This is a genomic window from Cupriavidus sp. U2 (assembly GCF_009663685.2).
In the GTDB taxonomy this organism is placed as follows: domain Bacteria; phylum Pseudomonadota; class Gammaproteobacteria; order Burkholderiales; family Burkholderiaceae; genus Cupriavidus; species Cupriavidus necator_C.
In genome coordinates, this window is sequence record NZ_RCOG02000012.1 from 113,418 (window position 1) to 170,187 (window position 56,770).

A 56,770-nucleotide genomic window follows, 5' to 3' on the forward strand; every position below is an offset into this window, starting at 1 on the left:
AGGCGATGATGCCGCCGAAGGCCGAGGTCGAATCGGTCTTGAAGGCCTTGTCGTAGGCTTCCAGCGCGTTGGCGCCGATCGCCACGCCGCACGGGTTGGCGTGCTTGATGATCACGCAGGCGGCGCCGTTGGCGGCGTCGAACGACTTCACGCATTCCCACGCGGCGTCGGCGTCGGCGATGTTGTTGTACGACAGTTCCTTGCCCTGCAACTGCACGTAGTTGGCCAGCGCGCCGTCCACGGTCTTCAGGTCGCGGTAGAACGCGGCCGACTGGTGCGGATTCTCGCCATAGCGCATTTCCTGCACCTTCTCGAAGGCCAGGTTCAGCGTCTGCGGATAGCTGCTGCGGCCCTGGTGCGACTTGTCGGTGCCGAGGCTGGTCAGGTAGTTCGTGATCGCGCCGTCGTACTGCGCGGTGTGGGCGAACACCTTGGTGGCCAGGCGGAAGTTGGTGTCGTAGCCCACGCTGTTGGCGTTGGCGCGCATTTCGTCGAGCACCACGGCGTAGTCGGCCGGATCCACGATCACGGTCACGTCGCGGTGGTTCTTGGCCGCCGAGCGCAGCATGGTCGGGCCGCCGATGTCGATGTTCTCGATGGCGTCCGGCAGCGTGCAGTCATCCTTGGCCACGGTCTGCTGGAACGGGTACAGGTTCACCACCAGCAGGTCGATCGTCGGGATGTCGTGCTCGGCCAGGGCGGCCATGTGCTCGGGCAGATCGCGGCGCGCCAGGATGCCGCCGTGCACCTTCGGGTGCAGCGTCTTGACGCGGCCGTCGAGCATTTCGGGGAAGCCGGTGTAGTCGGCAACTTCCGTGACGGGCAGGCCGGCGTCGGCCAGCAGCTTGGCGGTACCGCCGGTGGACAGCAGCGTGACGCCGAGCGCGTTCAGGTCGCGGGCGAAATCGACGATGCCGGTCTTGTCGGAAACAGAGAGAAGGGCTTGCTTGATCATGGCTTGGGGGAACGCTTCAAAGTAATCCGTGTTGCTGCAGCTTCTTGCGAAGGGTATTGCGGTTGATGCCGAGATACGCGGCCGCCAGCGACTGGTTGCGCTCCGCGCGCAACATCACGGCTTCCAGCAGCGGCCGTTCCACGGCCTCCAGCACCATGTTGTACATGTTGGACGGCTCTTCGCCGTCCAGGTCACGAAAATAGGTATCCAGGCTGTCCCGGATACATTGGTCGATAGCGTTGCGGCTCATGCGGCAAGCAGTTCCCGTTTCTTTTTGTTGTGGATGTTTTCTTCTTCGTCCGTGGCGGCGGCGGTGTCGTCGACATAGACCAGGCGATCCGAGATGGCCGCCTGCTCGTCGAAGAACGCATTGACCGCTTCCAGCTGCGCGCCCGTGGTTTCCAGCGTGTTCATGCGATGGCGGAACAGGTTCGCGCCCTTCAGCCCGCGCGTGTACCAGGCAATATGCTTGCGCGCGGTGCGCACGCCGGTGAATTCACCGTAGAACGCGTAGTGATCGGCCAGGTGATGGTTCATGATCGCCCGGATCTCGGCCACTTCGGGCGCCGGCAGCAGTTCGCCGGTCTTCAGGAAGTGCTCGATCTCGCGAAACAGCCACGGACGCCCCTGCGCGGCACGGCCGATCATGATGGCGTCGGCGCCGGTCGCTTCCAGCACCAGCTTCGCCTTCTGCGGCGACGTGATGTCGCCGTTGGCCACCACCGGAATGCGCAGCGCCGCCTTGACCGCGGCGATGGTCTCGTACTCGGCCTCGCCGTGGTACAGGTCGGCGCGGGTGCGGCCATGGATCGTCAGCATGCTGATGCCGGCGTCTTCGGCCATGCGCGCCACGCGCAGCGCATTCTTGTGCTCGCGGTCCCAGCCGGTGCGGATCTTCAGCGTGACCGGCACGCGGTCGCCCACGGCGCCCACCACGGCCTCGACGATGCGTACCACGAGCGGTTCGTTCTGCAGCAGCGCCGATCCGGCGGCCACATTGCACACCTTCTTGGCCGGGCAGCCCATGTTGATGTCGATGATCTGCGCGCCCCGGTCAACGTTGTAGCGCGCCGCCTCGGCCATCATCGACGGCTCGGCGCCGGCAATCTGCACCGAGATCGGCTCGACCTCGCCCGCGTGATTGGCGCGGCGCATGGTCTTCTCGCTCTTCCAGAGCTGCGCGTTGGACGCCACCATCTCGGACACCGCGTAACCCGCGCCCAACTGCTTGCACAGTTGCCGGAACGGCCGGTCCGTCACCCCGGCCATGGGGGCGACAAAGAGGTTGTTGCGGAGCTGGTGGGGACCGATCTGCACGGTGGCGAGGCTGGAATCTGGCTGGGAACTGGCAAAAACATGCCCCTGCCGGAACAGCTGTCGGCGTGGTCGGGGTCATGGGCGAGGCCGGGATTTTACCGCCAAACTGATACGGTTGCCCAATAAATGAGCAAATATCGTGGGGCGGCAGGGCGCCGCCCCCCGCGAGTGGTGCTATCGGCGTGCGCCAAACATCATTTGCCGGGCCAGCGCATGCTTGAGCGGTGCTACGCACGCCAGGGCTGCCAGCGATGCGCCGCGCGCATGGGCCGCCAGCGGCCCGCCGATACCGAACACGCGCGGCAGCAGATCGGTAATGCCGATCGTCATGGCACGGTCCAGGCGGTGGCGGGTGGCGAATGTCTGCAATGCCTGCGGCGTGCACCCCGCCCTCAGCGAATCGGCCAGCGCAAAGGCATCGCGCAAACCCAGGTTCAGGCCTTGGCCGGCTACCGGATGTAACGTTTGCGCCGCATTTCCGACGGCGGCCACCCGGCCGCTGACGGTGACCGGCGCGGCATTGAGTCCCAGCGGGAAGGCGTGCCGCTTGCCCACCAGGGTGAAACGCCCCAGGCGCGTGCCGAAGGCCCGGCCCAGTTCCTCGGCGAACTCGGCGTCGGACAGTGCCAGGCGCCGTTGCGCCTGTTCCGGCGCGCAACACCAGACCAGCGCATAGCCCGGCACGCCATGATCCTCGTGCGGCAACAGCGCCAGGGGCCCCTCGTCGGTAAAGCGTTCCCAGGCCCAGCCCGGCTGCAACTGCGAGCAGTTGACATGGCCAATGATCGCGGTCTGGCCGTAGTCGCGGCGCCGGGTAACTTCGGTGCCGCGCGCCAGGCGCTGCACCTGCTGGTGGAACAGTCCGCCTTCGGCCTGGATGGCGATGCGTGGCGCATACGTCACTGGCAGGCTTTCCTGGTCGACATGGGTGGTGCCGCTCAGCCGCACGAGGGCGGCGTTTTCGCGTTCGCCCCGGTCGCCTTGCTGGTCGATATGCGCGATGCGGGTCTCGAAAACGCGTTGCAGGCGGCCCGGCGCGGCGTCGGCGACACGGGCGAGTGCGCGTTCCAGCGTCTGGCACAGGTCGCCGTACTTGACCACGTGGCCCAGTGCCGGCACGCCATAGTCGTCATGATGCAGCTTCACATGGCCGAAGCGGCCGCGCTGCGACACGTGAATGTGCTCGATCGGTTGTGCGGGCACGGGCCAGGCGCCGATCTGCTCCAGCAACTGGCGGCTGCCGTGCGACAGGGCGATGGCACGCGGATCGCGTGCGGCGCGGGCGGGCGTCGCCGCGTCGATCAGCGTCATGCGCCAGTGCGTGGTGCGCAGCAGTTGGCAGGCCAGCGCCAGGCCCACCGGACCGCCGCCAACGATGGCAATATCGCGCGGCTCGGCATCCATCACCGGTGCGGCACCGGCAGTGTCAGGGCTGGCCGCTTGCGTCATGGCTGGCTTCCTCCTGCACGGGCGCCGCCTCGGCCGCGCCGCGCTTCCACAGGTTCGCATCGGTGCGCGACTTGCCGGCGGCGGCATCGCGCATCGCGTTATCGAGCTTCTGCTGGCTGAAGCCGGGCAGTTGCCGCAGCCGTTCGACCAGCGCATCGTGGTTGGCCGCCGTCATCGGCACCACACAGCCCTGCTGGCTGTCGGCGTCGCCGGCCAGGATCAGCCACGGCGTGCCCGCCCAGGGAGCGCGGTCCGAGACGCGCACCACCACGCGTTCCAGCCCGTCCCACGCCAGTTCTTCGCGCTGGCCATCCGGGCGATGCACGACCAGTCGGTCGTCATACAGGTTCACCACGAATGGCTGGTTCGGGTCCACGGCCTGGACGGTGTGCCGGTGCTTCGGTACGCCCACGCCAAACAGCTTGCTCAACAACGCCTTCATCGCGACGATCCTCCATTGCCGCGCATCAGTGCCTCGATCTCGTCGGCCTTTACCGGCACGCCGCGCGTAATCAGTTCACATTCACCCGAGGTCACCACGGCGTCATCCTCGATGCGGATGCCGATATGCCAGTAGCGTTCGGGCACGTCTTCGGCCGGGCGCACGTAGATGCCGGGCTCGATGGTCAGCACCATGCCCGGTTCCAGCGGACGCCACGGGCGTTCGCCTTCCTGGCTGGCCGGCAGCGGACCGGGCACGCGATACTCGCCCACGTCGTGCACGTCCATGCCGAGCCAGTGGCCCGTGCGGTGCATGTAGAAGCGGCGATAGCTGCCGCTGGCCAGCACGTCATCGAGCGTGCCTTCCTTGTTGCGGTCGAGCAGGCCCGTGTCGAGCATGCCCTGCGCCAGCACCTTCACCGCCGCGTCATGCGGCACGTTGTAGGGCACGCCGGCGCGTGTCTCGGCGATGGCGGCATCCTGCGCGGCCAGCACCAGGTCATACAGTTCGCGCTGGGCAGGCGTGAAGCGGCCCGACACCGGGAAGGTGCGCGTGATGTCCGACGCGTAGCCGTCCAGTTCGCAGCCGGCGTCGATCAGGCACAGGTCGCCGTCGCGCAGCTCGGCCGGACCGGCGCGGTAGTGCAGCACGCAGGCGTTGGGGCCGGCCGCAACGATCGAGTTGTAGGCCACGCTCTGCGCGCCGTGCCGGCGAAATTCGTAGAGCAGTTCGGCTTCGAGGTGGAATTCGCGCAGCCCGGCACGCGATGTGCGCATGGCCCGCACATGGGCCTGGGCCGAAATCTCGGCGGCGCGGCGCATCGTGGCGATTTCGCCGGCATCCTTGAACAGGCGCATTTCGTCGAGCAGCGTGCGCACATCCACGGCTACCGACGGCGACGACACGCCGGCGCGGCCCTGCATGCGCACGGCGTCGAGCCAGCGGCGCACGTTCGCGTCGATGTCGGGGGTGGCGGCCAGCGGGTAGGCCAGCTGCGCGCGGTTGGCCAGTAGCGGCGGCAGCAGCTTGTCGATCTCCTCGACCGAATGGGCCTCGTCGAAGCCGAAGGTCGCGCGGGCGCCTTCGGGTCCAAAGCGGAAACCGTCCCAGATCTCGCGCTCTTCATGCTTCGGACGGCAGAACAGGATGCTCCGGTCCTCACCTTCGCCCCCCGCGCCGGCCACCAGCACGAGCACGGCCTCGGGCTCGGTGAAGCCGGTCAGGTAATAGAAATAGCTGTCGTGCCGGTACGGATAGTCGCTGTCGCGGTTGCGCATGGCTTCCGGGGCGGTCGGCACGATGGCCACGCCGCCGCCATGGGCGCGCAGGTGTTGCAGCACACGGGCACGGCGGTCGCGGCACGCGCCAAGGAGAGCGGAATCGGGTGCGGACATGAAGGGAAGCCGGTGAGGGGAATGTGCCGATTCTAAACCCGACGGCGCGCGATGCGGGCGCGACGTGCGACCTGAAAGGCGCTTGAATGTCTGCGCGGGCGGTGCGCGCCGTGCGAATCCGGACCTTCAGCCGCGCAGCGCGCGGTCCAGGGCCGCCAGCTGCTCGGGCGTGCCGACGTTTTCCCATCGGCCATCGAAGCGTTCGCCGGTTGCCGTACCCTGGCGGATCGCCTCGCGGTAATACGGCGACATGGCCACCTTCTGGCCCGGCGCGACATCGCGGAACAGGCGCGTGTCGTAGAGCCCGATATTGCCGAAGGTCATCGCCTGGCCGGCCGCGCCGTCGGCGGGCATGCGCAGATGGCCGTCATCGCCCAGCACGAAATCGCCCTGCGGATGGAACGGGGGGTTGGGCACCATCACCAGATGCATCTGCGGGCGCGCGGCGGCCGCCATGGCACGGGTGCGCGGCAGCAGCTGCCGATAGTCGAAATCGCAGAAGATGTCGCCCGACACGGCCAGGAAGACCCCGTCGCCGCCCCCGGCGGTCAGCAGCGGCAGCGCATGGGCGATACCGCCCGCGGTTTCCAGCGCGGTGCCTTCCGCAGACCAGTGGATGCGCACGCCGAACTGGCGCCCGTCGCCGAGCGCCGCTTCGAGCTTGTCGCCCAGCCACGCATGGTTGATGACGATGTCGCGGAACCCGGCGCGGGCCAGCGCCTCGATCTGCCAGACGATCAGCGGCTTGCCGCCCACGGCCAGCAGGGGCTTGGGCGTGGTATCGGTCAGCGGGCGCATGCGGTCACCGCGCCCGGCGGCGAAGATCATCGCTTTCAAAACAGGGTCTCCAGGCCGATCAGGGTGGCCATGCCGCTGGCAATCGTCCAGCCCACACTGCGGGTGCGGGCCGCCACGACGATGGCCACCAGGCCAGCCACCAGGCGTGCGTTGTAGGGGCTCAGGTACAAGGCGCCGTCCTGCATCAGCAGGTCGGGCGCGATCAGCGCGGACAGCATGGCGGCCGGCACGAACTGCAGCGCGGTGCGGAACCACGGCGGCAGGCGCACGCGGCCTTCGACGGCGATGAACGACAGCCGGATCAGGTAAGTGGCAAGGCCCGCGCCCAGGAACACCCACAGCAGCGTCAGCGACGTCATGCCACGTGCTCCTTGCGGTCGGGCGCGCCGGCCGCGTGGTGCCCGCCGCGGCGGTTGCGTTCGAGCAGCAGCATACCCGCGGCAATGCCGCCCAGCGCCGCCACCATGATGCCGAGCTTGTGCGGCATCGCGTAGCAGGCCACGGCCAGCGCGGTAGCCACCAGCGCGGCCGCCACCTGTGCGCGGTGCTTGAGGTTCGGCACGATGATGGCGATGAAGGTCAGCGGCAGGAAGAAATCGAGCGGCCAGTCGCGTGGCACCTGGGCGCCCACGAGCACGCCGGCCAGTGTCGACAGCTGCCAGCTCGACCACAGCGCGATGCCGGCGCCAAAGTAGAACCAGTGGCGGTAGCGGGCACGCGGGCCGGTATCGCCCAGGCGCCGCGTCATCGCGGCAAATGCCTCGTCGGTCAGCAGGTAGGCCACCAGCGCCTTCCAGCGGCGCGGCAGGGGCGCCAGCGACGGCGCGATGGTGGCGGAATACAGCGCGTGACGCAGGTTGACCATGGCCACCGTGAACGCGATGACCAGGGCCGGGGTGCCGGCCGACCACAACTGGGTCAGGATCATCTGCGACGCGCCGCCGAAGACAATGGCGCTCATCGCGCAGGCCAGCCAGGCCGGCATGCCGGCGTTGACGGCCAGCACGCCGTAGATCAGCCCGAACGGCACCACGCCCAGCAGCATCGGCGCCAGCGCGCAGACCCCGGCCCACCACTCGCCGCGGCGCGTGATGGAAGGGTCCGGGGGCGTTTCAACAGGCGCGGACACGGTCAGAACGTCAGGCCGGTGGGCCGCTCGGTGCCTTCGAGGGCGTCAAGCAGACGCACGAGCTTGCGCATTTCCGAATAGCGGCCCGCCACGCTGCGCGTGTACTTGAGCACCAGCGGCATGTCGGCCAGATAGCCGTCCTTGCCGTCGCGGTGGTACAGCCGCGCGAAGATGCCCAGCACCTTCAGGTGGCGCTGCAGGCCCATCCATTCGAAATCGCGGTAGAAATCGCCAAAATCGGCAGCCACCGGCAGGCCCGCCTTGCGCGCCTGTTCCCAGTAGCGGATCAGCCAGTCGAGCTGTTGCTCTTCTTCCCATTCGATATAGGCGTCGCGCCAGAGCGACACCGCGTCGTAGGTGATCGGGCCGATCACGGCGTCCTGGAAGTCCAGGATGCCCGGATTGGCGCCCACCGTGGCGCCTTCGGGCAGCACCATCAGGTTGCGCGAGTGGTAGTCGCGGTGGACGTAGACCTGTGGCTGGGCCAGGTTGTTGGCCAGGATCGTGTCGAAGACCTCGCGCAGGTCGGCCTGCTGGCGGTCGTCGAGCGTGGCGCCAAGGTGCCGGCCCACATACCACTGCGGGAACAGGTCCAGCTCGCGCTGCAGCAGCGGGCGGTCGTACGCCGGCAGTTCGCCGGGCCGCGTGGCCAGCTGGATCCGCACCAGCGCGGCGGCGGCGTCACCATACAGCGGACGGGCCGAAGCGGCGTCCAGCCGCGACAGGTAGGTCTGGCTGCCCAGGTCGGCCAGCAGCAGGAAACCCTGCGCCAGGTCCTGTTCCAGCACGGTGGGCACCGTCACGCCGGCATCGCCGAACAGCCTTGCCACGTGGATGAACGGCCGGCAGTCCTCATGGCTCGGGGGCGCGTCCATCACGATGGCGGTCGGATGCCCGGCATGGCCGGTCCGCACCCGGAAGTAGCGGCGGAAGCTGGCATCGGCCGATGCCGGCACGCACGAAGCGGGGTCGATCGACCAGGTTGTGCCGAGTCCGGCCACCCACGATTTCAGTTGTTCGATACGCGGGTCGTGACCCGGGTCGTCAATAAGTGCAGCCATGCCGGAAAGGGAGAATACGATGCCCCGTATAATACCCGACCAGACCCGGGCGCCGGGTGGCCCTCGGGAGGGGCCTTTGTCGCCCCGCAGCCCGCTCCGGCATTGGGCTGAGGGGCGCGGGAGCCGCATTGCGGCGCCCCGCGCAGCGCCCGCCGCCGAGCCGACCGACAACCGTTTGCATGACCGAACAACGACAACCGCATCATCCGGCCACCCGACCGCCTGCGCTCCAGGGCATGCCCCGGCGCGCCCGCGTGCCCGCCAGCGCCCTGCGACCGCTCGTGCTGGCCATGGCCGGCCTTTCGGTCAACGCGCATGCGCAGTACGGCGCTGCGTCCACCATTCCCAATATCGAGATGATCGAGCCGGTGGTCACCCAGGCTGCCGAGCCCGAGCCGCCGCCGCCCGAGGCGGGCGAGCTGGTGCCGCGCCTGACCGAACCGCCGCGCCAGCCCGCCAATGCGGGCAGCAGCGCGCTGGGGGTGACGCCCTCGTCTACGCCCTCGAATCCGAATGCGCCGGCTTATGTCTCGGGCGACCGGATGACCGGGTACAACGAGAAGGGCGTCGATCTCGAAGGCAACGCCGAACTGCGCCGCGATGGCGGCGTGGTCAAGGGCGACAAGCTGACCTACGACCAGGACACCGACGAGGCCCACGCGACGGGCAACGTGCGCTTGTCCAAGAGCGGCACGCTGGCTGTGGGCCCGGAGGCAAAGCTGCGCGTGCAGGCCAACGAAGGCTACATGCTGTCGCCGGACTACTATTTCGACCAGACCGGGGGATCGGGCAGCGCCGAGCGGATCGACTTCCTTGATCCGGACCGCAGCACGCTCAAGAAGGCCACCTATACGACCTGCTCGCCCGACAATGCCGACTGGTATTTCAGCGCGCGCAAGCTCGATCTCGATAGCGATCGCGAAGTGGGCGTGGCGTACGGCGGCGTGCTGAACTTCTTCGGCGTGCCCGTGGCGGCGGCGCCGGCGTTCTCGTTCCCGCTGAACAACGATCGCCGCAGCGGTGTGCTGCCGCCGCTGTTCGGCTACAGCTCGAAGTCGGGCGCGGACCTCACGGTCCCGTACTACTTCAACCTGGCGCCGAACCGCGACCTGACCGTGTATCCGCGTATCCTGTCGTCGCGCGGAGTGCAGCTGGGCGGTGATTTCCGGTATATCGGCGCAGGCTACAGCGGCCGCATCCGCGCGGAAATCCTGCCCGACGACAAGAAGGCCGGCCGCGACCGCTGGGCGTACTCGGTCCAACACAACCAGGCGATCATCCCGGGCATGACGGCGTACGCGAACGTCAGCAAGGTCTCGGATGACCAGTATCCGGATGACCTGACGCGGAGTGTATCGCAGTCAACCCTGCGTCAGTACACGCAGGAAGGGGGCGTGGTTTACGGCTGGCAGAACTGGACGTTCCTGGCCCGTGTGCAGAAATTCCAGACACTGCTGCCCAGCGAGCCGTCGTACGAGCGTGAGCCGCAGATCAGTGCCAGGTACACACGCTATGACCTTGGCGGATTCGATATCGCCTTGGACACCGACTACACGCGCTTCAAGATTCCGCTGACATCTACAGGATTCCAGCAACCCGAAGGCAGCCGCGCCTACTTCAACCCTTCGATCAGCTACCCGATCATCCGGCCCGGCTGGTATGTGACGCCGAAGTTGATCTTCAACGCGGCGCAGTACAACATGGACGCGGGCACGAACACGACCGGCGCGTCCAACACGCTGAGCCGTGCGATTCCGACCGTCAGCGTCGATTCGGGCATGACGTTCGAGCGCGATGCGCCGGGCCTTAGCCGGCTGTTTGGCGTGAACTACACGCAGACGCTGGAACCGCGCCTGTTCTACGTCTACACGCCGTTCCGCGACCAGAGCCAGTTTCCGCTGTTCGACACCGTACAGTCGGACTTCAGCTATGGCCAGATCTTTACCGAGAACCCGTTCAGCGGTAATGACCGGATAGCCGACAACAACAAGCTGACCGCAGGCCTGACCACCCGCCTGATCGAGTCCGAGACCGGCGTCGAGCGGTTCCGCGGCACGATCGCGCAACGGATCGACTTCACCGGCCAGCGCGTGCAGATTGGCGGCACGCTGAACGATACCAAGCCGACGTATTCGGACCTGCTGGCCGCGACGACCATCCAGCTGTTCCGCGGCTACTACCTTGACGCGGGCATCCAGTGGAATCCGGACCAGAACCGTGTCAACTACTCGAACGTGGCGTTCCAGTGGCGTCCGGAGTCGCGCAAGCTGCTCAACATGGGCTATCGCTACCGCCGGCCCACGTCGGTCACGGACAATACCGCCATTGACCAGTTCGAGGTTTCGGGCCAGTGGCCGATCACCCAGCGCGTCTACGGCATTGGCCGCGTGGCGTACGACCAGTCGGCCAACCAGCTGGTGGATGCGCTGGCCGGCTTTGAATACACGGCCGACTGCTGGGTCGGCCGCTTCGTGTACCAGCGTTTCCGCAACACCACGAACGGATACACCGGCCGGGTCTTCCTGCAGGTGGAATTCCGCGGATTGTCGAAAGTCGGCTCCAATCCGCTGGACATGCTGCGCCTGAACGTGCCGGGCTACGAGCCCGTGACCGCGCGACCGGTGCCCACGTCCCCGTACGATCACTATGAATGACGGACCAAGATGAAACGTCAAGCCTTTTCGGTTATGTCCCGCCTGAATCCCTGGCAGCAGGTGCTGCTCTCCGCGGTGCTCGTCACGCTGGCCGCTCCGGCCGCCGCGCAGTTGCGCGCCCCGGGCGCGCGCACCCAGGGCATCTTCGTGCCGCAGCAGAGTGGCCAGACGAGCACGGTGGCGCCCAGCCAGCCGCAGATGGGCATTCCGCAGCCGGCGCAGAAGCGATCGCAGCTGGTGGACGAGGTGGTTGCCATCGTCAACAACAGCGTGATCACGCGTCGCGAGCTGCTTGACCGGGCCGACGAGATCGAGAACCAGCTCCGGGCCGCGAATCGCCCGATTCCCGAGCGGCCGGACCTGCTTGGCGAAGTGCTGGAACGGCTGGTGATGGAGCGCGTGCAGACCCAGGCCGCGCAGGACGCCGGGATCAAGGTCACCGACCAGGAAGTGGACCGTGCGATCGAATCGGTCGCGCAGCAGAACAAGATGTCGGCGACTGACCTGCGCAGCCGCGTGGAGGCCAGCGGCATGAGCTGGACGAAGTACCGCGACGAACTGCGCAAGCAGGTGCAGGTGATCCGCCTGCGCGAACGCGAAGTGGACTCGAAGGTGCAGGTCTACGACGGCGAGATCGACAACTTCCTGGCGGCGCGCAGCGGTCAGCCCGCCGCCGTGGGCCCGGCCGAATACAACGTGCAGCAGATCCTGGTGCGCGTGCCCGATGACGCATCCGAGGCCCAGAAGGCACAGCTCAAGGCCAAGGCCGAAGGCCTGCTCAAGCAGGCGCAGGGCGGCGCGGACTTTGCCGAACTGGCCAAGGCCAATTCGGACGCGCCGGAAGCGTCGCAGGGCGGCGCGCTCGGTTTCCGCGAGATCGGCCGCCTGCCGGCGCTGTTCGCCAATGCCGTGGTCGATCTGCAGCCGGGCAAGGTGGTGCCGGACGTGGTGGAATCGGCCAACGGCTTCCATGTGCTCAAGCTGGCGGCCAAGCGCACGGCGGCTCCGGCGCAGCAGGCCACTGCCGATCACATCACGCAGACCCAGGTGCGCCACATCCTGATCCGTACCGGCCCGAACATGCCGGAGGCGGAAGCCAGGCGCCAGATGACGACGCTGCGCGACCGTCTCATGCACGGCGCCGATTTTGCCGATGCGGCACGCCGCTACTCGCAGGACGGTTCCGCCCAGCAGGGCGGCGAACTGGGCTGGGTGTCGCCGGGCGAACTGGTGCCGGCGTTCGAACAGGCCATGAACCGCCTGCGTCCGGGTGAAATATCCGAGCCCGTGGTCACGCAGTTCGGCGTGCATCTGATACAGGTGGAAAACCGTCGCGAGACCGAGGTCTCCGCCGAGAAGCAGCGCGACTTCGCCCGGCAGGAAGTGCGGGAACAGAAGCTGCGCGCCGCCTATGATGACTGGGTGCGCCAGCTGCGCAGCGCGGCGTACGTGGAATACCGGATCAACCGACAACGCTGACGCGCGCCGCTCCTGCCATGCCCGACCCTGCACCTGCGCCCCTGGCGCTTGCCATCACCACCGGCGAACCCGCCGGCATCGGCCCCGACATCACGATCGGGGCCCTGCTGCAGCTTGGCGGCGCGGCCAATGGCATGGGCCATGGCGCGTACCGGTTCCATGTGATCGGCGACGCGCGCCTGCTGGCGCGGCGCGCCCAGGCGCTGGGCGTGGCGCATGCGTGGCAGCGCCGGCTGGCCGATGGCGACGTGGTGGTCGAGGATGTGGCACTGGGCGTGGCCTGCGAGGCCGGCCAGCTCGATGCCCGCAATGGCCGCTACGTGCTGGCGCTGCTCGATGCCGCCATCGACGGCCTGCAGGCCGGTCGCTTTGCGGCCATGATCACCGCGCCGGTGCAGAAAAGCACGATCAACGACGCCGGCGTGCCGTTCACCGGCCATACCGAATACCTGGCCGAACGCGCCGCGGTGCCGCGCGTGGTGATGATGCTGGCCGGCCCGCAGCCCGCGCATGACAACGCCATGCTGCGCGTGGCGCTGGCCACGACCCATCTGCCGCTGCGCGCCGTGCCCGACGCGCTGACCATTCCGATGCTGCAGGAGACGCTGAAGATCGTCGACCACGATCTGCGGCGCCACTTCGGCATTGCCCGCCCCCGTATCCTGGTGACGGGGCTCAACCCGCATGCCGGCGAATCGGGGCATATGGGCCGCGAGGAAATCGACGTCATCGGCCCGGCGCTGGCGCTGGCCTGCGACGCCGATATCGACGCACGCGGGCCGTATCCCGCCGACACGCTGTTCCAGCCGCGGCACCTGCGCGATGCCGACTGCGTGCTGGCGATGTACCATGACCAGGGTCTGGCGCCACTCAAGTACGGCACCTTCGGCCACGGCGTCAACATCACACTGGGCCTGCCCTTTATCCGCACATCGGTGGATCATGGCACCGCGCTCGACCTGGCCGGCACCGGCCGGGCGGAGCACGGCAGCATGATCGAGGCCATCCGGTGTGCCATTACCATGGCCGGCCATGCCAGCGGACGCCACGGCAACGGCGCGTCCGCCAACGGCCGGCACTGACTTATGCGTCCAAACGTGCATCAGGGCCATGTGGCCCGCAAACGATTCGGCCAGAACTTCCTGGTCGATGACGGCATCATCTACGGCATCGTCAACGCGATCGATCCGCAGCCCGACGACGTCGTCGTCGAAATCGGGCCCGGTCTGGGCGCGCTGACGAACCCGCTGCTCGAACGCCTGCCCAGCATGCAGGTGGTGGAGCTCGACCGCGATCTCGTGGAGCGCCTGCGCAACCGCTACAACGACCGCCTGACCGTGCATGCCGGCGACGCGCTGGCGTTCGACTTCGGCAAGCTCAAGGAGCCGGCCCGCGCGCTGCGCATCGTGGGCAACCTGCCGTACAACATCTCCAGTCCGCTGCTGTTCCATCTGATGGATTTCGCCGATCACGTGCGCGACCAGCATTTCATGCTGCAGAAGGAAGTGGTCGAGCGCATGGTGGCCGAGCCGGGCAGCAAGGCGTTTGGCCGGCTGTCGATCATGCTGCAGGTGCGCTACCACATGGAACACGTGCTCGACGTGCCGCCTGCGTCGTTCAACCCGCCGCCCAAGGTCGATTCGGCCGTGGTGCGCATGATTCCCTGGCCGCGCGCCAAAGACGGTACGCTACGTTCGCCGTATCCGGCGTGCGATCCCGGTGTGCTGGGCGACGTGGTGACCGCCGCGTTTTCGCAGCGCCGCAAGGTGCTGCGCAACACGCTGTCGTTCCTGCGCGACCAGGTGGACTTCGACGCGCTCGGCTTCGACCTGGGCCGCCGCGCCGAGGAAGTGCCGGTGGCCGAGTATGTCGAACTGGCCCGCATCGTCGGCAACAGCGCCGTGCCGCCTGCGCGCGGCGCCGCCTGACACCGCAGCCCCAAGGGCAGCCGATACCGAATTCGAATTTCCCGCTGAATCTCCGAACATCCTGAAGCAATCGCGACGCTCATGACCGAACAGACCAAGACCGATCCGCGTCCCGTCATCCTGACTGGCGATCGTCCCACCGGCCCGCTGCACCTGGGCCACTACGTTGGCTCGCTCAAGAGCCGCGTGGCCCTGCAGGAAACGCACAAGCAGTACGTGCTGCTGGCCGACACGCAGGCGATGACTGACAACGCGCACGATCCGGACAAGGTTCGCCGCAACGTGCTGGAAGTGGCGCTGGACTACCTGGCCGTGGGGATCGACCCCGCCAAGACGACCATCACGGTGCAATCGCACCTGCCCGCGCTGGCCGAACTGACGCTGATGTACCTGAACTTCGTCACGGTGTCGCGCCTGGAGCGCAACCCGACGATCAAGGAAGAGATCCACGCCCGTGGCTTTGGCCGCGACATTCCGGCCGGCTTCCTGTGCTATCCGGCTTCGCAGGCCGCCGACATCACCGGCTTCAAGGCCGTGCTGGTGCCGGTGGGCGAGGACCAGGCGCCGCTGATCGAGCAGACCAACGAAATCGTGCGCCGCATCAATCATCAGGTGGGCCGCGACATCCTGCCCGAGGCTGCCGCGCTGATTCCCAAGCATGGCCGGCTGCCGGGCGTCGATGGCAAGGCCAAGATGAGCAAGTCGCAGGGCAACGCGATTCCGCTGGGCGCATCGCCGGACCAGATTCGCGAAGCGGTGCACAAGATGTACACCGATCCGAACCATCTGAAGGTGTCGGACCCGGGCCAGGTCGAAGGCAACGTCGTGTTCACGTACCTGGACGCGTTCGATCCGAACGTGGAGGAAGTGCAGGCGCTCAAGGAACACTACCAGCGCGGCGGCCTGGGCGACATGGTGCTCAAGCGCCGTGTGGAAGGCATCCTCCAGGAAATGCTGCGCCCGATCCGCGAGCGCCGCGAGCAACTGGCGCAGGACCCAGGCTACGTGTTCGACATTCTCAGGAAGGGCACGGAAGCCGGCCGCGAACTGACCCAGCAGACGCTGGACGAAGTGCGCGGCGCGGTGGGCATGTTCTCGTTCCCGAAGTAATCGGGCCTTTCACGCGCCATGCGTCCCTCCCGCCAGCCGGGAGGGGCGAACCCCGAAGGCCGCTCAGGCCTTCCGGTTCACCAGTACGATGCCTCCGAGCACCATCACCGCCGCCAGCGCGAATCGCATGCCGACGTGGTCGTGCATCAGCAGCACGCCGAAGGCCACCCCGAACAGCGGGGTCAGGAACGAGAATACCGATAGTCGCGATGCCAGATACTGGCGCAGCAGCCAGAACCAGATCAGGTAGCTGGCAAAGGCGATCAGCACCGACTGGTAGAACAGGCTGGCCACCACGAAACCCGTGACTTCCACGCGATGGACCTGGCCCGCGGCCACCGCCATCACCAGCAGCAGCACCGCCGACACCGCCAACTGATAGAGCAGCGTCTTGCTGGCCGGCGCGTGAGACAGCTTGCTGCCCCGTACCACGATCGTCGTGGCGGCCCACAGTGCGCCGGCCACTACGCCCAGCGCGTCGCCGAGCAGCGTGCTCGACTGCGCGGATGCGGTGACAATGCCATCGGCGAATGCCAGCACCATGCCCAGGAACGCCAGCGCAACGCCGGCCCACTGGCCGCGCCGCAGGTGTTCGCCCGGCACGAACAGGTGCAGGCCCAGCGCGGTGAAGATCGGCGCCGTGTAGAGGAACACGGCCATTCGCGATGCCGTGGTGTGGCCCAGCCCGACGAAAATGCAGAAGAACTCGGCGCCGAACAGCAGGCCGGCAACCAGCCCGGCGCGCAGCGTGCCATCGCGTTCCCAGAGCGGGGTGCCACGCCACGCGGCAAACGCGAACACCAGCAGCGCGGCGATGGCCGAGCGGACGCCGGCTTGCAGCACGGCGCCCATCAACGGAGCGGTGACCTTGATGACCACCTGCTGGAGTCCCCATGCGGCGCACAGCAATACCATCAGTCCGATGGCCATGCTGTCCAGCGGGCGCCTTGTTATCAGTTGTGTGGACATCGCCGCGTCGCTTACGGACGGGCGGCGTCGCGGGTCGAATTGCGCTCGATCAGTTCGATCTTGTAGCCATCCGGGTCTTCCACGAAGGCGATCACCGTGGTGCCGCCCTTGACCGGGCCGGCCTCGCGCGTGACCTTGCCGCCGGCGGCGCGGATGCGGTCGCAGGCTTCGGCGGCGTTGGGGGTTTCCAGCGCGATATGGCCGTAGGCGGTGCCCAGGTCATACTGGTCGACGCCGTAGTTGTAGGTCAGTTCCAGCACGGCCGTTTCGCTTTCCGGGCCGTAGCCGACGAAGGCCAGGCGGTACTTGTACTCGGGGTTGTCGCTTTCGCGCAGCAGTTGCATGCCCAGCACGCGCGTGTAGAAGTCGATCGAGCGTTGGTAGTCGCCAACGCGCAGCATGGTGTGGAGGAGTCGCATAGGGGGACCTTCTTTGGGTTGTTGAGACAACAGAGTCCGTCATTTTAGTCCTGCGCGCGCCATCGTGCCGGATGGCGCGCCGTGGCACTGCTGAACACGCGGCAAAGAAAATTTCACATCGGCAGCGCGGGCGCGGAGGCCCGGAAGTTGCTACATTGCCGATTGCTTTCGACAGCTGCACGAATGCCTACGCCGGTCCATCACGGCGCGGCAGCGCCGAAGGTCGCGCGACAGGCTTTCTCTGACAGAGGGGAAACTGTATGACGCGATGCTTCCCAGGCAGTACCTGCGGCACACTGGCATGCGTGCTGGCCATGGCGCTGGCGGCGCCGCGCACCCACGCCGCGGACTGCGTGCCACCCTCACCGACCGCGAGGTCCTACGTTGCCAACAACTGCGACGGGACGGTTGCCGGCGGCACGTTCGACACGGGCGCCAGCGGCTACGCTTCGGTCTTTCATGCGGCCAACCACGGATCGATCACCGTCACGGGACCGGTCACCCTGCACTCGGGCGGCAACGAATCCACAGGCGCTTACGCCGAATCGGGCGGCGCCATCCATTTCAACGCGCCCGGCAGCACCCTGACGATGCTGGGTGCGCATTCGAACGGGGTCCATGCATTCGGCAGCGCGACAGTCACCGGACAGGTCGATATCTCCACGTCGGGCGAGCGCGGACATGCGCTGTTTGCCGATTATGGCGGCGTCCTGCAGATGCATGATTCGAGGATTCTGACGCAGGGCGCGGAGGCAGCGGGCATTACCGTGGCCACGGGCTCCGTTTCGCTGCTCGGCGCCAGTTCGATCACCACGACCGGCGATATCGCACCCGGCGTGGCGCTGACTTCATCGAATTCGAGTGTCACGGTCGATGGACAGGGCGCGCGCATTCCCATCCGGACCAGCGGCAAGGAATCGCCGGGTGCCGGATCGGCGAACGGATCGGGCACGATCACGCTGCGCGGCGTGGATATCGCCACCAGTGGGCTCGTTGCCTTCGGCGTGCTGGCGCAGGGCGCCACGTCCGTACAGGCCGAAGACACGACAATCGTCACGACCGGGCTTGGGTCTGTCGGTGTCGAGGCCATCAACGGCGGCACCGCGACGATGACCGGCGGCAGCGTTACCACGCTGATGCGCGCCGCGCACGGACTGTCCGCGCGCGGGACGGGCAGCCAGATCGCGGCCGATGGCACGGCCGTGACGGTGTCAGGCGTGTCCACGTCGGCGATGCAGGTCATCGACCAGGCCCATATCGCGTTGCGCAACGGCAGCGCCGTCAGCACCGGCACCGGTGGCAGTGCGCTGTCGATGTACAGCACCGACGATTCGATGCTGCAGACCGCCGAGATCACGCGCAGCACGCTCCTGGCAAGCCAGGGCAGCGCGCTGTCGTTCCTGGGCGGTCCGGCAGCGGTGGCGATCACTGGCAGCAGCGTGGCAGGCCACTACATGCTGATCGTCGATTCCCGGACCGCCCCGATCGTCGTCGATGTCACGGCCAGCGGCTCGGCGTTGCGGGGTGCCTCGCTGGTATTGCCGGCCGAAGGGGGCGGGCAGCACGCGGTTCGGCTGGCCCTGCGCGACAACTCGGCCTGGCTGGTGACGGGCGACTCCAACCTGACGCGGCTGGAGAACATCGGCAGCTCGGTGGCCTTCGTGCCGCCTGCGGACGGCGTGTTTCATTCGCTCACGGTCAGCCAGTACCACAGCCAGGGCGGCACTATGGGGCTGACGGCGGCGCTGGCGGGCGACGGATCGCCGGCGGACAAGCTCGTGATCGACGCCGGCACGGTAACCGGCGCGACGGCCTTGCGCATCGTCAATGCCGGCGGCAAGGGGGCGCTGACGAGCGAGGGGATCCGCGTGATCGAGGCCATCAACGGCGGCAGCGCCCCGGCCGGCACGTTCGTGCTGGCGGGCCGCGCCGTGGCCGGGCCTTACGAATACCGGCTGTATCGCGGCAGCACGCAGAGCCCCGCCGATGGCAACTGGTATCTGAGGTCGCAGCAACTGCCGACACCGCCCGACCCGCCCACGCCTCCCGCGCCTCCGGACCCGCCGGCCCCTCCGACCCCGCCCAAGCCGATGTACCGGCCCGAAGTGCCCGCCTACATCGCCAACGAGCACGCGGCGGCCAGCCTGTTCCTGCACAGCCTGCATGACCGGTTGGGCGAGTTGCCGTTTTCGTCGGCACCGGCTGGATGGCTGCGCGTGGTGGGCAAGACCGCCGAAAGCGGCAGCCGTGGCAACGACTACAGCGCGCGGGCCAATACGGTGATCCTGCAGGGGGGCGGCGACTTTGCGCGCGGCTCGCTGTTCGGCGCGGCCGACCGGCTGCACGTGGGCGCGATGTTCGGCTACGGCAACGTGCGCACCGACGGCCTGGCCGCAGGCAACACCGCCCGGGCGCAAGGCGAAGTGAACGGCTATGGCGCCGGCGTGTACGCGACGTGGTTCGGCCAGGCCGCGTCGGACCTGGGCCCCTATGTCGACACCTGGTTCCAGTACGCCTGGTTCGACAGCAACGTGCGCGGCGACCAGTTGCCCAAGGTCGGCTATCACAGCCAGGCGTGGAACGTGTCGCTTGAAGGGGGATGGGCGCTGCCGCTGGCGGCGTCGTCATGGCGGGTCGAGCCGCAGGCGCAGGTGGTATGGCTGCGGCACCGTGGCGTCAGCGTGACCGAGCCCGGCGGCACGCAAGTCAGCGGTGGCGATACCAATGGGCTGGTGACACGGCTCGGCATGCGGATGTTCCGCACGCTGGACCGGGACGATGGCGGACGGCTGCAGCCCTATGCCACGCTGAACTGGTGGCACGACCAGACCAGTACGTCGGTCGGATTCAGCGAGACGGTGCTGGGGCAATTGTTTCCGCGCGACCGCTATGAGCTCAAGCTCGGCATCGACGCGAGGTTGTCACGCGGCTGGAGCAGCTGGGGGAATATCGGCGGGCAGTGGGGCAACCAGGGCTACCGGCAGTACGCGCTGCGGCTGGGCGCGCGCTATGCCTGGTGAGCCGCGCAGGTTCAGCCAGCCAGCCCGTCGGCCGGTCAGAACGTGGGCAGCAGTTCGGGCGGATGCGCGCGCAGGCGGGCGCGTGCGTCGCGGAACTCGGGAAAGATCGATTCGACGGTTTCCCAGAAGCGCGGGCTGTGATTCATTTCCTTCAGGTGCGCGAGCTCGTGCGCGGCCACGTAGTCGATCATCGACAGCGGGAAATGCATCAGGCGCCAGTTGAGCCGGATCTTGCCGTCGGCGGTGCAGCTGCCCCAGCGCGTGGCCGCCGACGTCAGCGCAAAGCCGGTATGGCGAACCCCAAGCTTGGCGGCGTAGAGGTCCAGCCGTTCAGCCAGCAGCCGGCGGGCCTGGTTCTGCAGCCAGCCCTGCACGCGGTCCTTGATCTGCTGCTCTTCGGCGTGTGCCGGCAGCGCCAGATGCAGCACGCGCGTATCGGCATCGAAACACAGCACGCCGGCCGGCGATTCCAGCCGCAGCGTGACCGGCTGTCCCAGGAACGGCAGTTCGGCGCCGTCGCGCCACTGCACGGTGGGCAGCACGCGGCGCGACTCCCGATGGCGCCATTCGCCAAGCTTGGCAAAGATCCAGCGTTGTTTTTCAAGGATGGCCGACTCGATGTCGACCAGCGTGACCCAGCGCGGGGCCGTGATCGACAGCCCGCGGTCATCCACCGTGAACCCGATGGTCCTGCGCGACGATCGCTTGAGCGAATAGTGCAGCGTGCGCTCGCCGACCTGCAGCATGCGGCCATTGGGCAGTATCGGCGGCCACATATCGCCACCCCGCTCGCCAGTCCGCTCGCCCGCCGGGCCGGTACCCGGCTGCGCGTCGGGCGCCGGCGCAAGCAGGTGCTGCTGCGCGGGCGGAACGGGCGGCGTGGCGTCGGCCAGCGGCAGCTCCAGCTGCGCGTTCGGGTCGGCGGTGGGGCGCAACAGCTTCATGCGGTGGCCTGGCTCCCTGCGCGGCGGTAGCTTTCCGGATCGATGCGGCGCATCTCGGCCTCGATCCAGGCTTCCACCTCCTGGTTCAGCACGTCGGCGGTCTTGTTGGCCGACGGAATCGCGTCGCCAATCGAGATCGTGATCGTGCCCGGGTACTTCAGGAACGAATTGCGCGGCCAGAGGCGGCCCGAGTTGACCGCCATCGGAAACACCCAGGCACCCGTTTCCACGGCCAGGCGGGCGCCCCCGCTCTTGTAGCGCGGGTTTTCCTTGCCGGCAGGGGTGCGCGTGCCCTCGGGGAACATGATGATCCAGGCGCCCTCGTTGAGTCGCTCGCGGCCCTGCCGGGCGGCCGAGGCAAACGCCCGGGTGCCGTCCTTGCGGTTGATGTGGACCATCTTGAGCATGCCCAGCGCCCAGCCGAAGAACGGCACGAACAGCAGTTCACGCTTGAACACGAAGCACAGAGGCTTGGGCATCAGTGCCACATAGGCCACGGTTTCCCAGGCCGACTGGTGCTTGGACAGCAGCACCACGGGCTTGTCCAGCATCGCCAGCATCTTCTCCATGCCTTCGATGCGGTACTGGATGCCGCAGATCAGGCGCGCGGCCCAGATCACCAGGCGCGGCCAGCCGCGCACGAAGCGGAAACGGTTTTCCGCGTTCATGAACGGGAAGACGATGAAACACATGCACGCGTAGGGCGGTGTCAGCACCACCAGGTACAGCGCGAACAGCAGGGAGCGGATAAAGGTCATCGATGGGGGCGAAGAATCAGGAGGCGGGCAGGCCTCAGGGAGCGGGCTGCGCCGCGTGGGCGGTCGGGGCGGGCGCCTTGTGGGCCCCTTCGGCAATCAGCCAGCGCGCGAACGCGGCCAGGTCGTCATGCACGCGCGTGCCGGCCGGCAGGCCGCCCTTGTCCAGCGTGCGCAGGCCCTTGCCGGTGCGCACCAGGTGCGGCACGCAGCCCACGGCCACGCCGGCTTCGAGGTCGCGCAGCGAATCGCCCACCGTGGGCACGTTGCGCAGTTCGATGCCAAACCGCTCGCCGATCTGCTCGTACAGGCCCGACTTCGGCTTGCGGCAGTCGCAGTTGTCGGCGGCCGTATGCGGGCAGAAGAACACGGCTTCCACGCGCCCGCCCAGCGCGGCCAGCGCCTTGTACATCTTCTCGTGCATCGCGTTGAGCGCACTCATCTCGAACAGCCCCCGGCCAATGCCCGACTGGTTGCTGGCGATAACGATGCGATAGCCGGCCTGGTTCAGCATGGCGATGGCCTCGAGGCTGCCGGCAATCGGCACCCACTCGTCGGGGGTCTTGATGAAGTGGTCGCTGTCCAGGTTGACCACGCCATCGCGGTCGAGGATCACGAACTTCGGCTGGGACTGTGGCATGGCGGCTCCGGGGCGGCTGGAAGACGGCTTGGACAGCTTAGGCGGCAAGCTTCGAAATGTCTGCCACGCGATTGGCCAGGCCGTGCAGCGTGGCCAGCAGCGCCAGGCGGTTGGCGCGCAGCTTCGCGTCCTCGGCCATCACCATCACGTCGTTGAAGAAGCGGTCCACGGCGTCGCGCAGCTGGGCCAGGTCGCGCAGCGCGGCGGTGAAATCGCCACCCGCGAAGGCGGCTTCCACGCCCGGACGCACCCGTTCGATGGCGTCGAACAGCGCGCTTTCGGCGGCCTCCTGGAACAGGCCGCGGTCAACGGTGCCGATGGCCTCGTCTGTCTTCTTCAGGATGTTCGTGATGCGTTTGTTGGCGGCGGCCAGGGCCTCGGCCTCGGGCAGCGCGGCAAACGTGCGCACGGCTTCCATGCGGGCCAGGATGTCGTGCAGGCTCTGCGGACGCAGGCTCACCACGGCTTCCACCTCGTTCGTGGTGTAGCCCTTGTCCTTCAGGTACCCGCGCACGCGGTCGTACAGGAAGTCGGAGATCGCGTCGCGCGCCGGCTTCACGGTGGCGATGCCCGCGAACGCCTGCTCGGTCAGGCCCAGCAGCGTGTCGATCGACACCGCCAGCGGCTTTTCGATCAGCATGCGCAGGATGCCCAGCGCGTGGCGGCGCAGCGCGAACGGGTCCTTCTCGCCCGTGGGCTGCAGGCCGATGCCCCAGATGCCCACCAGCGTTTCGAGCTTGTCGGCCAGCGCCACGGCGGTGCTGACGTTGCCTTCGGGCAGCGCGTCGCCGGCAAAACGCGGGCGGTAGTGCTCGGAGCACGCCAGCGCCACGTCCTCGGCCTCGTCGTCATGGCGCGCGTAGTACGTGCCCATGGTGCCCTGCAGCTCGGGGAATTCGCCCACCATGTCGGTCAGCAGGTCGGCCTTGGCCAGTTCGGCGCCGCGCATCGCGGCGGCCTTGTCCACCTGGGCGCCGGCGGCGTTCATCGCGTCGGCGATATGGCCGGCGATCTGCTGCAGGCGCTGCACGCGGTCCAGCTGGCTGCCGATCTTGTTGTGATAGACCACGTTGCCGAGCTGCGGCACGCGCGACGCCAGCGTCTTCTTGCGGTCCTGGTCGAAGAAGAACTTGGCATCGGCCAGGCGCGGGCGCACCACGCGCTCGTTGCCCGAGATGATCGACTGCGGCGTGTCGGTGGCCAGGTTCGAGACGATCAGGAAGCGGTTGCGCAGGTGGCCGGCGGCATCGGTCAGCGCAAAGTACTTCTGGTTGGTCTGCATCGTCAGGATCAGGCACTCCTGCGGCACGGCGAGGAAGGCTTCCTCGAAGTGGCACGGGTAGACCACCGGCCATTCGACCAGCGAATTGACTTCGTCCAGCAGCGACTCGGGCATGATCACCTGGTCGGCGCCGGCTTCCTTGAGCAGGGCGGTGCGGATGCGTTCGCGGCGGTCGGCATAGCTGGCGATCACGCGGCCGCGCGATTCCAGCAGGCTCGCGTATTCGCCGGCGTGCGGGATCTCGATGGCGCCCTGCGACAGGAAGCGGTGACCCTGCGTGATGTTGCTGGCCGGCAGGCCGAGCGCCGACACCGGCACGATTTCGGCGCCGTGCAGCGCGATCAGGCTGTGCGCGGGGCGCACGAAATGCACCGTGGTGCCGTCCGGGCGCTGGTAGCTCATCAGCTTCGGAATCGGCAGCTTGCCCAGTGTGTCGTCCAGCGCGGCCTGCAGGCCGTCGGCCAGCGCGGCGCCCCTGGCGGTGTAACGGTAGAAGAACGCATCGGCCTTGCCGTCCGAGGCGCGCTCCAGCGTCTGCCAGTCGATCTCGGCCACGCCCACCGACTTGGCCAGGGCGGCCAGCTTCTTGGCCAGCGGGGCGGTCGGGGCGCCGTTGGCGTCCAGCGCCACGGTCAGCGGCAGCACCTTTTCGCGCTGTTCGCGGTCCGGCGCGGTGCGGCGTACGCCGGTCACCAGGGCGGCCAGGCGGCGCGGCGTGGCAAACGGCGTCACGGCGGCGCCGGCTTCGAGCAGATCGCGCGCGCCGAGGCCATCGAACAGCCCCTGTGCGAAGGCGTCGCCCAGGCGGGCCAGTGCCTTCGGCGGCAGTTCTTCGGTGAACAGTTCGATCAGCAGCGAATCGGTCATGGGTTGCGACATGAATCTATCCAACAGGTATGGGCGCGCGCGTCAGCAGCGCGGCGCGAGATTGGGTTCCACGCCAGACAGCAGCCACAGGCCGTTCTGCTGGCGGAATTGCAGCGTGGTGTAGGCGCATTGCGCGGCCACGCCGGAAGCGCCGCGGGTGCCCGCGGCCGGGAAGCGTGCGTCGATGCGATGGGACCGGCGGTCGTAGCGGATCTCGTCGATGCGCCCACCCACCCAGAAATCGATCTTCGCGGGCAGCTGCGCGGCGGAATAGTAGGTCCGCACCGTGCGGCGCGAGCGCCCGGCGTTGTCTTCCCATTCGACCCACTGCAGCGGGTAGCGGATGGCGCTCTCGTAGGCGCGCAGCGGCACGCGGTGCCAGCCGAGGTCTCGCGACCCGGACAGGTCGCACGAGAACGAGCGCACCAGCTGCGCCCACTGGTCGATCGACGACAGCGACGGCCGCCAGTGCCGCGTGATGGCCTGCTGCAGCGCCTGGCTGTCCGCCTCGCAGATATTGGCCAGGTCAGCCGGCAGGTACAGGGCCTGCGGCGCCGGCGCGGGCGACGTCCGCGCGGCGGCAAGCGCGCTGCCGGCGGGCGACAGCGCAACCGGCACGGCAAAAGCCAGCAGTGCCAGCGCGCCGCGCACGCGGGCCGTCATGCGCGGGCCCCGTTGTTGCACATCGGGAAGCCCAGCGCCTCGCGCGAATCGTAATAGGCCTGCGCCACCATCCGCGACAGGTTCCGGATGCGGCCGATATAGGCGGCGCGCTCGGTCACCGAGATGGCGCCGCGCGCATCGAGCAGGTTGAACGTGTGGGCGGCCTTCAGCACCTGTTCGTACGCCGGCAGCGCCAGGCGGGTGTCGGTCAGCTTCGGCGTGCCGTCTTCGTTCTTCTCGCCGGCATCGCCCATCAGGCGGCGCGCTTCGCCCTCGTGCTCGGCAAAGTGGCGGAACAGGATCTCGGTGTTGCTGTGCTCGAAGTTGTAGGTGGACTGCTCCACCTCGTTCTGATGGTAGACGTCGCCATAGGTCAGGCGGCGCGTCACGCCGTTCTCCTCCCACTCGGTCCACACCAGGTCGTAGACGTTTTCCACCTTCTGGAGGTACATCGCCAGGCGTTCGATGCCGTACGTGATTTCGCCGGTGATCGGCTTGCAGTCGATGCCGCCCACCTGCTGGAAGTACGTGAACTGGGTCACTTCCATGCCGTTGAGCCAGACTTCCCAGCCCAGGCCCCAGGCGCCCAGCGTCGGATTTTCCCAGTCGTCCTCGACGAAGCGGATGTCGTTCTGCTTCAGGTCCAGGCCCAGTGCCTCCAGCGAGCCCAGGTAAAGCTCCAGGATGTTTTCCGGCGCGGGCTTCAGCACCACCTGGTACTGGTAGTAATGCTGCAGGCGGTTCGGGTTTTCGCCGTAGCGGCCGTCCTTGGGCCGGCGCGACGGCTGCACGTAGGCGGCGCGCCACGGCTCGGGGCCGATCGCGCGCAGGAACGTATGCACGTGCGATGTACCGGCGCCGACCTCCAGATCGATCGGTTGCAGCAATGCGCAACCCTGCCGGTCCCAGTAGGCCTGCAGGGTCAGAATCATTTGTTGGAAGGTCAGCATAGGAAGACGAAATGAAAAGCTGGCGGCAAGTGCGCGAAGCGTCTCGCGCCGGGTTTGCCAAACCTTGGATTCTATCGGGTTTTTGGCCTGTCTCAGCCGGGTTGCCGCAGGAAAACGGTGTCGCAGGGCACGAATCGTGCATGCGGGGGGTGTCGGCTTGGCGCAACGGGTCGGGTAAATCCTGACACGGGTTTCAGAACTGTCCGATAGGTGCCGATACCGTTTTTGTATACAGTTAAAGCACGCGGTCACCGAATCAAAAACCAGATGGCCGCCAGGCCGGATTGCCGGGCCCGGGCCAAAAGCATCAGCTTTGGGCCGGGGCAGCCGATAACGCGATGCGGGCTCGAAACAACAACTTTAGGGGATTGGTCATGTCGCTGCTGTCTCGCAAACCTTATATCGTCGCCATCGCCGTGATGGTGGCCGCCGCCGCCGTGTCGATGGCCAGCGCGCTGGTCGGTTAATCCGGCAACCGGCGCCGCCCCCGCAGCGCCAGCAACAACACGAGCACGCTGCCGGCCAGTGCCGGCACGTTGCCCCAGCGGATATACGGCGTCAGGCCCTGTGTGCCTTGCACGTCCGCCGTCAGCGTACCCGCTTCAAACGTCGGCAGCTTCGCCTGCACCGTCCCGTCCGGCCGGACCACGGCCGTCATGCCGGTATTGGTGGCGCGCAGCATCGGCCGGCGCATTTCCAGGGCACGCATGCGCGAGATCTGCAGATGCTGGTCCAGCGCGATGGTGTCGCCAAACCAGGCCAGGTTGGTCACATTGGCCAGCAGGTTGGCGGGCGTGGCCTGCTGCCGCAGGGTGGCCGCGATTTCCTCGCCGAACAGATCCTCGTAGCAGATATTGGGCGCCACATGGATGCCGCGCACCGGCACTGCCGGCTGATCCAGCGTGCCGCGCCGGAAGTCGCCCAGCGGCATCTTCATCATGTTGACGAACCAGTGGAAGCCGAACGGGATGAATTCGCCGAACGGCACCAGGTGGTGCTTGTTGTACCGGTAAAGCGCCTCCAGCTCCGGCCCGATGGCGAACACGCTGTTGGTGAAGTCGACGGGCGAATCGGCGCCCGCCGCACCGAAGACCACGGTGGTGCCGGTCTTCTCCATATAGGTGCGCACATCCCTGGCGATATCCACCGGCAGGTCCTGCAGGATCACCGGGAACGCCGTTTCTGGCGTAACGACGAGGTCCGCCGGCGCCGCCGTGATCATGTCGCGGTACAGCTCCAGCGAACGCTGGATGCCCACCGGCTCGAACTTGATGTCCTGCGCCACGTTGCCTTGCAACAGCCGCACGCTGACAGGCTTGCCGATCGGGGCGGTGTACGCCACCGGCACCAGTGCCAGGCCGCCGCCCAGCGTGGCGGCCACCAGCCCCGCCGACCATCCGGCGATGCGGGTGGCGCCCGGTTCGGCACGGTGCAGTGCGGCGCGTACGGCGGTGACCAGCAACGCCGATGTCGCCGCCGCCAGGAATGCGATGCCGTAGACGCCAAGCAGCGGCGCAAAGCCCGACAACGGGCCGTCGGTATGGGGATAGCCGCTACCGAGCCAGGGGAAGCCCGTGAAAAGCACGCCGCGCAGCCATTCCGACAGCGCCCAGGCCGCGCCGAATGCCAGCGCGGCCAGGACGCCACCACGGCCGCGACCCGTCAGCCAGTGCCAGACGCCGGCGGCCAGCGCCGGCCATAGCGACAGGTACGCGCCGAACAGCACCACGGCCAGCGCGGCCATCCACGCCGGCATCTCGCCGTAGACGTGCATGCTGATATAGAGCCACCAGATCCCGGACAGGAACCAGCCCATGCCGAATGCGTAGGCCGTGGCGGCTGCCGCACGCGGGCGGCCTGCATCGGCAACCAGTGCCACCAGCCCGGCCAGCGACAGGATCTGGAGCCACCACCAGTCATGGGGCGCAAATGCCTGCGTATGGGCCACGCCCAGCGCGGCGGCGATCAGCAGCCGGAACAGCATGCCCTGGCGCGATGCGCCGAGGGCGCCAGCGGAAGCGGACGAAGCGGAGGAAGGGGAAGATGGACCGGCACCGATCAGCGGATCGGCGCGACGGGTGCCCACGGCGTCGGGCGTGCCGGCGCGCTTCATGCGTCGGCCACGCCGTTGGTGTCGGCCGGAGCCTCGCGGTGTACCTGCAGCAGATGCACCTGGCGCGCGTCGGCGCGCAGCACTTCAAAGCGGATCGGCGGCAAGGTGATGACCTCGCCGCGATGCGGGACATGGCCCACGTGGTTGGTCAGCAGGCCGCCCACCGTGTCGACGTCTTCGTTCGGGAAGGCCGTGCCGAATGCCTCGTTGAACTGCTCGATCTCGGTCAGGCCACGTACGCGCCAGGCGCCGTCCGCGGTTGGCAGGATCATGTCCTGGTCTTCGTCCAGATCGAATTCGTCCTCGATGTCGCCGACGATCTGCTCCAGTACGTCTTCGATCGTGACCAGCCCGGCCACGCCGCCGTACTCGTCGACAACGATTGCAATATGGTTGCGATTGATCCGGAATTCGCGCAGCAGGATGTTCAGGCGCTTGGACTCCGGAATGAACACGGCCGGGCGCAGCGTTTCGCGCAGGTCGAAATTCTCGTCGGTGTAGTAGCGCAGCAGATCCTTGGCCAGCAGGATGCCGATGATGTTGTCACGATTGCCCTCGTACACCGGAAAGCGCGAATGCGCCGTCTGCTGCATGTAGGGGATGAACGCTTCTGGCGTATCCGCGATGTTGACCGCATCCATCTGGGCACGGGGCACCATGATGTCGCGCGCCGTCAGCTCCGACACCTGGAACACACCCTCGATCATCGAGAGGGAGTCGGCGTCGATCAGGTTGCGCTCATGCGCGTCCTGCAGCACTTCCAGCAGTTCGGCGCGGGTGTCCGGCTCGGGGGAGATGAAATCCGAAAGGCGTTCGAGGAGGGATCGGGGCCGATCCGGCTGCCTGTAGCTGGCAGGCTTCGAACTGGGATAGGGGTCGTTCATGTCGCGGCTAGCGCGTGGTGGAGATCGTCTGAAGCATACACTAAAAGGCTTGCAGCCCCGTGACGGCCGGATTGCAATGGCGCCGGCATCACGGGAGGCACCCCTTTGTGCTTATTAGCGCACAGGCTGGTACGGGTCGCTGAAGCCCAGCGCCTGCAGCGTTTCGGTTTCGATGGCCTCCATTTCCTCGGCCTCGGCGTCGTCCTCGTGCTCGTAGCCCTGCGCGTGCAGCACGCCGTGGACGATCAAATGTGCATAATGCGCCTCCAGCGGCTTCTTCTGCTGCTTTGCCTCGGCTTCCACCACCGGGCAGCACAGCACGATGTCGCCGGTCACGGGGTCGTCGGCGCCCTCGGCATAGGCAAATGTCAGGACATTGGTCGCGTAGTCCTTGCCCCGGTACGTGCGGTTCAGCGCGCGGCCTTCTTCCTCGTCCACGAAGCGGATGGTCAGCGCGGCATCGTCATACAGTGCCGACTTCACGCATTTTTCGATCTGCTTGCGGGACGGTACGCCGGGGCGCCTGCGCGTGCCGTCGCCGAACTGGATGTCGAGCTCCACCTCGGCCGGTGTGGCCGGCGTGCCCGTGGTGGTCACGATCGGCGTGGCCGTCACGGCGACCGACAGCGCGTCGCCGTTGTCGGGGCGCACCAGCAGGCCGGCCTGCTGGCGGGTGTCGGTGTGCTCGGCCAGCAGCGCCACCACGCCGTCATTGGCCTGCGACAGGTCGAGCGTCAGGCTGCGGCCGTCGGCCAGCTGGATGCGCAGCGCGTGTGCCGATGCCTTGCGGGCGCGGCCGTCGGCATCGAACAGGACAACGCGCGTGGCGTCGGGCGTCTTGGTTGCGGGAGACTTCTTGGTCAAGTTCAGGCGTCCTTGTGCTGGGCGTGATATTCGTCGTAGGCATCGACGATGCGCGCCACCAGCGGATGGCGCACCACGTCGATGCTCGAAAAGCGGGTAAAAGCGACGCCGCGCACCTCGCGCAGCACGTGCTGCGCCTCCACCAGGCCGCTCTTCTGGCCGCGCGGCAGGTCGATCTGCGTGGTGTCGCCGGTGATCACGGCCTTGGAGCCGAAGCCGATCCGCGTCAGGAACATCTTCATCTGTTCCGGCGTGGTGTTCTGGGCCTCGTCCAGGATGATGAAGGCGTGGTTCAGCGTGCGGCCGCGCATGTAGGCCAGCGGCGCGATCTCGATCATCTGGCGCTCGAACATCTTCTGCGTGCGATCGAAGCCGAGCAGATCGTACAGCGCGTCGTACAGCGGGCGCAGGTACGGATCGACCTTCTGCGCCAGGTCGCCGGGCAGGAAGCCGAGCCGTTCGCCGGCCTCCACGGCCGGACGCGTCAGCACGATCCGCTTGACCGCGTCGCGTTCCAGCGCATCGACGGCGCAGGCCACGGCCAGGTAGGTCTTGCCGGTACCGGCCGGCCCGATGCCCAGCGTCAGGTCGTGCGACAGGACGTTGCGCAGGTACTCGCGCTGCATGGCCGTGCGGCCCTGCAGCCCGGCACGCCGCGTGTGCAGTACCGGCGAATCGTCTTCGAGATCGGGCGATCCGGCGTCGTCGCCGTTGCCGGGCAGGTAGGCGCCATGCGCGGCGATCTGGCGCGCCTCGACCAGCCCAAGCTGCACGTCGTCGATCGACAACGTCACCTTGGCGTTGTTGTAGAAGCGCTCCAGCGCCAGCGCCGCGTCCTGCGCGCGCTCGCCCCGCACGGTCATGCGGTGGCCGCGACGCTGGATCGTCACGTCGAGCGCCTGTTCGATCTGGCGCAGGTTTTCATCCAGCGGCCCGCACAGGTTCTGCAGGCGCGTGTTGTCGTCCTTGGGGGCGACGAATTCTGCTGTCGGAATCTTCATAAAGGCTTATTGGCGCACAACGATTTCGCCGCGCAGCGAGTGCGGGAACGCCTGCGTGATGCTGACGTCCACCATCTGGCCGACCATGCGGTCGCGCTGCGCCTGGGGGATGCCCGGCAGGGCGAAGTTGACCACCCGGTTGTTCTCGGTGCGGCCGTGCAGTTCGGTCGGGTCCTTGCGGGCCGGGCCCTCCACCAGGATGCGCTGCACCGTGCCGACCATGCCCTCGCTGATGCGCACCACATTTTCTTCAATTGCGGCTTGCAGGATCTGCAGGCGGCGCAGTTTCACGTCATGCGGCGTGTCGTCGTGCAGGTTCGCGGCCGGCGTGCCGGGGCGCGGGCTGAAGATGAACGAGAACGACGTGTCGTAGCCGATGTCGTGCACCATGGCCATCAGCTTGTCGAAGTCGGCATCGGTTTCGCCAGGGAAGCCGATGATGAAGTCCGACGACATCGACATGTCCGGGCGGATCGTACGCAGGCGGCGGATGATGCTCTTGTATTCAAGCACGCTGTAGCCGCGCTTCATCGCCATCAGCACGCGGTCCGATGCATGCTGCACGGGCAGGTGCAGATGGTTCACGAGCTTGTCGCAGCGTTCGTACAGCTCCACCAGGCGCGAGGTGAATTCCTTCGGATGGCTGGTGGTGTAGCGGATGCGCTCGATGCCGGGAATCTCGGCCACGTATTCGATCAGCAGGGCGAAGTCGGCGATCTCGCTGGTGCCGCCCATCGTGCCGCGGTAGGCATTCACGTTCTGGCCCAGCAGCGTGACCTCGCGCACGCCCTGGTCGGCCAGGCCGGCCACTTCGGCCAGCACGTCCTCGAACGGACGCGACACTTCCTCGCCGCGCGTGTACGGCACCACGCAGTAGCTGCAGTACTTCGAGCAGCCTTCCATGATCGACACGAAGGCGCTCGGGCCATCCACGCGCGCCGGGGGCAGGTGGTCGAACTTCTCGATTTCCGGGAACGAAATATCGACCTGCGACAGGCCGGTGGACTGGCGGCGGTTGATCAGGTCGGGCAGGCGGTGCAGCGTCTGCGGGCCGAACACGACGTCCACGTACGGGGCGCGCGAAACGATCGCCGCGCCTTCCTGGCTGGCCACGCAGCCACCCACGCCGATCACCAGATCGGGCTTGGCGGCCTTCAGCGCCTTCATGCGGCCCAGTTCGGAGAACACCTTCTCCTGGGCCTTCTCGCGGATCGAGCAGGTGTTGAACAGGATCACGTCGGCGTCTTCGACGTTGTCCGTGGGCTCCATGCCCTGCGTGGCGTTCAGCACGTCCACCATCTTGTCCGAGTCGTACTCGTTCATCTGGCAGCCGTACGTTTTGACAAATACCTTCTTCATGGTGCCGGTCTCAGTGGTTTACCTGGGGGCATCAGGGCACAACAGGTTGATTCTTAAAGGGTCAGTGCGCGGCCTTCCAGGCCTTCACTTCCGCGTCGGTCAGTACCCATGCGGTCAGCAGCTGGCCATAGAGGTCGAGCTTGTATCGCACGTTGAGCGTCTTGCCCGCCGCCGCATTCGGATTGACCAGCACGGTGTCGGCGCTGAAGATCCGCAATCCGGGGGCCACGCCATGGGCCTTGCCATCGAGCTTTGCCTGCAGCGGGTCGGTGGCCGTCGGCCGCGCCAGTTCCAGGCGCGCCATCGGGGCGTCGGCCGGTATCACGCGCACGGGGGCGCCGGCCACCGTCAGATTCGTCACCTGGGTCGTGACCTGGCCGGTGGACTGGGCCGTGGTCTGGGCGGTCTGCGCCATGGCAGGGACGGCGGACAACAGCAGCAATGCGGCGCACGCGATGTGCGACGAACGCGACAACGGCTTCAGCATGAAGGCTCCCGACAAGAAATACACCGATCGTTCTTGGAATACCGCCGGCGCCGGACGCCATCACGCTTGCAGCCATCGCGCAGGCAGGGTAACCCCCGATTTTACCCGTTTGCGCCGTGGCCGGGGGAACCGCACGCCCGGCACTTGTGGCGTAGCCGCCTCAGAACAGGCAGGTGCCTCCTGCAGCACACGCTGCTTGGACACGGTGCCCATCAGTTCGCGGCTGGCGGCATCGCGCACCAGCGGAATGCGGTTGATACCGTGCTCGGAGAAGATGGCCAGCGCGTCGCGCAGCCGGGAATCGGGCGTCAGGGACGGGAACGCCAGGTCGCCCAGGGACAGCAGCGTGGCATCGGGCGCCTCGCGCTGGGCGCGCTGGACGGCATGGATCGAGATCGCCCCCAGCAGCGTGCCGGCTCCGTTCACCAGATACAGGTAGCGTGTGCCGGTCTCGGCGAACTTGTCGGCCGCCTGGGCCACCGTGGCGGCGGGGTCGATCACGGTGCTGGTCGGATCACATAGCCCGGCCAGCCGCAGGCCGCGCGCGCGTTCGGCGGCCGCCGAGGCCTGCGCGCGCTCCACCACCACGCTGTAGAGCGACAGCGTCTGGCAGCGCGACGCCGTGTAGTACGCCGCCACCGCGCCAATCATCAGCGGCAGCAGCAGCGTGGGCGCCAGCGTCATCTCGAAGACCATCAGGATCGACATCAGCGGTGCCTGGCTGGTGGCCGACAGGAAGGCCGTCATGCCGACCAGCGGCAGCACCGGCGTGGACGTGCCGCCCGGAATGCCCAGCGCCACGAGCTGGCCCAGGGCCGCGCCCACGAACATCGATGGCGTAAACACGCCGCCCACGGCGCCCGAGCCCATGCTGACCACGGTTGCCAGCAGCTTGGCCAGCAGCACGCCCCAGACCGCCACCGACAGCGGTTCGTTGCGCAGGATGGTCTGGATCGTGTAGTAGCCGTTGCCCACCACTTCGGGCACCACGATGGCCAGCAGCCCGACCAGCAGGCCGCCCAGCGCCAGGCGCGCCACCGGGCCGCCGGGCACGTGCCGGAATCCGTTGCGGGCCAGCGTGTTGGCGCGCATGAAGACCGCGCCCGACACCCCGGCGATCAGGCCGATGCCGGCGGCGGCCAGCAGCAGGTGCGGTTGCTGGAGCAGGTCGGGGCCGATATGCAGGCCCGTGTAGAGCGGTTCGAGGCCGCCGTGCCACTGGCTGACCATGGTGCCGGCCACCGACGCCAGCAGCAGCGGCATCAGGCGTTGCACGGCCAGGGCGCCAAACACGACTTCGGCCACGAATACCGCGGCCGACAAGGGCGTGTGATAGGCGGTGGCCAGGCCGGCCGCCGCGCCGCACGCGGTCAGCATGCGGCGCATGTTGCTGTCCCCGGTGGCCTGGTCGGCGCGCCCGGACGGGAAGATGGATCCGGCCAGCGCGGCCAGCTGGATCATCGCGCCTTCCTTGCCCACCGAACTGCCCGAGACGATCGAGCAGAACGACGACAGCGCACGCAGCAGCGTGATGCGTACCGGCAGCCGGCCGGTGCCGCGCGCCACGGCTTCCATGTATTCGCTGGGCAGGGTCTCGTTGCGGGCATAGTGCCGTGCCGCCACCAGCAGCGCGCCGGCAAGGGCGCCGCCCACCACCGGGATCACGACACGCCAGGCCAGGGCCAGGCCCGCGAAGATCAGCACGATATCGGCGTCCTTGCCAAACATGACCAGCCCGCTGGCCTCCAGCGCGTCCTTGAACAGCGTGGTCACAATGCCGGCCAGCAGCCCGACGGGGATGGCCGCAAAGAGCGTGACTTCCTGGTCTTCGAGGAAACGGAACCGCATGGCGATGGGGAAGGGCGAGGGAAGGGGGCGCGCCGGCACCGGGTGGCCGTCATGATAGCGCAGCGCCACCTGGCGCCGACAAGCGGCGCGCCGCTTTCCACAGACTGGTACACTACGGGCCTTTCCAGCCCGGGAACGGGGGCAATCGACCCATCCCGCCGGCCCTGACCCTCAGGTACGGTTCTCTACCCGAGCTGCCCCACGATTGGCGCACATCTGCTGCGCAACGGGCAGCCGAAGCGTCATTTCATGTCTTTTTCCGATCTTGGCTTGTCCGACAAGCTGGTGCGTGCCGTGGCCGAACAGGGCTACACCACGCCGACCCCGATTCAGGCGCAAGCCATTCCCGCAATTCTGAAAGGTGGCGATCTGCTCGCCGGCGCCCAGACCGGCACCGGCAAGACCGCTGGCTTCACCCTGCCGATGCTGCAGCTGCTGGCCGAAGGGGCGGCGCACAACTCCGCGCCGCGCGGCGGCCGCCCGCAGGTCCGCGCCCTGGTGCTGACCCCCACGCGTGAACTGGCCGCCCAGGTCGAGGAAAGCGTGCGCAACTACGGCAAGTACCTGAAGCTGCGCTCGATGGTGATGTTCGGCGGCGTCGGCATCAATCCGCAGATCGAGGCACTCAAGCGTGGCGTGGACATCGTGGTGGCCACGCCCGGCCGCCTGCTCGATCACGTGTCTCAGCGCACCATCGACCTGTCCCACGTGGAACTGCTGGTGCTCGATGAAGCCGACCGCATGCTCGACATGGGCTTCATCCACGACATCCGCAAGATCCTGAACGTGCTGCCGGCCAAGCGGCAGAACCTGCTGTTCTCGGCCACGTTCTCGGACGATATCCGTGCGCTGGCCGACCGCCTGCTGAACAATCCCGCGTCGATCGAGGTGGCGCGCCGCAACACCACGGCCGAAACCGTGGCGCAGCGCGTGTTTCCCGTGGACCGTGACCGCAAGCGCGAACTGCTGGCCCATCTGGTGCGCCAGCACGACTGGCACCAGGTGCTGGTCTTCACGCGTACCAAGCACGGCGCCAACCGCCTGGCAGAACAACTGACCAAGGACGGCCTGTCCGCGCTGGCCATCCACGGCAACAAGAGCCAGTCGGCCCGCACCCGCGCGCTGACCGAATTCAAGGCCGGCACGCTGCGCCTGCTGGTGGCCACCGACATCGCCGCGCGCGGCATCGATATCGACCAGCTGCCGCACGTGGTGAACTTCGACCTGCCCAACGTGCCCGAGGACTACGTGCACCGCATCGGCCGCACGGGCCGCGCGGGCGCCGAGGGCGAGGCGATCTCGCTGGTCTGCGTCGACGAGCATGGCCTGCTGCGCGATATCGAGCGCCTGATCAAGCGCCAGATCGAACAGGTGACGCTGCCCGGGTTTGAAGTGGACCCCAGCATTGCCGCCGAGCCGATCCAGAAGGGCCGCCAGCAACGTGGCGGCGCGCAGCAGGGCCGTGGCGGCCAGCCGCGCGGCAACGGCGGCGGCAATGCCGGTGGCGGCGAGCGCCGCGCCCCGCGTGCCTCGCAAGGGCCGCGCCAGGAATCGGCGGCCCAGCCAGGCCAGTCGCGCCAGCCGCGCGCCGCACAGGGCGCGCAGCCGGCACGTGGCGAAGGCCGCAACGGCAACGGCAATGGCAACGGTGCAGGCAATGGCGCCGCCAAGCCGGCCGGCCCGCGTCCGCAGCAGGCCCGTTCGCCACAACAACCGCGCCCGCAGCAGGCGCGCCCCCAGCAGCCGCGTCCTGCACAGGATGCCGTGGCTGCGGCTCCGGCCCGCAATCGCCGTCCGGCGCCGCAGGCCGCGCTGCTTGGCGGCAGCCGCAAGCCCGCTCCCTGATCGGACCCAGCCATGGCCAACCCGGATAACCCGCTGTCAGACGACGATGTCCCCTACGCGGGGCTGACGCCCGAGTGCATCCTGGATGCGCTGGAGGCGGCGGGCTTCTATCCGGATGGCCGTCTGCTGGCCCTGAACAGCTACGAGAATCGCGTCTGGCAGGCCGGCATCGAGGATGCCTCGCCCGTGGTGGTCAAGTTCTACCGGCCTGGCCGATGGAGCGACGCGGCCATCCTCGAAGAACATGCCTTTGTGCAGCAGCTGGCCGATGCGGAGATTCCCGCCGTGCCGGCTTTGCCGCTGCCGATGGGCGACGCGTCGGCCAGCACGCTGCTGGCGCACGCGGGCTTCCGCTTTGCCGTGTTTGCGCGCTGCGGCGGCCGCGAGCCGCCGCTGGACCAGGCCGCCACGCGCACCTGGCTCGGCCGCTTCATCGGTCGCATTCATGCCTGTGGGGCGGCCACGGCCTACCAGGCACGGCCGGCGCTCGATATCGACACGTTCGGCGTGGCCCCGCGCGACTATCTGCTCGATCACGACTGCATTCCCGCCGATCTGCTGGCACCCTGGCGCACGGCCGTGGACCTGGCGCTCGATGCGGTGCGCCGCTGCTACGAGCGGGCGGGCGACGTTCGCCTGCTGCGCCTGCACGGCGATTGCCATCGCGGCAATGTGCTGTGGATCGACGAAGCCGATGCGCGCGGCCGGGGCACGCCGGGGCCGCACTTCGTCGACTTCGACGACAGCCGCATGGGCCCGGCGGTGCAGGACATCTGGATGCTGCTGGAAGGCGATCGTGCCGCGATGCAGGACCAGCTGGCCGACATCGTGGCCGGCTACGAGGACTTTGCCGATTTCGATACGCGCGAGCTGTGGCTGGTAGAGGCGCTGCGCACGCTGCGCCTGCTGCACTACAGCGCCTGGCTGGCCAGCCGCTGGCGCGATCCCGCGTTCCCGGCCGCGTTTCCGTGGTTCGGCACGGCGCGCTACTGGCAGGATCGCATCCTCGAACTGCGCGAACAGATCGCGCTGATGGACGAACCGCCGCTCTGGGCGGTCTGATCCATCTGCATCGGCCCTTCCTGGTCCGGCAGGGCCGGTCATCGCGTCAAGCCTGCGGCTTGACCTTCTCCTCCGCCTTCACCATCACCACCGGGCAAGTGGCCTGCGCCAGAACGCGGCCGGCGACCGACCCAAGTACGGCGTCGAAGAACGACCCGCGCCCGTGGGTGCCCATGACGATGGCGCTGGCATTCACCGCCTTCGCATGGCTCAGGATCTTCTCGGGCGGATAGCCATGCAGCGCGTGGCGCTCGAACGGGATCTTCGCGGCTTCCAGGATGGCGCAGACCGGGGTCATGGCCTTGTCGCTGGCCTCGTTGTGCCACGCGTCGATGGTTTCCTTGCTGACGAAGGCACGCACCTGGCCCGTGACGTCGGGCGACACGTGAATCACATGCACCGTGAAGCCGGCCTGCAGCAGCTTGTCATCGGCCAGAAAGCGTGCGGCGGCATCGCTGAAGGCGGAACCGTCGGTGGCAAGCACGATAGTGGACATCGGGGGCATGGCATCTCCTTGGTTGAAACGCTACGGGCGCACGGCTGGCGCGACGTGATCATCATGGCACGTGGACCGTGCTCACACCGTAACGTAGATCAAATCAACGCGTAATTTTTAAGGATTTCACGATTGTCATCTGCGTGGCGATGTGATCCCTCGTGTCGTCGACGCGCGCGCTTCGGCCTGTTCGTGGACGCAACTGCTCAACACCTGAAATTTCCGTAAGAAAACCAGGAAGTTTCAGCATGCATTTTCAGCCCGTTCTGCCGCAGGCGAGGCGCAGGAACGCCTAAGCTGCCCGCTGTTCGCATTCACGGAGACCTGGCATGCCCAACGCAATCGTTATTGATCCGCATATCGCCGTTCGCAAGACTGTCTGCAACATCCTCGAGACCGTCTCCGGCTTCGAGGAAGTCCGCGTTGCCGCCGGCGGCGCCCCCGGCCTGCTGGCGCTGCGCGACCGCCCGGCCGATCTGGTTGTCATGGATCTGCAGCTCGACGACCTGCCCGGCGACGCCGTGCTCGAGGAAGTGGTGTCGACCTGGCCGGTCACATGCGTGCTGGTGCTGTCGGCGCAGCGGCGCGCCGCGGAGCGTGCATTGCTGGGCGGCGCCCATGGATTTATCGACAAGGGTGCCGGGCTGGAAGGGCTGGCCGATGCCGTGCGCGCGCTGATGAGCGGCTACGCGGCGTTTCCGCTGAAGTCGTTGCCGACCTTCCGCCGCGCGGCGGCCAACCCGGCGGACCCGAAGGCGTTGCTGAGCCGCCGCGAGCTGACCGTGCTGCGTCTGCTGGCGGTGGGCCATTCCAACAAGGCGATTTCGGATGTGCTGGAGATCAGCAACAAGACCGTCAGTTCGCACAAGGCCAGCATCATGGACAAGCTGGGGCTGGGCTCGCTGATCGACCTGGCGGAATTCGCGCGCGTGCATCGGCTCCTGCCCATGGAGGGCGAGCCGGGGCCCCGGGTGCCAAAGCCGCGCGTCAGGCGGGGCGACGCCGCGGCGTTCTAGGCGTCGCCCGCGTACGCTAGTCCTTCACGCCGATGACATCCGCGCGCCGGGCCATCAGTCGATCCGCAATGGCGCTTTGCCGAGTTCGGTCAGTATCTCGACGCGCTCGACGCCACGCCGGCCGCCGTCAACGTGGCTTCGCTGGTGGGCCATACGGCGTTGCGCGCCGTGCATCAGGCCGATCTCGACCGGCCTGCCACGGGTGCCGAGGTCGAAGCCATGCGCCAGGCTGCCAATGCCGCGCTGGAGCAGGGGGCGATCGGCCTTTCCACGGGCACCTTCTACCCACCGGCGGCGTCCGCGCCGGCCGAGGAGATCATCGGCGTGGGGCGCGACCTGAAGCGGTTCGGCGGCGTGTATGCCACGCACATGCGGACCGAGGGCGACGGCGTGATCGAGGCCATCGAGGAGTCGGCCCGGATTGCGCGGGCCATCGACGTCAAGCTTGTGCCTGGACTGCTACCCGTACACGGCCTCGTCGTCGCTGCTGCGCCGCGAACGGCTGGCCATCAGCGACGAGATCCTGATTACCTATTCGCAGTCCGAGCCCAAGAGCGCCGGCCGCAAGTTGTCCGACCTGGCGCAGGAATGGCAGTGCTCGCGCGCCGAGGCGCTGGACCGCGTGATGCCCGGCATGGGCATGTATTTCTTCATGGATGAAGGCGATGTCCGGCGCGTGCTGGCGTATCCCGACACGATGATCGGGTCCGACGGGATTCCGTCCGACGACTACCCGCATCCACGTCTGTGGGGCACGTTCACGCGCCTGCTGGGCCACTACAGCCGCGATCTCGGCCTGCTGACGCTGGAGGAGACGGTCCACAAGATGACCGGCATGACCGCGCACGCATTCGGGCTGGCAGGGCGCGGCGAGATCCGGGACGGCAATGCGGCCGACGTCACCGTGTTCGATCCGAAGACCGTCAAGGATGTGGCCAGCTACCTCGACCCACAGCAGCCGTCGGCCGGCATCGCGCACGTGTTCGTGAACGGGCAGGCCGTGTGGGAGCACGGGGCGGCGACCGGCGCGCGGCCGGGCCGGAGCCTGCGGCGCGCGGCGCGCTGACGCCCGCCGGGGGCGGGGTTGGCCGGTTCCCCGTACGGTCTGGCCCGGCCCTGGCGGGCCCTTATCCGGCATAATCCCAGCCACACCGCGCCGCATCCGGGGCAGCACGGTATTGACTGGGCTTTTGCAAATGAACGCGCCGAAGACGGAGACGTCAGACAACTCGCACGAACGCCAATTGGACGACGACTGTCCGCTGCACTGGTTCGACGCGGACCGGGGCGCGTTCGAAGACCTTGAGCGACGCATCGCCGAGCATCCCGCCGACTTCTTCGCCAGCCAGGATTTTGATCCGGTTGGCGCGTGCGCCACGCGCGAGGCGCAGTTTTCCTCGGTAGACCTGCCCGAAGATCCGACCGCGCCGCAGGTGCACGCCGATCATCTGTTGCACGATGTGTTCCGCCACGTGATGCCGGTGGCGTCGCCGAGCTTCATCGGCCATATGACGTCGTCGCTGCCGTCGTTCATGCCGTCGCTGGCCAAGATCGTGGCGGCGCTGAACCAGAACGTCGTGAAGCTGGAAACCTCCGGCGCGCTCACCGGTCTGGAACGCCAGGTCATCGGCATGCTGCACAAGCTGGTCTTCGCGCGCGACGGCGGCTTCTACGCGCAGTGGCTGCACAACCCCGAGCATTCGCTTGGCGCGTTCTGCGCAGGCGGCACCACGGCCAACCTGGCGGCGCTCTGGGCCAGCCGCAACAACGTGCTGCGCGCACGCGACGGCTTCCCGGGCATCCACAGTGCGGGCCTGGTGGCGGCGCTGCGCCACTACGGCTACGACGGGCTGGCGATCGTGGTGTCCGAACGCGGCCACTATTCGCTGCGCAAGGCCGCCGACGTGCTGGGGATCGGCCGCGACAACCTGGTGCCGGTGGCGGTCGATGGCGATGGCCGCATGCGGATCGACAAGCTCCGCGAAACGCTCGCGGACCTGAAGGCGCGCAATGTCCGCACGATGGCCATTGTCGGCATCGCCGGATCGACCGAGACCGGCGCAGTGGATCCGCTGGATGCGATGGCCGACGTGGCGCACGAAGCTGGCTGCCACTTCCACGTCGATGCCGCCTGGGGCGGCGCCACCTTGCTGTCCGAGCGCGAGCGGGGGCGCTTTGCCGGCATCGAACGGGCCGATTCCGTGGTGATCGACGCGCACAAGCAGTTCTACGTGCCGATGGGCGCCGGCATGGTGCTGTTCCGCGATCCGGCCTGGACGCAGGAGATCATCCAGCACGCGAACTACATCGTGCGCAAGGGTTCGGTTGACCTGGGTCGCCACACGCTGGAAGGCTCGCGCGGCGCGGCCGCCGTGATGCTCTATGCCAACCTGCACCTGCTGGGACGCAAGGGCCTGGCCAGGCTGATCGACACCGGCATCGACAACGCGAAGTTCTTTGCCGGACTGATCGCGCAGCAGCCCGATTTCGAACTCGACAGCCGGCCACAGCTTTGCATCCTGACGTACCGCTACGTGCCCGAAGCCGTGCGCGCGGCGCTGCTGTCGGCGTCCACCCCGGCGCAGAAGCGCGAGCAGATCCAGCAGGCGCTGGACGCGCTGACCATCAGCATCCAGGAGATGCAGCGCGACGCCGGGCGGTCATTCGTGTCGCGCACGCAGCTGACATCGTCGCAATGGGGCGGCAGGGCCATCGCGGTGTTCCGCGTGGTGCTGGCCAACCCCGATACGACGCACGACATCCTGCGCGGCGTACTGGCCGAACAGCGCACGCTGGCCGCGCAGAGCCCGATGCTGGCGCCGTTGATGGCGCTGGTCTGAGCCTTCGGGCAACCGCCGCTACGGCTGGCCCAGATACGTTGCGAGGGCCCGGGCCCGGCGGCGGGGCCCTTGCGCCGCCCCAAAGCAAAAAGCCGCAATCCCGTGAAGGACTGCGGCTTTTTAAATAGATGGTGGCGAATCAGGGATTCGAACCCCGGACCTGCGGATTATGATTCCGTCGCTCTAACCGACTGAGCTAATTCGCCAACGAAGATCGAAATTATACCTTCGGTTTTCGGCCTGTCAACACCTTTGTGACAATTTTCTGCAAGCTTCGGCGGTCGCCCAAAAAAATGGCAGACCCGAGGGTCTGCCTGGAAGGAGCGGCTGGCCGGTAGGCCAGCCATCCTGAGCGAGGGTTACCGGTTGTATCCCTCCGGTGAATGCCTGGATTGCCCGGTCGTTGTCGTATGTGTCGTGCGGCCGTTCAGTCGTTGGCGTAGATGTCCACGTCCTTGGTCTCGCGGACGAACAGCGCACCCAGCACGAAGGTCATGGCGGCGATGATGATCGGGTACCAGAGGCCGTAGTAGATATTGCCGTTCTGGGCCACCAGCGCGAACGAGATGGTCGGCAGCAGGCCGCCGAACCAGCCGTTGCCGATGTGATACGGCAGCGACATCGACGAATAGCGGATGCGGGTCGGGAACATTTCCACCAGCATGGCCGCGATCGGGCCGTACACCATCGTGACGTAGATGACCAGGATGACCAGGATCACCAGGACCATGATCGTGTTCATCTGGGCCGGGTCGGCCTTGGTCGGGTAGCCGTGCGCCGTCATCTCGCCGCTGACCGACTTCTTGAAATCGGCGATCTGCTTCTTGCTGGCGTCGTCGAACGTGCCGTTGGCCACCGTGGCGTCGAAGGCCTTGATCTCCTTGTCGCCGATCTTGACCGAAGCCACGGTACCGGCCGGGGCGTTCACCACCTCATAGCTGGCCGATGCCTGGGCCAGCGTACGCTTGACGATGTCGCACGAGCTGCGGAAGTCGATCTCGCGGGCGATCGGGCTGCCCTGGAACGAGCAGGTGGCCGGGTCGGCCGTCACCACGATCTGGGCCGACTGCTGGGCACGCTCCAGCGCCGGGTTGGCGTAGTGGGTCATCGCCTTGAACAGCGGGAAGTAGGTCAGCACGGCCAGGGCGCAGCCCAGCATGATGATCCACTTGCGGCCGATCTTGTCCGACAGCGAGCCGAAGAAGATGAAGAACGGCGTGCCGATCACCAGCGCGCCGGCGATCAGCAGGTTGGCCGTCTTGGCATCGACCTTCAGCACCTGGGTCAGGAAGAACAGCGAGTAGAACTGGCCCGTGTACCAGACCACGGCCTGGCCGGCGGTCAGGCCCACCAGTGCCAGGATCACGATCTTCAGGTTGCGCCATTGGCCGAAGGCTTCGGTCAGCGGCGCCTTCGACGTCTTGCCCTCGGCCTTCATCTTCTGGAAGGCCGGCGACTCGCTCATCGACAGGCGGATGTACACCGACATGGCCAGCAGCAGGATCGAGACCAGGAACGGGATACGCCAGCCCCATGCGTCGAAGTTCGGGCCGGTGGCTTCGCGAACCAGCAGGATCACGATCAGGGACAGGAACAGGCCCAGCGTGGCCGTGGTCTGGATCCATGCCGTGTAGGCGCCGCGCTTGCCGTGCGGCGCGTGTTCGGCCACATAGGTGGCCGCGCCGCCGTACTCGCCGCCCAGTGCCAGGCCCTGCAGCATGCGCAATGCGATCAGGATGATCGGGGCGGCCCAGCCGATGGTGGCGTAACCGGGCAGCAGGCCGACGATGAACGTCGACAGGCCCATGATCAGGATGGTCACCAGGAAGGTGTACTTGCGGCCGATCATGTCGCCGAGGCGGCCGAACACCAGTGCCCCGAACGGCCGCACGATGAAGCCCGCGGCAAAGGCCAGCAGCGCGAAGATGAATGCCGACGTCGGGTCCAGGCCGGCGAAGAACTGCTTGGCGATGACCGCCGCCAGCGAACCGTACAGGTAAAAGTCGTACCACTCGAATACCGTGCCGAGGGAAGAGGCCAGAATGACCTTTTTCTCTTCCTTCGTCATCGGCGCATTGTGGGCCGCAGGTACGGTCCCCACGTTTTGCGCGTTTGCCATGTGTTGTCTCCTCCGTTTCCGTTCTTCCGTCGAAAATCTTCAGGTCCCCGGCGTCAGGCCCGTGTACGTGTGCACGTACCGGCCCATTGCGCCAAGGTTGGAACGATTGTGGGAGGCGAAACTTACTGAGTTCTGACAGATCCGGGGCAAACCGGGTGGAATCGGTCGGGGTATACGCTAGGCAAACCGGGCCGATGTGCGGCCCGGCGCGTGCTGCATTGCGAGGCATTCCGGGCGCCGGTCGCCAGCCGCCGGGCCGGGACGCCGTCTTGCGCCGCAGCAAAGGGCGCGGCCCGAGAGGAAACCCTTAGAAGGGGGCGTGGCGCGGTTTGCCGCCGGCGTCGTCAGGGTCGGCGGGGGGGCGCCGGATGGGTTTCGATGCCGGCGTCGATGCCGGCGTCCGTGCGGGCCAGTTCGTGCTCGCGGGCGTGCATCTCGTCGTCGGCGCGATTCATGCGCCAGGCGTACAGCGCGGCCATCAGCACGTAAAGAATCAGCGATCCCTGCGCGGCCATCCAGAACGAAAAGGGCCAGCCCATGAAGTCGAAGCGCAGTTCGCGCGCGAACCAGCTTACGCCGAACGTGATCAGGAACCAGGCCGCCAGCAGCCCCACGATCCATCGCACGTTGTGGTGCCAGGCGCGCCGTTCGAGCGGCGTCATCCGGTCGCGGGGCGTTTTCCTGCTCATGCCGGATTCTCGTCGGGGGCGAGCCGGCGCAGCGTGATGCGCAGGCGCGCGCCGGCCAGCCGCGGGGACGCCTGGTACACGTTGTCGTCGATGGCGACTTCGCCGCCATGCTGCTGCACGATTTCGCGCACGATGGCCAGCCCCAGCCCGCTGCCCTCGGTGTTGGTGCCCAGCACCCGGTAGAAGCGTTCCATCACCCGTTCGCGCTCGGCCGGCGCGATGCCCGGCCCGGTGTCTTCCACGTCCAGGTACGCGAACGGCTCGAAGGCGTCGCTGGCCACGCGGACGGTGGCATGGCCGCCGGCCGGCGTGTAGCGGATGGCGTTGTCCACGAGGTTGTTGAGCATTTCGGTCAGCATCAGGCGGTTGCCGGTGATCATGACCGGGTGATCGTCGGCTTCCAGCCCCAGGTCGATGTTGCGGGCCCATGCCTGCGGCAGCCAGTCCTTGACCACGTCGCGAGCCAGTGCGGCAAGGTCCAGCGGCGCCATGCCGCCGGCGCCCGCCAGGTTTTCCATGCGCGCCAGCGACAGCAGCTGCGTCACCAGGTGCGCCGTGCGCTCCGAACTGCCGGCGATCTGCGCCAGCGACCGCCGCAGTTCCTCGGGCGACTGCTCGCGCTGCGCCAGTTCGGCCTGCATGCGCAGGCCCGCCAGCGGGGTCTTCATCTGGTGCGCGGCATCGGCAATGAAACGCTTCTGTGTCTGCACGGACTGGTCGAGCTGGGCCAGCAGGTCGTTGAACGACGCCACCAGCGGCGTGATCTCCTGCGGCGCCGCGCGTTCGTCGATCGGGCTCGTATCGCCAGGGTTGCGCGAGCGGATGCGCTGCTGGATGGCCGTCAGCGGCGCCAGCCCGCGCGTGAGCCCGAACCACACCAGCACCACGGCCAGCGGCAGGATCACGAACTGCGGCAGGATCACCCCCTTGATGATCTCGTTGGCCAGGCGGGCACGCTTGTCCAGTGTCTCGGCCACCTGCACCAGCACCGGCTGGTTGCCGCCGACGTTTTTCAGATCGACATAGGTATAAGCCACGCGCACATCGTTACCGGCCACGCGGTCGTCGCGCATCGACACCAGCCCGGCATGGCCCTGTTCTTCTTCGGACGGCAGCGGCAGGTCGTGGTCGCCGGCCACGTACTCGCCGCGCTTGCCCACCACCTGGTAATAGATGTTGTCGGTCTCGTCGGCGCGCAGGATCTCGCGCGCCGACAGCGGCAGCTGCAGCGTCACGCGTCCGTTCACTTCGCGCACCTGCTGCGACAGCACGATGGCGCTGGCCTCCAGCGCGCGGTCGAACGGCCCGTTGGCGATCGACTTGGCCACCAGGTACGTGACCGCGATGCTCATCGGCCAGAGCAGCAGCAGCGGCGCCAGCATCCAGTCCAGGATCTCGCCGAACAGCGATCGCGGGGCGGGATGGGCCGAGGTTTCCTCGAGATGGGGCAGGGCGTCCGCCAGCGCCGAATCGTCGGCGGCGGCATCGGCCAGCGTGGGGCGCGCGGCCTCGGGCAGCGGGGCGGCGCCTGCGGCGGGATGGCGTCGCCAGGGCAGGCGCAGCAGGCTCATGGGCGGTTTGCGTCAGCCGTGGGTGGCCATGGCCGGCTGGAATTTCTCCAGGCAGTAGCCCAGGCCGCGCACGGTGGCAATGCGGATGCCGCCCACCTCGATCTTCTTGCGCAGGCGGTGCACGTAGACTTCGATGGCGTTGTTGCTGACTTCGTCGCCCCATTCGCACAGGTGGTCGACGAGCTGTTCCTTCGACACCAGCCGGCCGCTGCGCGTGAGCAGGATTTCGAGCAGGCCGATCTCGCGCGCCGACAGGTCCAGCATCTGGTCGTTCAGGAAGGCGATGCGGCCGACCTGGTCGAAGGCCAGCGGGCCGTGGCGCATCAGCGTGGCGCCACCGCCGGCGCCGCGCCGCACCAGCGCACGCACGCGTGCCTCCAGCTCGGACAGCGCAAAAGGCTTGGCCATGTAGTCGTCGGCGCCCAGGTCCAGCCCCTTGACGCGCTCGTCCACGCCGTCGGCCGCGGTCAGGATCATCACAGGCAGCATCGCGCCGCGCGCCCGCAGCCGCTTGAGCACCTCCAGCCCGGGCATGCGGGGCAGGCCAAGGTCCAGGATCAGCAGGTCGAAACTCTGCGTGGAAAGGGCCGAGTCGGCTTCCACGCCGTTGGCGACGTGATCGACGGCATAGCCGGAATGGCGCAACGACCGTGTCAGGCCGTCTGCCAGCACGTCGTCATCTTCGGCGATCAGAATCCGCATGGTTTGTCTCCACCCTTGTCACCTTTTTTGTGCCGCATCGCCCGCCGCCGGTTTGCGGTGCCGGTGGGGCTTGCCAAGCATACTGTTTTTTTATACAGTACCCGACATTCCGCGCGAGTCGTCCCGGAAGGGACTGCGCAGGGCCGGGACTGGCGAGTCCAGGCGCCAAAAGCCTTCGAAAGCCCCCCGAAATCCATCGGAAAAGGCTTGAAAAGCAGGCGCCACGCCGCATGCGGCCTATTTATACACCAATTGACCACCCATTGACTGAAGGACGACCATGGACGACAAGAAGGCCGGCGCCGGCGTAAGTGCTGAGAAGCAGAAGGCGCTTGCCGCCGCGCTCTCCCAGATCGAAAAGCAGTTCGGCAAGGGTTCGATCATGCGCCTGGGCGATGGCGACGTCGAACAGGATATCCAGGTGGTGTCCACCGGATCGCTGGGCCTGGACATCGCGCTGGGCGTCGGCGGCCTGCCGCGCGGCCGCGTGGTCGAGATCTATGGTCCGGAATCGTCGGGCAAGACCACGCTGACGCTGCAGGTCGTTGCCGAAATGCAGAAGCTGGGCGGCACCTGCGCGTTCATCGACGCGGAACACGCGCTCGACGTGCAGTACGCCGGCAAGCTGGGCGTGGACGTGGGCAACCTGCTGATCTCCCAGCCCGACACCGGCGAGCAGGCCCTGGAAATCACCGACGCACTGGTGCGCTCGGGCTCGATCGACCTGATCGTGATCGACTCGGTGGCCGCGCTGGTGCCGAAGGCCGAAATCGAAGGCGAGATGGGCGATTCGCTGCCGGGTCTGCAGGCCCGCCTGATGAGCCAGGCACTGCGCAAGCTGACCGGCACCATCAAGCGTACCAACTGCCTGGTGATCTTCATCAACCAGATCCGCATGAAGATCGGTGTGATGTTTGGATCGCCTGAAACCACGACCGGCGGTAACGCGCTGAAGTTCTACGCCTCGGTGCGTCTGGACATCCGCCGTATCGGCTCGATCAAGAAGGGCGACGAAGTGGTCGGCAACGAGACCAAGGTCAAGGTCGTCAAGAACAAGGTTTCGCCGCCGTTCCGCGAGGCGTTCTTCGACATCCTCTACGGCCAGGGAATCTCGCGCCAGGGCGAGATCATCGACCTGGGCGTGGACGCCAAGATCGTCGAGAAGTCGGGCGCGTGGTACAGCTACAACGGCGACAAGATCGGGCAGGGCAAGGACAACGCGCGTGAATACCTGCGCGAGAATCCGGACATCGCCGCCGAGATCGAAAACAAGGTGCGTGCGGCGCTGGGCGTGGCCCCGACGAACACCGCGCTGGGCGCGCCGGCCGAGATCGAAGACTGAGGTTGACGCCTGCCGGCAACAACAAGCCGTCGCATGACAGTGCGGCGGCTTTTTTGTTTTTCGTCCCCCCTCCTTGCCCCCCAAACGCTCTCCTGATTCCTGATGGCCGGAACCCGTCCCCCGCTTTCCCTCAAGGCCCGCGCCGTCGGCTATCTCTCGCGCCGCGAGCACAGTCGCGTCGAACTGGCGCGCAAGCTGGCGCCCCATGCCGAATCGGCCGAAGAAGTGGAGGCCTTGCTCGATGCGCTGGAGCGCGAAAACTGGCTGTCGAATGATCGCTTCGTCGATAGCCTGGTCCACCGACGCGCCAGCCGGTATGGCGCAGCCCGGGTGATGCAGGAGGCGAAGACCCACCAGCTTGGTAACGACCAACTGCGGGAACTTCAGGACCGGCTGCGCGATACCGAAGTGGAACGGGCCGCCGAGGTGTGGCGCAAGCGGTTTGGTGTGCCGCCTGATTCACCCGAAGCGCGGGCCAAGCAGATCCGGTTCATGATGGCCCGGGGCTTCTCGCGCAGCGTGATCGGCAAGATCATCCGGGGCGCCGAGGACGGGTACGAGAGCGAGTAGCGGCAGCAGTACCGACGGCGAGCCACGGCGGGCACCTACGCCGGGTGGCCATCTGCATACCTGCGTACGCATAAGGGGTATTCGGACTGGCGTCAAGCAAGTTGTCGTACCACTGATGCAACGCAGCGCCGTGCCGTGTCCGCAGCCGGAAACCCAGGTGTGAGGCCGGTTTGCCGCCATTGTCGTTGCAACAATCAGGGCCGGACAGACTGTCGCGCAGGATGTTCCCGGTCAAAGCAGCGCGGCATGTTAAACTCCATGGGTTACCCGGCCCAGACGGCCGTCCGGCATGCGCCGGGCCGTCCGGACGGAAGAGAAGCCGCGAAGTTTGCCGTAGCGAACCCCGCGCAAGTACTGCCTCCGAATTCCGCCACGTTCAGCCTGCCGCTTCAGCCCCGCAGTCATGCCGCTTTCCCCGCCCGTCAACCGTGCCTTGCGTCATCGCCGTGCCATCACGGCCGAAGCGTATTTGCGGGATGACGGCCTGTGGGACATCGAGGCGCGCCTGACCGACACGAAGCCGCGCGATATCGAACTGGCCGGCAACCGCATCCGCCCGGAAGGCCAGCCGTTGCACGACCTCTGGCTGCGCGTGACGATCGATCTGCGCCTGAATATCGTGGACGCCGAGGCGTGTTCGGACTGGGTGCCTTATCCGACGCATTGCGACACGATCGGCCCGGCCTACCGCCAGTTGATCGGCCTGAACCTGACAAAGGGGTTCCGCAAGGCCGTGCGCGACCGGCTGGGCCATGTAGCCGGCTGCACCCATCTCACCGAACTGGCCGGCGTGCTGCCGACCGCCGCCATCCAGGCCTTCGCGGGCGATGTGTTCAAGATTCGCGACGGCGCCGACGACCCCAATCCCGAACCGCCGATGCAGCTTCATGGATGCCACGCGCTCCATTTCGAGGGCGAGGTGGTTCGCCAGTTTTACCCGCGCTGGTATGGTCACCAGCCGAAACCGAAAGCCGGCGCTGCGGCGTCGTCCCCCCAGACCGCGTCACGCGCCGATGCCCCCGCATCAGGTGGCGAAGACACCCTGGCCCACCGGCCCAACGGTACGTCGGGCTGACCGTCACGGTCGGCCCAAGGAAACAGGCGCAAGCCCTTCGTCTCCAACTATTTTTCCAATCCCTTTACGCCTACCCGAAAGGAAACACGCATGAATATCCATGAGTATCAAGGCAAGGAAATCCTGCGCAAATACAATGTGCCGGTTCCGCGCGGCATCCCGGCTTTCTCGGTCGAAGAGGCCCTGAAGGCGGCTGAACAGCTCGGCGGCCCGGTGTGGGTTGTCAAGGCACAGATCCACGCAGGCGGCCGCGGCAAGGGCGGCGGCGTGAAGGTGGCCAAGAGCATCGACGAGGTGAAGACCTACGCCAGCAACATCCTCGGCATGACGCTGGTGACGCACCAGACCGGCCCGGAAGGCAAGAAGGTCAACCGCCTGCTGATCGAAGAAGGCGCCGACATCAAGAAGGAACTGTACGTGTCGCTGGTGGTGGACCGCGTGTCGCAGAAGGTGGCCCTGATGGCATCGAGCGAAGGCGGCATGGACATCGAGGAAGTCGCTGCCCACACCCCGGAAAAGATCCACACGCTGATCGTTGATCCGGCCGAAGGCCTGAAGGACGCTGACGCCGACGACATCGCCCGCAAGATCGGCGTGCCCGACGCCAGCATCGCCCAGGCTCGCCAGGCACTGCAAGGCCTGTACAAGGCGTTCTGGGAAACCGACGCTTCGCTGGCCGAAATCAACCCGCTGATCCTGACCGGCGACGGCAAGGTCATCGCCCTGGACGCCAAGTTCAACTTCGACTCGAACGCACTGTTCCGTCACCCGGAAATCGTCGCGTACCGTGATCTGGACGAAGAAGACGCCAACGAAATCGAAGCCTCGCAGTTCGACCTGGCCTACATCTCGCTGGACGGCAACATCGGCTGCCTGGTGAACGGCGCCGGTCTGGCCATGGCCACGATGGACACCATCAAGCTGTTCGGCGGCGAGCCGGCCAACTTCCTGGACGTTGGCGGCGGCGCCACGACCGAGAAGGTGACCGAAGCCTTCAAGCTGATGCTGAAGAACCCGAATGTGCAGGCCATCCTGGTCAACATCTTCGGCGGCATCATGCGCTGCGACGTGATCGCCGAAGGCGTGATCACCGCGTCGAAGGCCGTGCAACTGGGCGTGCCGCTGGTCGTCCGCATGAAGGGCACGAACGAAGAGCTGGGCCGCAAGATGCTGGCTGAGTCGGGTCTGCCGATCATTTCGGCCGACACGATGGAAGAAGCCGCCCAGAAGGTCGTGGCCGCTGTCGCTGGCAAGTAAGGACAACTTTCGTTGCCGCCTGGCCGCAGCCGGGCGGGGCGACTAAAAGGACTAGCAAATGAGCATTCTGATCAACAAGGACACCAAGGTCATCACCCAGGGCATCACCGGCAAGACCGGCCAGTTCCACACCCGTGGCTGCCGCGACTATGCCAACGGCAAGAACGCGTTCGTTGCCGGCGTGAACCCGAAGAAGGCCGGCGAAGACTTCGAAGGCATTCCTATCTACGCCAGCGTGAAGGACGCCAAGGCACAGACCGGCGCCACCGTGTCGGTGATCTACGTGCCGCCCGCAGGCGCAGCTGCCGCCATCTGGGAAGCCGTTGACGCCGACCTGGACCTGGTGGTCTGCATCACCGAAGGCATCCCCGTCCGCGACATGATGGAAGTCAAGGACAAGATGCGCAAGCAGAACAAGAAGACGCTGCTGCTGGGACCGAACTGCCCGGGCCTGATCACGCCGGACGAGATCAAGATCGGCATCATGCCGGGTCACATCCACAAGAAGGGCCGCATCGGCGTGGTGTCGCGCTCGGGCACGCTGACGTACGAAGCCGTGGGCCAGCTGACCGCGCTGGGCCTGGGCCAGTCGTCGGCCGTGGGCATTGGTGGCGACCCCATCAACGGCCTGAAGCACATCGACGTGATGAAGATGTTCAACGACGATCCGGATACGGACGCCGTGGTCATGATCGGTGAGATCGGTGGTCCGGACGAAGCCAACGCGGCTTACTGGATCAAGGAAAACATGAAGAAGCCCGTGGTTGGCTTCATCGCTGGCGTGACCGCGCCTCCGGGCAAGCGCATGGGCCACGCCGGCGCGCTGATCTCGGGCGGTGCCGATACTGCCCAGGCCAAGCTGGAAATCATGGAAGCCTGCGGTATCAAGGTCACCAAGAACCCGTCGGAAATGGGCCGTCTGCTGAAGGCAATGCTGTAAGCAGCCAGCAGCCAATGCCGTGCCTGTGCCAGTCCGGCACATTGCACGGCATGCCGTACCTGCGGGGCGTGGGAGTCGACATGACGCCTCGCGCACCGCGATTCATTGCCCCCGTCCTTGTGGCGGGGGCAATGTCGTTCTGGCGTGGCAATGTCCTAGGGTATATCCCGAGACATGAACCACCCCGGTTGAAACCGAATCGAAAGGTTCGTACGATAAATCTTCATGTCTGGTAGTTCAGACATCCGAAAGTCCGCAGTCGGCCGCCTCCGGCAGCTTCGGCGGGCACGGAACATAACTTTGGAATTTCGAGGAGTCTAGCCGTGGAATTGTTGTCCAGCAGCACGTTCTGGATTGCGCTGGGGTCGATCATCCTGACCAATATCGTCCTGTCGGGCGATAACGCCGTGGTGATCGCGCTCGCATCCCGCAACCTGCCCCCCGCCCAGCAGAAGAAGGCCATTTTCTGGGGTAGCGCCGCCGCCATCATCATGCGCGTGGTGCTGACCGTGGCAGCCGTCAAGCTGCTGAGCCTGCCGTACCTGAAGATCGTGGGCGCCGTCCTGCTGGTCTACATCGGCGTGCAACTGCTGACTGGCGACGACGACGAAGAAGGTCATGACGCCAAGGACAACATCTGGGCCGCGATCCGCACGATCCTGATCGCCGACCTGGTCATGTCGCTGGACAACGTGGTGGCCGTGGCCGCCGCCGCGCAGAAGGGCCCCGAGGGCAGCCAGCTGATGCTGCTGATCATCGGCCTGGGCCTGTCGATTCCGCTGATTGTCTTCGGCAGCACGCTGCTGCTGAAGGTGATGGAGCGTTTCCCGATCATCATCGTGCTGGGCGCCGCGCTGCTGGGCTACCTGGCTGGCGAAATGCTGGTCAGCGATCCGGTGGATGCCGAATGGTTCCAGGTGCACGTGCCGCATGCGCATCTGGTGTTCGGCGTGATCGGCGCCGTGCTGGTCGTGCTGATCGGCAAGCTGATGCGCCGCAGAAGCGCACAGACCGCCTGACGATTGCATCGGGCAGTACAGAAAGTCGTATCGCGAGCCTGAAACGGGCGACCCCATGCGGGTCGCCCGTTTTGTTTTTACAACACCCGAATTGCAGCATCCGCGCCACGGACTCCTGCGGATTTCCAAACAATTCCCACATTTCTGTAGGAATTGTCCGAGGTCATTGGTGCCTCGCCAGCGTTCTTCCGATCATGACCCCGGTCACGCGCCACAGGCCTTCGGGCACGCGGCACGTGGCTGAACTTCCAATCCAACACGTCGGCTCGACGACGAAAACGAAAGGGTCAATATGCAACGCACACTCAACGCCATCCATCGCGGTTCGCACCGCACCAGCCGCCTCGCCGCGCCCGCATCGCAACAAGGCTTCACGCTGATCGAACTGATGATCGTGGTGGCGATCATCGGCATCCTCGCCGGTATCGCGGTGCCGCAGTACCAGGACTACGTGGCGCGCTCGCAGTTTTCCGAAGGGGTCAATCTGGCATCGGGCCAGAAGGCGCCGGTGACCGAGGCGTTTTCCAACACGGGCAGCTGCCCCAACAACACCAGTGGCGCCGCCAGTGGCATTCCCGTTTCAACGTCCATTTCCGGTAGTTACATCGACAGCGTGCAGGTCGGCGGCACCGCGACCGAAGCGGGCGGCTGCACGATTACCGCGAACTTCAAGGATAGTGGTATCGCCAAAGGCCTGACCGGCAAGTACGTGACGCTGACGATGGGCAACGCCGACAAGGGCTCGGTGACGTGGAAGTGCGAATCGTCGGCCGACAAGAAGTACCTGCCGCAAGCGTGCACGCAGCTCGCTAAGTCGACAGCTGGCTGAGCGTCTGGCTTGCATGCAGCGCCCGTGGCGGCTAGCGGTGCCAGCCCCGAAGGCGGCTCGGAGCGATCCGAGCCGCCTCTCGGAAAAGGCTGGCCGTGGCAATACGTAACATGTTTATCGCGCCTGCCCGCAATTGCGACATTGCCTGCCGCTTTGCCCTGTATCAATCCGTAGGCGCCGTCACTCCCCCGAAGATTGCCGTGCCGATTGCCCTGGAGGCTGTCGGCGCAAGGCCATTCCAACAACTTCTTCAGAAGGGGGTCAACATGCACTACCAACATGGTCGCCAAGCCGGCTTCACGCTCATCGAACTGATGATCGTGGTCGCAATCATCGGCATTCTGGCGGCGATTGCCATTCCGCAGTACTAGGACTACATCGCACGGGCGCAGGTGTCCGAAGGGCTGACGCTGGCGTCGGGACAGAAGGCGTCGGTCACGGAAACGTTCTCGCAAACCGGGACTTGCCCGAACAATGCAACCGCGATGGCCAATGGCATTCCGGCTGCAGCCGATATCAATGGCAAGTATGTGGAGCGCGTGAATGTTGGCGGGACGGCCAATGACAGCGGCAACTGCACCATCATCTCCACATTCCGGCAGAACGGAGTTTCCAAGGAACTGAAAGGCAAGGCCATGACGCTGATGATGGACAATGCCGACAAAGGTTCCATCAAGTGGATATGCTCGGCAGACAAGATCGCGCAGCGTTTCCTGCCGCAGGCATGCACAGGGGAAGTCAAGAAGTCCTGATCTGGACGCTATCGTCGGCATCGCGGGTCGAACGTTCCCAATCGGACCTTCGTCCCGCAGCGTGTGTATCTGAGCGGTTCTGCCCCATCGGCGCAGGCCGCCACGCTATCATGGCGCCTTTGCCCCCTTGAGCCCCTGCGCGCATGCCGCTGCACCGAGCCACGCTTCCCGCGACGGCGATTGTCGTCGCCTTTACCCTTCCATTTCTGGTGTCGCGGCATACCCTGCCGCTGGCGACCTTCTTTGGCGAATGGACGGCGGCGCTGCTCGGCGTGGCGCTAGTGGCCGTGCTGGCCCTGGTGCGCGTCGATGTGTCGGGCTCGCGGCCACGCAAGGCGTTTCCGTGGGTGGCGGCGTTCCCGCTCTGGCTGATGGCGACCACGGTGCTGCAGGCGGCCTCGGGCATGGCCGATGTCTCCGGCAGCCGTCTGACCACGCAGCTGGTGCTGGGGCTGGGCACGGCCGTGATGCTTGGCGCCTGGCGCATGGGGCAGGCGTCGTCGGTGGATCGCCGGGCCAGCATCGTCGATGCGCTGGCCATCGCCTTTCTGGTGGCCGGGCTGCTTGGCACGCTGGCGCAGTGGATACAGGTCTTCCATCTGGAGGACCAGGCGTTCGGGCTCGTCTCGGAATATTTCTATGACACCAATCGCCGGCTCTGGGGCAACCTGAACCAGCCCAATCATCAGGCGACGCTCAACGGGCTGGCGCTGGCCGCCGCCATCTGGCTGGCGACGCGCAGCTGGCTGCAGTTTCCGTCGTGGCTGGTGGCGACGATGCTGCTGGAAAGCGGCATCGTGCTCTCCGGGTCGCGGACCGGCCTGGTACATGTCGGGCTGACTGCGGTCTACGCATTGCTGGCGGCCGCCATGGCGCGCGGTACGCCGCGCGGCGCCAGCCCGATGCACCGGGCGCCCGGCCTGGTCGCCGCTGCCGTGCTGCTGGTCGTGGGCATCGTTGCGCTGCAGTCGGCCATCAAGATGGCGGGGCAGGCGTTCGACTGGCGGCTGTTCGATACCGTGTCGCAGTTGCAGTCGGGCAATCAGATCTCGTATCGCGGCGCGCTGTGGTCCCAGGCGCTGGCGATGTTTCACGCGCATCCGTGGCTCGGGGTCGGCTACGGCGAATTCGGCTGGGCGCAGTTCCAGGTGGCATCGCAAGTGCAGGTCGTCGCGGAAATGTCGCTGCATGCACACAATGCGATGCTCGATCTGCTGGCCAAGACGGGCGCGGTCGGCACGGTGGGGGTTGTCGTGGTGCTGGCGGCCTGGTTCTGGCGCGTGATCCGCGACCGTGTCTGGCGCGGCACCCCCGCCGAGCGAAGCATGGCGGTGCCGGTCCTGGTCTGGCTGGCCATGCTCGTGGCGCATTCGATGCTGGAGTATCCGCTGCACTATCTGTACTTCTTCCTGCCGTTCTGCTTTCTGCTGGCCTGGCTGGAACCGTCGGGCTTCGGCCGCCCATGGCCTCGGGCCGGCGCGATGCTGGCGAGCCTGGCGTTCGTGGCGGTGTCGGCGGTGGCGCTTGTCACGCTGTGGCAGGACTACAAGCGTGTCGAGGCGCGCGAATACGCGAGTGAAGCGCATCGCGATGCCTTGCCGATGCCCCGTGTCTGGTTCCGTCAGCATGCGGCATCCGACGTCGCCGAGCAGGCGGCCATCACCCCCGATCGCGCAGCCGGCTTGCTGCCGGCCCATATCGACGCGCTACACCTGCTGCCCACGCCCAACCTGATCCGCCGCACTGCGTGGCTGCTTGCGCTGACTGGCGAGCAGGACCGGGCACGGCTCTGGATGGAGCGCCTGCGCTATTACTATCAAGGGGATGAGGCGGCACAGTTTGGCGTGCTGTCGCGCGACTGCGAT

General features: G+C 66.9%; 51 protein-coding genes, 1 tRNA gene and 1 pseudogene (2 of these 53 only partly in view). 21 read left to right on the plus strand and 32 right to left on the minus strand.

Translation table 11 applies throughout. The annotated features are described in order from the left end of the window. From purH to D9X30_RS10785, 10 genes are all read right to left on the minus strand, one after another. Positions 1-955, minus strand: the 5' portion of a protein-coding gene (gene purH / locus D9X30_RS10740; protein ID WP_153946569.1) for a bifunctional phosphoribosylaminoimidazolecarboxamide formyltransferase/IMP cyclohydrolase. The gene continues 620 nt to the left of window position 1, outside the view; 955 of the gene's 1,575 nt are visible here — the first part of the coding sequence; it begins with the start codon at positions 953-955; its stop codon lies off the left edge, out of view. A gap of 16 nt (positions 956-971) precedes the next feature. Then, positions 972-1,205 carry a Fis family transcriptional regulator gene (locus tag D9X30_RS10745; RefSeq protein ID WP_066739474.1) on the minus strand — a complete coding sequence of 78 codons (234 nt, stop codon included), beginning with the start codon at positions 1,203-1,205 and terminating at the stop codon, positions 972-974. After that, positions 1,202-2,272 carry a tRNA dihydrouridine synthase DusB gene (gene dusB, locus D9X30_RS10750; protein ID WP_249640938.1) on the minus strand — a complete coding sequence of 357 codons (1,071 nt, stop codon included), beginning with the start codon at positions 2,270-2,272 and terminating at the stop codon, positions 1,202-1,204. The genes D9X30_RS10745 and dusB overlap by 4 nt, the downstream gene beginning before the upstream one ends. Before the next feature lie 174 nt (positions 2,273-2,446). Then, entirely contained in the window at positions 2,447-3,721 is a 1,275-nt protein-coding gene (locus tag D9X30_RS10755; RefSeq protein ID WP_502799626.1) for a UbiH/UbiF/VisC/COQ6 family ubiquinone biosynthesis hydroxylase, read from the minus strand. Beyond that, positions 3,699-4,163 (minus strand): hypothetical protein, encoded by a 465-nt coding sequence (locus D9X30_RS10760; RefSeq protein ID WP_153946570.1) that lies wholly within the window; start codon positions 4,161-4,163, stop codon positions 3,699-3,701. Before D9X30_RS10760 ends, D9X30_RS10755 begins: the two co-directional genes overlap by 23 nt. After that, entirely contained in the window at positions 4,160-5,557 is a 1,398-nt protein-coding gene (locus D9X30_RS10765) for an aminopeptidase P N-terminal domain-containing protein (RefSeq protein ID WP_153946571.1), read from the minus strand. Before D9X30_RS10765 ends, D9X30_RS10760 begins: the two co-directional genes overlap by 4 nt. 126 nt (positions 5,558-5,683) lie before the next feature. Continuing rightward, complete coding sequence (gene murU, locus D9X30_RS10770) at positions 5,684-6,394, minus strand: N-acetylmuramate alpha-1-phosphate uridylyltransferase MurU (protein WP_153946572.1); 711 nt, start codon at positions 6,392-6,394, stop codon at positions 5,684-5,686. Continuing rightward, entirely contained in the window at positions 6,391-6,714 is a 324-nt protein-coding gene (locus D9X30_RS10775; protein ID WP_153946573.1) for an AzlD domain-containing protein, read from the minus strand. The genes murU and D9X30_RS10775 overlap by 4 nt, the downstream gene beginning before the upstream one ends. Beyond that, positions 6,711-7,400 carry an AzlC family ABC transporter permease gene (locus tag D9X30_RS10780; protein WP_228770828.1) on the minus strand — a complete coding sequence of 230 codons (690 nt, stop codon included), beginning with the start codon at positions 7,398-7,400 and terminating at the stop codon, positions 6,711-6,713. Before D9X30_RS10780 ends, D9X30_RS10775 begins: the two co-directional genes overlap by 4 nt. A gap of 86 nt (positions 7,401-7,486) precedes the next feature. After that, entirely contained in the window at positions 7,487-8,545 is a 1,059-nt protein-coding gene (locus D9X30_RS10785; RefSeq protein WP_153946575.1) for an aminoglycoside phosphotransferase family protein, read from the minus strand. 179 nt (positions 8,546-8,724) lie between these two features. Between D9X30_RS10785 and D9X30_RS10790 the strand changes: the two genes are divergently transcribed. The 5 genes from D9X30_RS10790 to trpS all read left to right on the plus strand — a co-directional run bounded on the left by D9X30_RS10790 (position 8,725) and on the right by trpS (position 15,716). After that, positions 8,725-11,199 carry an LPS-assembly protein LptD gene (locus tag D9X30_RS10790; RefSeq protein ID WP_153946576.1) on the plus strand — a complete coding sequence of 825 codons (2,475 nt, stop codon included), beginning with the start codon at positions 8,725-8,727 and terminating at the stop codon, positions 11,197-11,199. 9 nt (positions 11,200-11,208) lie between these two features. Beyond that, positions 11,209-12,678 (plus strand): peptidylprolyl isomerase, encoded by a 1,470-nt coding sequence (locus D9X30_RS10795; protein WP_153946577.1) that lies wholly within the window; start codon positions 11,209-11,211, stop codon positions 12,676-12,678. Between the two features lie 17 nt (positions 12,679-12,695). Continuing rightward, positions 12,696-13,760, plus strand: a complete 1,065-nt coding sequence (gene pdxA, locus D9X30_RS10800; protein ID WP_153946578.1) for a 4-hydroxythreonine-4-phosphate dehydrogenase PdxA — start codon at positions 12,696-12,698, stop codon at positions 13,758-13,760. A 3-nt stretch (positions 13,761-13,763) separates the two neighbouring features. Next, positions 13,764-14,606, plus strand: coding sequence for a 16S rRNA (adenine(1518)-N(6)/adenine(1519)-N(6))-dimethyltransferase RsmA (gene rsmA, locus D9X30_RS10805; RefSeq protein WP_153946579.1), 843 nt, complete (start codon positions 13,764-13,766; stop codon positions 14,604-14,606). Positions 14,607-14,687: 81 nt separating this feature from the next. Continuing rightward, positions 14,688-15,716: a tryptophan--tRNA ligase gene (gene trpS / locus D9X30_RS10810; protein ID WP_153946580.1), complete on the plus strand. Its 1,029-nt coding sequence runs from the start codon at positions 14,688-14,690 to the stop codon at positions 15,714-15,716. Positions 15,717-15,779: 63 nt separating this feature from the next. Here the strand turns inward: trpS and D9X30_RS10815 are convergent, their stop codons facing one another. After that, complete coding sequence (locus tag D9X30_RS10815; RefSeq protein ID WP_153946581.1) at positions 15,780-16,685, minus strand: DMT family transporter; 906 nt, start codon at positions 16,683-16,685, stop codon at positions 15,780-15,782. A gap of 11 nt (positions 16,686-16,696) precedes the next feature. Further along, entirely contained in the window at positions 16,697-17,104 is a 408-nt protein-coding gene (gloA, locus tag D9X30_RS10820; RefSeq protein ID WP_066739460.1) for a lactoylglutathione lyase, read from the minus strand. Between the two features lie 260 nt (positions 17,105-17,364). Between gloA and D9X30_RS10825 the strand changes: the two genes are divergently transcribed. Next, positions 17,365-20,124, plus strand: coding sequence for an autotransporter family protein (locus D9X30_RS10825; protein WP_153946582.1), 2,760 nt, complete (start codon positions 17,365-17,367; stop codon positions 20,122-20,124). A 35-nt stretch (positions 20,125-20,159) separates the two neighbouring features. Here D9X30_RS10825 and D9X30_RS10830 read toward each other — a convergent pair whose 3' ends face one another. The 13 genes from D9X30_RS10830 to D9X30_RS10890 form a co-directional block, all read right to left on the minus strand. After that, on the minus strand, positions 20,160-21,068 hold the full coding sequence (locus D9X30_RS10830) for a M48 family metallopeptidase (RefSeq protein WP_153946583.1): 909 nt from the start codon (positions 21,066-21,068) through the stop codon (positions 20,160-20,162). After that, on the minus strand, positions 21,065-21,826 hold the full coding sequence (locus tag D9X30_RS10835) for a lysophospholipid acyltransferase family protein (RefSeq protein WP_153946584.1): 762 nt from the start codon (positions 21,824-21,826) through the stop codon (positions 21,065-21,067). The genes D9X30_RS10830 and D9X30_RS10835 overlap by 4 nt, the downstream gene beginning before the upstream one ends. A gap of 34 nt (positions 21,827-21,860) precedes the next feature. Then, positions 21,861-22,463, minus strand: coding sequence for a D-glycero-beta-D-manno-heptose 1,7-bisphosphate 7-phosphatase (gene gmhB, locus D9X30_RS10840; RefSeq protein ID WP_153946585.1), 603 nt, complete (start codon positions 22,461-22,463; stop codon positions 21,861-21,863). A gap of 37 nt (positions 22,464-22,500) precedes the next feature. Next, a complete protein-coding gene (glyS, locus tag D9X30_RS10845) occupies positions 22,501-24,624 on the minus strand; it encodes a glycine--tRNA ligase subunit beta (protein ID WP_153946586.1) in 2,124 nt (707 codons plus the stop codon). A 30-nt stretch (positions 24,625-24,654) separates the two neighbouring features. After that, positions 24,655-25,275, minus strand: coding sequence for a hypothetical protein (locus D9X30_RS10850; protein WP_153946587.1), 621 nt, complete (start codon positions 25,273-25,275; stop codon positions 24,655-24,657). Further along, positions 25,272-26,225: a glycine--tRNA ligase subunit alpha gene (gene glyQ / locus D9X30_RS10855; protein WP_153946588.1), complete on the minus strand. Its 954-nt coding sequence runs from the start codon at positions 26,223-26,225 to the stop codon at positions 25,272-25,274. Before glyQ ends, D9X30_RS10850 begins: the two co-directional genes overlap by 4 nt. Before the next feature lie 463 nt (positions 26,226-26,688). Further along, positions 26,689-28,209 carry an apolipoprotein N-acyltransferase gene (lnt, locus tag D9X30_RS10860; protein WP_228770829.1) on the minus strand — a complete coding sequence of 507 codons (1,521 nt, stop codon included), beginning with the start codon at positions 28,207-28,209 and terminating at the stop codon, positions 26,689-26,691. A gap of 125 nt (positions 28,210-28,334) precedes the next feature. Next, complete coding sequence (locus D9X30_RS10865; RefSeq protein ID WP_153946590.1) at positions 28,335-29,222, minus strand: CorC family transporter; 888 nt, start codon at positions 29,220-29,222, stop codon at positions 28,335-28,337. A gap of 114 nt (positions 29,223-29,336) precedes the next feature. Next, the gene (gene ybeY / locus D9X30_RS10870) at positions 29,337-30,086 is read right to left on the minus strand and encodes an rRNA maturation RNase YbeY (protein WP_153946591.1); all 750 of its coding nucleotides are present in this window, start codon (positions 30,084-30,086) and stop codon (positions 29,337-29,339) included. A gap of 2 nt (positions 30,087-30,088) precedes the next feature. Then, a complete protein-coding gene (locus D9X30_RS10875; protein WP_153946592.1) occupies positions 30,089-31,087 on the minus strand; it encodes a PhoH family protein in 999 nt (332 codons plus the stop codon). A gap of 6 nt (positions 31,088-31,093) precedes the next feature. Beyond that, on the minus strand, positions 31,094-32,446 hold the full coding sequence (gene miaB, locus D9X30_RS10880) for a tRNA (N6-isopentenyl adenosine(37)-C2)-methylthiotransferase MiaB (protein ID WP_153946593.1): 1,353 nt from the start codon (positions 32,444-32,446) through the stop codon (positions 31,094-31,096). Positions 32,447-32,507: 61 nt separating this feature from the next. Beyond that, positions 32,508-32,933 carry a hypothetical protein gene (locus D9X30_RS10885; protein WP_153946594.1) on the minus strand — a complete coding sequence of 142 codons (426 nt, stop codon included), beginning with the start codon at positions 32,931-32,933 and terminating at the stop codon, positions 32,508-32,510. A gap of 60 nt (positions 32,934-32,993) precedes the next feature. Continuing rightward, positions 32,994-34,781, minus strand: a complete 1,788-nt coding sequence (locus D9X30_RS10890) for a ClcB-like voltage-gated chloride channel protein (protein ID WP_153946595.1) — start codon at positions 34,779-34,781, stop codon at positions 32,994-32,996. 249 nt (positions 34,782-35,030) lie between these two features. Between D9X30_RS10890 and D9X30_RS10895 the strand changes: the two genes are divergently transcribed. Together D9X30_RS10895 and D9X30_RS10900 are read left to right on the plus strand one after the other, a co-directional pair. Then, positions 35,031-36,626: a DEAD/DEAH box helicase gene (locus tag D9X30_RS10895; protein ID WP_153946596.1), complete on the plus strand. Its 1,596-nt coding sequence runs from the start codon at positions 35,031-35,033 to the stop codon at positions 36,624-36,626. Between the two features lie 12 nt (positions 36,627-36,638). Then, positions 36,639-37,688 (plus strand): serine/threonine protein kinase, encoded by a 1,050-nt coding sequence (locus tag D9X30_RS10900; protein ID WP_153946597.1) that lies wholly within the window; start codon positions 36,639-36,641, stop codon positions 37,686-37,688. A 46-nt stretch (positions 37,689-37,734) separates the two neighbouring features. Here D9X30_RS10900 and D9X30_RS10905 read toward each other — a convergent pair whose 3' ends face one another. Then, positions 37,735-38,184, minus strand: a complete 450-nt coding sequence (locus D9X30_RS10905; RefSeq protein WP_153946808.1) for a universal stress protein — start codon at positions 38,182-38,184, stop codon at positions 37,735-37,737. A gap of 329 nt (positions 38,185-38,513) precedes the next feature. On the opposite strand from D9X30_RS10905, the gene D9X30_RS10910 reads away from it, so the two are divergent. Continuing rightward, a complete protein-coding gene (locus D9X30_RS10910) occupies positions 38,514-39,200 on the plus strand; it encodes a response regulator transcription factor (protein WP_153946598.1) in 687 nt (228 codons plus the stop codon). 54 nt (positions 39,201-39,254) lie between these two features. Here D9X30_RS10910 and D9X30_RS10915 read toward each other — a convergent pair whose 3' ends face one another. Further along, the gene (locus tag D9X30_RS10915; RefSeq protein ID WP_153946599.1) at positions 39,255-39,569 is read right to left on the minus strand and encodes a hypothetical protein; all 315 of its coding nucleotides are present in this window, start codon (positions 39,567-39,569) and stop codon (positions 39,255-39,257) included. 76 nt (positions 39,570-39,645) lie between these two features. Between D9X30_RS10915 and D9X30_RS10920 the strand changes: the two genes are divergently transcribed. Together D9X30_RS10920 and panP are read left to right on the plus strand one after the other, a co-directional pair. Beyond that, positions 39,646-40,266 carry an amidohydrolase family protein gene (locus D9X30_RS10920; protein WP_153946600.1) on the plus strand — a complete coding sequence of 207 codons (621 nt, stop codon included), beginning with the start codon at positions 39,646-39,648 and terminating at the stop codon, positions 40,264-40,266. Positions 40,267-40,444: 178 nt separating this feature from the next. Continuing rightward, positions 40,445-42,040, plus strand: a complete 1,596-nt coding sequence (gene panP / locus D9X30_RS10925; protein WP_228770821.1) for a pyridoxal-dependent aspartate 1-decarboxylase PanP — start codon at positions 40,445-40,447, stop codon at positions 42,038-42,040. A 129-nt stretch (positions 42,041-42,169) separates the two neighbouring features. On the opposite strand, the gene D9X30_RS10930 is transcribed toward panP, so the two are convergent. The 5 genes from D9X30_RS10930 to D9X30_RS10950 all read right to left on the minus strand — a co-directional run bounded on the left by D9X30_RS10930 (position 42,170) and on the right by D9X30_RS10950 (position 47,121). Continuing rightward, positions 42,170-42,246, minus strand: a tRNA-Met gene (locus tag D9X30_RS10930). A 221-nt stretch (positions 42,247-42,467) separates the two neighbouring features. After that, positions 42,468-44,159: an MFS transporter gene (locus D9X30_RS10935; protein ID WP_153946602.1), complete on the minus strand. Its 1,692-nt coding sequence runs from the start codon at positions 44,157-44,159 to the stop codon at positions 42,468-42,470. Positions 44,160-44,503: 344 nt separating this feature from the next. Beyond that, complete coding sequence (locus tag D9X30_RS10940; RefSeq protein ID WP_228770822.1) at positions 44,504-44,848, minus strand: DUF4212 domain-containing protein; 345 nt, start codon at positions 44,846-44,848, stop codon at positions 44,504-44,506. After that, positions 44,845-46,419, minus strand: coding sequence for a sensor histidine kinase (locus D9X30_RS10945; RefSeq protein WP_153946603.1), 1,575 nt, complete (start codon positions 46,417-46,419; stop codon positions 44,845-44,847). Before D9X30_RS10945 ends, D9X30_RS10940 begins: the two co-directional genes overlap by 4 nt. A gap of 12 nt (positions 46,420-46,431) precedes the next feature. After that, positions 46,432-47,121, minus strand: a complete 690-nt coding sequence (locus D9X30_RS10950; protein WP_153946604.1) for a response regulator — start codon at positions 47,119-47,121, stop codon at positions 46,432-46,434. Positions 47,122-47,401: 280 nt separating this feature from the next. Here D9X30_RS10950 and recA point away from each other — a divergent pair, with 280 nt between their 5' ends. The 10 genes and pseudogenes from recA to D9X30_RS11000 form a co-directional block, all read left to right on the plus strand. Further along, positions 47,402-48,463 (plus strand): recombinase RecA, encoded by a 1,062-nt coding sequence (recA, locus tag D9X30_RS10955; RefSeq protein ID WP_092595250.1) that lies wholly within the window; start codon positions 47,402-47,404, stop codon positions 48,461-48,463. Positions 48,464-48,565: 102 nt separating this feature from the next. Continuing rightward, positions 48,566-49,033 carry a recombination regulator RecX gene (gene recX / locus D9X30_RS10960; protein WP_153946605.1) on the plus strand — a complete coding sequence of 156 codons (468 nt, stop codon included), beginning with the start codon at positions 48,566-48,568 and terminating at the stop codon, positions 49,031-49,033. 403 nt (positions 49,034-49,436) lie between these two features. After that, positions 49,437-50,108 carry a DUF2889 domain-containing protein gene (locus D9X30_RS10965; RefSeq protein WP_092595246.1) on the plus strand — a complete coding sequence of 224 codons (672 nt, stop codon included), beginning with the start codon at positions 49,437-49,439 and terminating at the stop codon, positions 50,106-50,108. Between the two features lie 90 nt (positions 50,109-50,198). After that, positions 50,199-51,365 (plus strand): ADP-forming succinate--CoA ligase subunit beta, encoded by a 1,167-nt coding sequence (sucC, locus tag D9X30_RS10970; protein WP_153946606.1) that lies wholly within the window; start codon positions 50,199-50,201, stop codon positions 51,363-51,365. A gap of 58 nt (positions 51,366-51,423) precedes the next feature. Continuing rightward, the gene (sucD, locus tag D9X30_RS10975) at positions 51,424-52,305 is read left to right on the plus strand and encodes a succinate--CoA ligase subunit alpha (protein ID WP_092595242.1); all 882 of its coding nucleotides are present in this window, start codon (positions 51,424-51,426) and stop codon (positions 52,303-52,305) included. Positions 52,306-52,628: 323 nt separating this feature from the next. Beyond that, positions 52,629-53,324: a TerC family protein gene (locus tag D9X30_RS10980; RefSeq protein ID WP_249640939.1), complete on the plus strand. Its 696-nt coding sequence runs from the start codon at positions 52,629-52,631 to the stop codon at positions 53,322-53,324. Positions 53,325-53,616: 292 nt separating this feature from the next. Then, the gene (locus D9X30_RS10985; protein WP_153946607.1) at positions 53,617-54,153 is read left to right on the plus strand and encodes a pilin; all 537 of its coding nucleotides are present in this window, start codon (positions 53,617-53,619) and stop codon (positions 54,151-54,153) included. Positions 54,154-54,419: 266 nt separating this feature from the next. Further along, positions 54,420-54,521: pseudogene (locus tag D9X30_RS10990) on the plus strand (prepilin-type N-terminal cleavage/methylation domain-containing protein); the annotation flags it as partial. A gap of 24 nt (positions 54,522-54,545) precedes the next feature. Further along, on the plus strand, positions 54,546-54,905 hold the full coding sequence (locus D9X30_RS10995; protein ID WP_153946608.1) for a pilin: 360 nt from the start codon (positions 54,546-54,548) through the stop codon (positions 54,903-54,905). A gap of 143 nt (positions 54,906-55,048) precedes the next feature. Continuing rightward, positions 55,049-56,770, plus strand: partial view of a PglL family O-oligosaccharyltransferase gene (locus tag D9X30_RS11000; protein WP_153946609.1) — the 5' portion only. Its footprint extends 117 nt past the window's final position; only the first 1,722 of its 1,839 coding nucleotides appear in the window; it begins with the start codon at positions 55,049-55,051; its stop codon lies off the right edge, out of view.

What these genes read in the sequence shown, in the direction of transcription:
- gmhB (WP_153946585.1), bottom strand. Translation starts at nt 22,463, where the DNA reads ATGCCACAGTCCCAGCCGAAGTTCGTGATCCTCGACCGCGATGGCGTG.
- D9X30_RS10890 (WP_153946595.1), bottom strand. Translation starts at nt 34,781, where the DNA reads ATGCGGTTCCGTTTCCTCGAAGACCAGGAAGTCACGCTCTTTGCGGCC.
- D9X30_RS10940 (WP_228770822.1), bottom strand. Translation starts at nt 44,848, where the DNA reads ATGAGCAGGAAAACGCCCCGCGACCGGATGACGCCGCTCGAACGGCGC.
- D9X30_RS10910 (WP_153946598.1), top strand. Translation starts at nt 38,514, where the DNA reads ATGCCCAACGCAATCGTTATTGATCCGCATATCGCCGTTCGCAAGACT.
- D9X30_RS10885 (WP_153946594.1), bottom strand. Translation starts at nt 32,933, where the DNA reads ATGCTGAAGCCGTTGTCGCGTTCGTCGCACATCGCGTGCGCCGCATTG.
- D9X30_RS10950 (WP_153946604.1), bottom strand. Translation starts at nt 47,121, where the DNA reads ATGCGGATTCTGATCGCCGAAGATGACGACGTGCTGGCAGACGGCCTG.
- D9X30_RS10905 (WP_153946808.1), bottom strand. Translation starts at nt 38,184, where the DNA reads ATGTCCACTATCGTGCTTGCCACCGACGGTTCCGCCTTCAGCGATGCC.
- D9X30_RS10790 (WP_153946576.1), top strand. Translation starts at nt 8,725, where the DNA reads ATGACCGAACAACGACAACCGCATCATCCGGCCACCCGACCGCCTGCG.
- lnt (WP_228770829.1), bottom strand. Translation starts at nt 28,209, where the DNA reads ATGCTGTTCCGGCTGCTGATCGCCGCCGCGCTGGGCGTGGCCCATACG.
- rsmA (WP_153946579.1), top strand. Translation starts at nt 13,764, where the DNA reads ATGCGTCCAAACGTGCATCAGGGCCATGTGGCCCGCAAACGATTCGGC.
- D9X30_RS10815 (WP_153946581.1), bottom strand. Translation starts at nt 16,685, where the DNA reads ATGTCCACACAACTGATAACAAGGCGCCCGCTGGACAGCATGGCCATC.
- glyQ (WP_153946588.1), bottom strand. Translation starts at nt 26,225, where the DNA reads ATGCTGACCTTCCAACAAATGATTCTGACCCTGCAGGCCTACTGGGAC.
- D9X30_RS10755 (WP_502799626.1), bottom strand. Translation starts at nt 3,721, where the DNA reads ATGACGCAAGCGGCCAGCCCTGACACTGCCGGTGCCGCACCGGTGATG.
- D9X30_RS10745 (WP_066739474.1), bottom strand. Translation starts at nt 1,205, where the DNA reads ATGAGCCGCAACGCTATCGACCAATGTATCCGGGACAGCCTGGATACC.
- D9X30_RS10865 (WP_153946590.1), bottom strand. Translation starts at nt 29,222, where the DNA reads ATGAACGACCCCTATCCCAGTTCGAAGCCTGCCAGCTACAGGCAGCCG.
- D9X30_RS10760 (WP_153946570.1), bottom strand. Translation starts at nt 4,163, where the DNA reads ATGAAGGCGTTGTTGAGCAAGCTGTTTGGCGTGGGCGTACCGAAGCAC.
- gloA (WP_066739460.1), bottom strand. Translation starts at nt 17,104, where the DNA reads ATGCGACTCCTCCACACCATGCTGCGCGTTGGCGACTACCAACGCTCG.
- pdxA (WP_153946578.1), top strand. Translation starts at nt 12,696, where the DNA reads ATGCCCGACCCTGCACCTGCGCCCCTGGCGCTTGCCATCACCACCGGC.
- D9X30_RS10825 (WP_153946582.1), top strand. Translation starts at nt 17,365, where the DNA reads ATGACGCGATGCTTCCCAGGCAGTACCTGCGGCACACTGGCATGCGTG.
- D9X30_RS10835 (WP_153946584.1), bottom strand. Translation starts at nt 21,826, where the DNA reads ATGACCTTTATCCGCTCCCTGCTGTTCGCGCTGTACCTGGTGGTGCTG.
- D9X30_RS10985 (WP_153946607.1), top strand. Translation starts at nt 53,617, where the DNA reads ATGCAACGCACACTCAACGCCATCCATCGCGGTTCGCACCGCACCAGC.
- D9X30_RS10895 (WP_153946596.1), top strand. Translation starts at nt 35,031, where the DNA reads ATGTCTTTTTCCGATCTTGGCTTGTCCGACAAGCTGGTGCGTGCCGTG.
- D9X30_RS10875 (WP_153946592.1), bottom strand. Translation starts at nt 31,087, where the DNA reads ATGAAGATTCCGACAGCAGAATTCGTCGCCCCCAAGGACGACAACACG.
- sucD (WP_092595242.1), top strand. Translation starts at nt 51,424, where the DNA reads ATGAGCATTCTGATCAACAAGGACACCAAGGTCATCACCCAGGGCATC.
- D9X30_RS10830 (WP_153946583.1), bottom strand. Translation starts at nt 21,068, where the DNA reads ATGAAGCTGTTGCGCCCCACCGCCGACCCGAACGCGCAGCTGGAGCTG.
- D9X30_RS10775 (WP_153946573.1), bottom strand. Translation starts at nt 6,714, where the DNA reads ATGACGTCGCTGACGCTGCTGTGGGTGTTCCTGGGCGCGGGCCTTGCC.
- D9X30_RS10795 (WP_153946577.1), top strand. Translation starts at nt 11,209, where the DNA reads ATGAAACGTCAAGCCTTTTCGGTTATGTCCCGCCTGAATCCCTGGCAG.
- sucC (WP_153946606.1), top strand. Translation starts at nt 50,199, where the DNA reads ATGAATATCCATGAGTATCAAGGCAAGGAAATCCTGCGCAAATACAAT.
- D9X30_RS10785 (WP_153946575.1), bottom strand. Translation starts at nt 8,545, where the DNA reads ATGGCTGCACTTATTGACGACCCGGGTCACGACCCGCGTATCGAACAA.
- D9X30_RS10965 (WP_092595246.1), top strand. Translation starts at nt 49,437, where the DNA reads ATGCCGCTTTCCCCGCCCGTCAACCGTGCCTTGCGTCATCGCCGTGCC.
- trpS (WP_153946580.1), top strand. Translation starts at nt 14,688, where the DNA reads ATGACCGAACAGACCAAGACCGATCCGCGTCCCGTCATCCTGACTGGC.
- D9X30_RS10900 (WP_153946597.1), top strand. Translation starts at nt 36,639, where the DNA reads ATGGCCAACCCGGATAACCCGCTGTCAGACGACGATGTCCCCTACGCG.
- recA (WP_092595250.1), top strand. Translation starts at nt 47,402, where the DNA reads ATGGACGACAAGAAGGCCGGCGCCGGCGTAAGTGCTGAGAAGCAGAAG.
- glyS (WP_153946586.1), bottom strand. Translation starts at nt 24,624, where the DNA reads ATGTCGCAACCCATGACCGATTCGCTGCTGATCGAACTGTTCACCGAA.
- recX (WP_153946605.1), top strand. Translation starts at nt 48,566, where the DNA reads ATGGCCGGAACCCGTCCCCCGCTTTCCCTCAAGGCCCGCGCCGTCGGC.
- D9X30_RS10780 (WP_228770828.1), bottom strand. Translation starts at nt 7,400, where the DNA reads ATGCTGCTGGGCGTGGTGCCGTTCGGGCTGATCTACGGCGTGCTGGCC.
- D9X30_RS10935 (WP_153946602.1), bottom strand. Translation starts at nt 44,159, where the DNA reads ATGGCAAACGCGCAAAACGTGGGGACCGTACCTGCGGCCCACAATGCG.
- D9X30_RS10765 (WP_153946571.1), bottom strand. Translation starts at nt 5,557, where the DNA reads ATGTCCGCACCCGATTCCGCTCTCCTTGGCGCGTGCCGCGACCGCCGT.
- D9X30_RS10850 (WP_153946587.1), bottom strand. Translation starts at nt 25,275, where the DNA reads ATGACGGCCCGCGTGCGCGGCGCGCTGGCACTGCTGGCTTTTGCCGTG.
- miaB (WP_153946593.1), bottom strand. Translation starts at nt 32,446, where the DNA reads ATGAAGAAGGTATTTGTCAAAACGTACGGCTGCCAGATGAACGAGTAC.
- D9X30_RS10945 (WP_153946603.1), bottom strand. Translation starts at nt 46,419, where the DNA reads ATGAGCCTGCTGCGCCTGCCCTGGCGACGCCATCCCGCCGCAGGCGCC.